Here is a 56796-nt window from a genome sequence, read left to right as displayed (position 1 = left end):
GAAAGCTTTTCGGTTCGACCTTCGGGGCGTAGGAGAAAGGAATGGCCAAAACCCCCTCTGGATCGCCCGACACTCCCGGATCCCTTCTCTCGCCGGATGCGATGGGCGGCTTGAACGCTGGAAAAGGCTTCGATTTTCAAACGCGCTACACGGTGTGCCACCTTCCGATCTGGTTGCAAGATGGCTCGTTTCACCAGATCTTTACGGAAGGCACCGGCGATATCGACATCCGCTATGTTGACGAAGGCAAGTCGCGCCGGAAACACATTCAGACCAAGGACCACGACGTCGCGCCTGCCGAATTCAAGGACGTGATCGAGGCGTTTCGCAGGTATGATGCCGACATGCCGGGCACGTATCAGGAATTTCGGCTGGCATGCCCCAGTCTTTCGCAGCAGATGCGGCCAGTTGAAACAGGACTCGCGCGTTTTCGTAACGCCAAGCCCTTTTATGACGACGATGTTCCCGCGCTCGCGCAGACACAATACGATGTCGACCAGCGTATGCGGGCCATCGGCCTGAGCGACGAACAAATCGCCTTCATCCATGAGAAGGTCTTTATTGACATCGGCTATGGCGATCTGGCGCATGATGAGCGAGCGCTTGATATCTTCATAGCGAGAATGCTCAGCCATCCCGATTTTGCGAGCAAGATTCGAGCGATGGTCCAGCCCGCTTACGCTGCCCTAATGAATAAGGTCGGCGCCAGCAAAGGCGTGGTGCTGGACAAATCCTCGATCGAAGCGCTGTTGCGCTCTGCGGTTCTCGCGGATTTGTCGGCAGAAGCCAGTGTGACGCTTTGGGTTCATAACTGGACCAAGGAAGCCTTCACGCCGCCGGCGGATTACGAGCTGGATTGGACGCCGCTCTTCGACCGGGCAGCGCGCAGGGTGCCTTCGCTGGACGCCTGGACCAACGATCTTGTTCCGCAACTCGATACTTTGCGGAAGCACATCATGACGGCCGGAGCCGTACGCACGATCCGGCTCCGCGGAAAATGCGCCCTTTCAACCGGCCTTGCCCTTGGTGCAACGTTTCCGGCGGTAGGCAGTTGGACGTTCGAAATTCCGCAACCGCCCGCAAAGGAGTTTTGGCGCTCGGACGCGACCCCGACGCCCGGCTACACCTTGCAGACGGAAATCACGGAGGCCGACCCAAACGGCACCGACCTCGTGCTTGGCCTGAACATTCGTGGAGATGGCCGCGTGGATGTCAGGCGGTACATCGAGTCCACCGGCCAGGCACCCCATGCTTACGTCTTCATGGCGCCGCCAAGCCAGGGCGCGCAATCGATCGGCGGCGATGGCGACGCCGTCGCAATGGCGATGGCGGTTCGGGAGGAGTTTGGCAAGCTCTTGAAGGCGCGCCAGCTCCGCATGACGCGACTCTTCTTCTATGGGCCGTTTGCGCTCTCGGTGTTCCTCGGTCAGCAGCTCACATCGATGGGGCGGGTCCAGCTGTTCGAGTATCAAGACCCCAGCTACGTTCCAAGCTGCCTTTTGAAAACCTAACCCCCTTTATATCGCATCCCTCTTCTCATGCCGGCGCCAGATAAACGACCAGAACTGATACGGTTGCAAAAGGCCTTCGAGGAGGAGGCCGGGAAGTTCCCGGACCTCTCGCTATCTATCTTGTATTTCTCCCAAGAAAAAATTCCGACCGATCGCCTCTTCAGAAAGCCCAATCACCAGATCATGCTCTGGCAGTACTACGGCCAGCTCGACGACACCGACGATGCAGCCATGCGTCTGTACAACAATATGCAAACCAGCAACTTCGCCATGGCCGGTTTGAGGGGCTGCCAGTTCTCCTGTTACGGGTTGCTGGAAGGTGAGCCGACGGACCACTTCATTCGCATGGCGCAGCGTGCCGCCAACCTCTTTTCAGAGAAAGAATGCGAGCGGATCAAGACCCAAGCCATCGCCGATTTCACATCGAACCTGCCTCCGTCAACGACGGGCAAGCCGATCTCTTGCAGCAATGCGAACCGTTTGGCGATTTGGCTCAATCATCTCCTGCATCACCTCGGGCGAACGCATCCTCGCTACCTTATGGAAGCCAAGGTTGGCGTTGATCCTTACGCGGCTTCCCTCTCTGCGATCGATGCAATGCTCGCCAAGGCGAAACGCAAAGCACCGGCGCCGCAGGCGATTGATACACGGCGCTTCAGAGTTGCGCTTTCATTTCCTGGCGAGCACCGCCCATTCGTCTGCGCAATCGCCGAGCACTTGAAGAACGAGCTCGGGAATTATTCCGTATTCTATGACAATGACTATGTCGCCGAGCTGGCGCGGCCCAACTTGGATGTGCTGTTGCAGCGCATTTATCACGAGAACTCCGACCTGGTCGTCGTATTCCTGTGTGGCGACTACAACGCAAAGGAATGGTGCGGCCTCGAATGGCGCGCGATCCGGGACGCCATCAAGCAACGCCGCGACGCAACAGTGATGCTTCTGCGTCTCGATCAGGCGGAAGTCCCTGGCTTGTTCAGTATTGATGGTTTCATCGATGTCTCCACATGGACGCCGGCTCAGACCGCCGACGCGATAGTCAAGCGTCTCCAGTCAAATGATGTTTCGGCTCACCACATCGGCTAACCTAGCGACTGATGCACGCGCACGTGAATGTGCAATGTTCCTTATTCGTTCCAGTTTTGCCCTGAGGCCCGCAAACTCGCCCGGATGCGAGGCAGGCGCGGAGGACATCAAAATCAGTTCACGGATGATGTTCCATGAACTGTTTTGGGAACTTTTAAGAGCTATTCAGGCTTGCTCAGGCTTGCCCATTTTTCCGTATTTTTGAGCTTTTTCTTTCATTCAACCCTATCCAAGGGATTTACTGTCTCTAGATATATATGGGCCCGCCTTCCAAAAAAATCGAAGCTTTAGACCTAAGGAGGCTTCGATGAAGGTCGCGGATTGGTTGGCGGTGTTCGGCGGCATGTCGGGCGGCGTCTTGGCTGTGCTTGTGGTGTTGGGCGCGTTTGGATTGGCGGCGTTCGCGATCCACGCGGTCCTCACCGTCGCGAAGGAACGGCGCGATGAAGAAGCGTGAATGGGTTCGGCTTCCCTCAAAATGGATCGAGGATGGCGGGCTCAAGCAACTGCAATGGACGACTTCGGAAGCCAGCGGGTCTAACAACATTGCCGCTCTGATGGTGCTGGCTCCGATCGCTCACCACGCCGATGACGAGGGCATGGCGATCTGCACCTATGATCGCCTCGCTCTCGCCACGGGCCTCAGCCGTGCCAAGGTGTCGGCCGGACTCACGGTGCTTGAAAAACTTCAAGTGATCGATAGGGCCCCGTCAGGTCGAAGCACGTTCCAGCTTCTGAACTACAACGAGGCGGGCGGCTGGTCGAAGCTTCCAGCGCGTGGTCTCTATGGCGCTGGCCGGATCATCGGCTTCGAACACTTTCATTTGCGGACAATGAACGAACTGCACGCGCTAAAGCTCTATTATCTCTTTGCTCGGCGGCGCTCGAATAGCACCAACATGGCTCACATCAGTTACGACAAGATTGAGGCATACACGGGTATCGCCCGACCACGGATCAGGAAAGGCATTAGTTTCCTTGCCTCCGTGGGAATGGTCCACGTCGAGCACGTTCCTAGTCGGGCCAACGAACGCGGGACGGCTAACGCCTACCGATTGCCGTTCATTGATCCCTATGTCCATCTCGGCACAAGGGGCCGCGATACCGATTTTGCGCTCGCGGAGTGATGACATGGCAAGCCGATTTGCTGCAGGTCGCCAACGCGATCACCTGGCCATGTCCGATGACGAGTTCGACCGGCGTCTTGGCGCGAATGAAACCGCGTTTGGAGCCGATTGGCTCTCGACGAGCGACACGAGCCTCGCGAGGCTGTGGCAGCGAAAGGACGGTATGGCCGTCAATCAACTCTGTCTGCTCGGCGATCCATCTCCGGACTGGAGGGTATCGACCCGAACTGGGTTGCTGATCATGTCAAGAAAATCAAAAGCACCGATGCGAATAGCCGACGCGGCTCCCTTTTTGAGCTGATGGGCGTCAATTTGTTCCACCATCCGCCTCAGACGGTGAGGCCGACCACACGCAACCCTCCGGGTTACGATGCCATCGTTACGACACCCGACGGCGCGACTGCCGATATATCCTTGAAGAGTTACGGTGCATCGGCACACGAGCACGAGTTCACAAAACAGGCGAAATCGGCCGAGGAAGCTATTCTGCGTCTATTCAAGGAACGCAGCCACGGCGGTGTGCTGTTCGCGATCGCGAACACCTATCCCTCGACGGCAGACTGGAACCAACTCCGTGACGGGTTACCGGCGCTGAGATCGGGGCAATCCGCTTCGGTGGGGGTATGGGCCGTCAAGCTCGACAATAGCTTACCGCAACAATTTGGACCCTACAGTAAGCAGCAGATATCCTATCAATTGTTCTTTGGCGCTCCATTTCATCAGAACGAAAGCAAGAATCTTTCAGACAAGTTTGACAGCGCGTTTGCCAACGCAACCAAGCATGCGAAGTCATCGCCAAATGGCGTTCGCGTCGTCCTCATGCGCGTCCCGGAGACGATGTCGCTGCCAGCTTGCGATGAATGGGCCAAGGATTATTTGAAGAGCAATCCCGCCAGCCCGATCGATGCGATTTTTCTGTACCAACTGGCGGTAGTTGATCAGTCGAATGGCAGCAGCATCATGGGCCATTCATTGATGGTCTCTGATACGCCCCGGTTCGCTGCATGGCGAAGCGCTGTGACGCCGCCACGAGGATTGGCCAGGCCGAGCCGTGTCCTCATTACGAACGGTCCGACGAACGCTGTTTATAAGGATGGCTACCACTATCAGCGCGGCGAGTTCTTCACCGCCTACCCTCATGATCCGAACCGGCCGACAAACGTGCTTCTCCAAAATCTCGCGTCTGGCATTTTCCAGCATGCCGTGATTGTTTACCCAGATGGCACAGAGCAGCCGCTCGGAGGGTATTTTCCGCCGACCAAGGACATCACCCTCTTCGAATGAGCCCATAACTCCATTGAATCAGTGCCATGCCCGATTTCGAAAATCTCCTGAATGGACTAGAACCTGACTTGGCGCAGCAGTTCTTCGCGACGTTCGCACGGCTCTAATCTGCAATGAAGTACTCCGGCTGCCTTAAGCGCTTGGAAGGCGGCCGCGTCGCCGAGGCAAGCACTGCCCATCTTTCCGAGCGTCTTCCTGCCGACTTTTTCGAGCGAGTACGCGCGAGCGGAAGTGCTCACGTGGTTATCGACGAACCTCCAAAGAACCTATCTGTGTTGGCCGATGGCACATTGGGGTTTGGAACCGGCGTCGGCTCCGCTCTCAAACGCGCTCGAGCTTCTGAATGCCGTTTGGCGGGTTCGAAACAATCTCTTTCACGGCAACAAAATGCAGCCCGCGAACCGCAGCAATTCTTCTGGCCGAGCTCGTGACGGTGCCGGTTGGGCGTGCCTGTTCGGGCAGCTATGGGAGCACGGGATAGAGTTTTTTTATGACTGCTTGACACAACTGAAGGGATGCGAGCGCGCCTTGCGGAAGCAAATGAATATTGCCGTGGGCAACGTGATTGCGCAGCATGGGTATGAAATCGAGCTGGCACGCCATGGCGCCGCTTCCGGACGGCGAGGGCACTTCAAAGTCGGCGCGCCGAAGATACCTCTTCTCGATCGCTGCTTGCAGGAGCCGGCCTAAGCCGGGGCTCTTCGAGGCATTGGGCAGAGCCGCTGGGTCAAGGCGCCGGCGAAGCGCCAATTCCAAGACGGTGTAGCCGCCAAGTTCAGCGAGCGTGGTGAACTCGTATACAAACCACGAATAGACGAAGGCATTCCGCGCGGTGTCGAACTCACGCCGTATCTCGTCCGGCACTGCATCCGATAGCTGGATCGGCTCGACCATCGCATGCAGATCCGCCACCGACATCGGGCGGGTCCCGCTCGCATCCGCCAGATTGCGGAACGATGTCGGGCTCGTGTATCGATGAAATGGATTTGAGCATGCTCGGTCCATCGGCACGTTGCGGCGGCGCCGCCCATTGGAATCGGCCGCCATCCGGCGCAGAATATCCCAATGTCCATTGAAGCGGAAATCGAAGCCCATGTTGCCGCGATCACGGAGGCGTACCGGGAAACCATCACGGGGCCCGACGCGCAGCGCAGATCGAGGGCGGCTCGCGCCTGTGGGGCCAGTTTGAAGACGCCGTTGCCGCGTGGAGGGCAAAGCCGTCCCCGCAACGGGTCCTCGCCATCATCGAACGGGTCAACGAATTGACGGTCGCGGGCCTGTTCATCAAAGACGATTCGATCATGAAGCTTGAATACGAGCCACGGCAGGCGGGGCTTGAAGGGCGTATCGACTTCCGCCTCGGCCTCGATATGGGGAAAGCGGCCCATGCCGAAGTGAAGACGGTCCAGCCGCAGACCGATGACAGCGACGAAAACTGGGAGAAATACGAGGAGCGCCGCGAACACTTTACGCCGGGCACGAACCTCATCGTCCAAAAAAGATGGATGGGCGCGCAGCTTTTTGGGCGGTCTTTCTCAGCCCGGGCTGCCTTCATGCGCTACACGTTGGAGTTCGAGGAAAAGCTTGAAGCGGTTCAGGCCGCGTCGCCCGGATCGGGCTGCCTGATCTTCTGCGGAAACGGTATCGATTGGCATCCATCGCACCTCGAAGACTTCGCCGACTTCTACCGCACGGGCAAGCACCGCCCGGACGATTCCTTCGGGGATATGGAACGTCATCACATGCAGCAGAACAACATCACGCTGCGCCGGAATATCCATTCCTTCGGCTGCCTGACCCGAGGGCATAGTGATCTTCAGCCCAGCCACTGGATAGTCCCTGTTCGAGGGCCGCGCATTCCCTGGTCGTAGCTCTGGCATGGCAAGGCCGTGAGGCTAGCTGTCGAGTCGCCCGAGGTACCGCGCCGCGCCGAGGCGCATCGGGGGCAGCAGCATCCGTTGATTGCAGGGTGACCGCGCGGCATCATTGGACGGCAAGAGCGGTTCAAATCTGGGAGGCGGATCGGCGCCCGCGCGGCAGCCTGCCTCCCGCATACGGGCGAACGCCGTCTCGCGTGTCATGGTCGCGATCTCCGGGGGCCTCAGGTCACACATCATCTCCAGCGGCGTCGCCCAGGCCTGCGCGCGGATCGGTGCGCGCATGCCCATTCGGGCAAGGAAGCCGTCCAATCTGCGCAGGCCGAGCGCCGTTTGCCTCTGAAGCTCGCGCTCGGACATGCGCGATGCGGCGTCATTTACAAAGGTGAACATGTGCACCCCGGCGGTGAACCTGCACATGGCCGAGGTCTGGGAGCCGACACCCGAGAATTATCTCGGGCGCGTCTCCAAGGAGCGCATCCTCGAAGCCGTCCGCGAGGGCGCATCTCCCGAAGCCGCCGAAAACATCGCAGGGTTCAAGAAACAGGCGATGGCCGAAGCCGCAGCAACGCGGCTCAAGGGCAAAGGCTGGTTGCCGCCCGTCTTGCGCATGCCAGCGCCGGTGACCGAAGCCGAGCGTCAACAGGAAGCAGCCTAGCCGTACCTCCGGCGCGGCGACGGGCCAATCGCCCCGTCGCCGTTTCCTATTGCTTGTAATAGAGACGGCGCAGGAAGGTCCGGGCGGTCACCAGCACCACGTGAAGGCGGAAGGTGCTGTGATCCTCGTCGGAAAGCCCGGGATGCGATCCATCGGTGTGGAGCATCCTGAACAGGCCATTGATGTAGCTCTTGCCATCCGTCGTCCATTCGTTCCGTTTGTCGGACAGGAATCCAATGGTCATCAGGAGGTCGCGACGGTTTGCAGCAGAGAGATTTGCTGTCTTGGCGTCACCCTCGATCGCGCGGGCGATTTCATCGAACAGGCCTTCAAGGAACGTGCGAAACTGTGCATTTGCTGCCGCCCAATCGCCCCGCGCATGGGCCTCGATCCCCTGATCAAGATGGCCAAACGACTGCCTGAAACCGAAATGCTTCAACAGCTGATGCACCTCGTCGTCCACCGCCGGCAGACCAAGCCCGCTTGGGAGCGCGGCGCGCAGCTGAGGACGCTCGTCCTCATCAAACCAAATGACATAGCCATCGCGGGCCAACCCCCGGGCGAAGGCTGTTTCAAACTCTTTCACCGGCTCCAGCGACATGCGTTTGACAGCCTCGCGGATGACGGCTTCTGCGAGGGACATGCTGCCTTCAGGCGTATCGATCTTAGCCTGATGATGCTGAACGACGTGCCGTCCAAGGAGATTTGCCTTCTTGGCGACCGCCAACCCCATGTCGAAGGGAATTTCATTTTCGAGGCCAAGACGGAGAGCAAGGTCGTTGAAAACTGCTTGCCCCGCCTTGCCAAGCATCTCGACGGCGGCGACGATCGTCGGGCGCGTGAACGGCACAGGGCTCATGTGGCTCACAGCTTCCGAAGCTGATCGGCCAGCGCGTTCAGCGAGGTCATCGCGGTCGTCAAATCCGGCTTGTCGCCATAGACCATGTCGCGCTGGAAGTTGGCGTAACCCTCGACGAACACCTTATCTTTCGGGATGCCTTCGATGGCGCGAAGTGTCTCGGCCAGCGGGTCTTTTTGATCGGCCGGAAAACTCTTGCCGCGCGTCGCGGCGTCGTCCTTCATCACCTCGCGTGCCAGCGCTGCGACTTCCTTGGCCTCGTAGGCCTCGCGCGTCATGTGCAAATCATAGATATGCCGTACCAAGGTCGGATCACGATCCTTGCGCAATCCAGCAAGCTCGGAGCCTGCACGCCAGGTGAGGCCCGTAAGCTTTTCGGCAGCCGTCTCCAGGACGGATGAGCACGGCATCGAGGCGACCTCGGGGTCAAACCCCTTCGCCTCGGCATAGAAAGACGCAATCTGCTTGTCGACCGCAGGCCGCCGCAGCGGCCAGAGCGAAAGCTCGATCTGAACGCCGCCGGGGCGAAGCCCACCGCCTTGCGCGAGCGCTTCATAGGGAAGCATGTATTTCGTGTGTTCGCCGCCATACATTACGCGGCGGTGCTCTTCGTTATCGGGATCGAACACGAAGCCCGCGCTGAGCAGCGCCTCGGTGACGCTCTTACGAAGCTTGCGAAGCGTGTTCGACGAGGGCTTGGTGTCGCTGACGATCTTGAGGTCGATGTCTTCCGACATGCGCTTGGTCAGTTTGTAGGCGCGGCTCAACGCCGTACCGCCGCCAAACACAAGGCGGAGATCGCCTGTGTCGAGCGCAGCAATCGCCGCCAATGCCCGCGCCACGTGCCAGTCTTTCTCGACAAGACCGGCGCTTGGCAAGCCAAAGTGTTCCTGCACATCGACAAGTTCGTCGAGCGTTGGTTTACCGTTCAAGGACCAACTCCGCGTTGCGATAGCTCAAATGCCGGGAGAAACGGCCTTTGACGCGCACCACCGGATTGACAGGGACTTGCGTGGAGCGACCCTCGTTATAGGCACGTTGCGCCTCCGTTGGCTCCCACTCGACGCCGAGCTTGTCGAGCGCCTGCTGCGCGACGCCCAAAAATCCTTCCGGGCTGCTTAGCACCGGCTGACCACTCAAGCTCGATTGCCGCGCGCGGCCATAGATGCCATAGCCGAGCCGCACCAAACGGCCCTCATCCACCAGCGTACGCAAGGCGCGCAAGACCTGATCCTCGCCGCCAAGCTTCTTGAACTCGCGCGTGAGAAATACATCTTCGCCCTCTTTGCGGGCGATCCGTTGTTCGATCTTCTGGCGTAGCGTCGGCTTACGGGACATAGTGGGCCTCCTTACAAAAACCCGACACTCAATATAAGCAAAAACCCGACGAATATCAAAGAAAAAGACAATAATATCAATATATTATGTAATTACAATGAGATAGCCGGGTCGTTCGCCCATTAGCCAAGCCCATGCCCGCAAGATCAGACACTCCTCGCGCCGAAACTGCGGATCGTGGGCAAGACCTCCTTTGTATTGCATCTTGGAATGCCTCGGCGTTGCGCTGCTTCTCGTCGTTCAGCCGCCGTTGCTCGGGCGTCTCGCGGGAACGGATTTCTTTCAACGCAGAGTCACGTCGCAAAAGCCAACCGAACTGATCACGCGCCGCATCGATGGTGTCTGTCACCGACTTCCATGCTCGCGCCCATCCATTGCCATCGAACATTCGCGCTCCTTTCGCTTCGATTGTCTCCCACTCTATCGGCATGCGCGGCGGAAGCCGTCGGAATGTCTTGGAACGTCCCACGGCCACGATTGGCAATCGTGCGCGGTCCACGCAATGTCACCACGAGCCAGGAAGGTATACGTGCGGGCTTCATCATAACATCCCCGTTCAGGCATGACTTCCACAAGGGCGGCTTCTCGCGTGGGATCACACCGGCGCGCGCGTCCCTTTCAAGCGCCTGCGCTTCCGCGGCAGGCTGCGCCCGCCTTGTGCAGCTTGCCGCCAAGGCGGTGCGCTTCGCGCAGCGATGAAAAGGCCGCTTGTTCGCCCCGGTGAACGATACCCACGAAGCCTCTGATGTAGCCGTGGAAGTTGAGCGCCAAGTCACCTTCACGAACGAAAAGTGGACGTATCTGGTGCGGTTTCTGGTGCGGTGGTCGCGCTGGGGGCAACGAAGAGCGAGTAAGATAATATATATTGATGTTCTTGGTGGGCCCGGCAGGACTCGAACCTGCAACCAGACCGTTATGAGCGGCCGGCTCTAACCATTGAGCTACAGGCCCCGCCTCAAGTCGGCTGCCGCGAGGCTGGTGCGGGGATCGCTTACGGCGAGGCTGGCATTCTGGCAATGCCACAGGTTAGACCCAGCTAGCGACCCTGCTTGTCATACCGCCAAGCGAAGGCTCCCTTGCAATAAAAGCTTCTTTGCATGCAGCTCCATGGAAATTCAGGAGTCAGCGATACAAGGAATTTCAGCCTCGACGATTTGACGAGGGCGCGCCGAAAAAGAACAAATAATCTCGCCCCGAAACTGATATCCGGTCGCTTTCTGGTCCGCGTCGGCGTGCGCTAGCGCAACCGACCGCCCTCGTGTGCTCGCATTGACGGTTTTGGGTAGCACAAGCAACTTTTATCGCCATAAATTTGATAGGCCAGACCCATGCGACGCGACCAGGGACAGAGAAATGGCGAAGAACAAATCGAAGAGAGGCCCTCCGCGTCCAAGGATTCAGACAGAAGCAAAATACCCTTCGCCCAGCGCTTGACCTGTACGATAGACGACGCTTGCGAAGCAACTGGCTTGGGTCGCACCAAAATTTACGAATTGATTGGGGCAGGACAACTCCATACCAGGAGTGTCGGACGTCGCCGATTGGTGCTCGTGAGGTCCCTCTACGAACTGCTCGAGAGAGAGCCTTGGAATCCGCGTTGAAGACGATGGCTAGCAAACCGCTCCTTTCGGATGGGTTCGGCTTGCTTAACTGACGATTGGCGATTGAATTTCCGAGCTGGCTGAGCATCCTTCGGCTCCTGCGCGAAACCCCCGTTCCCCATACCGGCGTCCTCGAAAACCCGATTCTGGTTCGTCCATTCGCCGCCTTTTCCCCGCAACAGCCAATGAGGCAACCCCACGACTTCCTGAGAGTACATACGACTGGTGGGGCGGATGGTGGGGCGGTGACGAAACAATTGGAAATTTTCGCAGAAAAAAGTAAGGCGCGACTGGCATCACCACAGTCGCGCCCTACGTCACCGGTTTATGGGGCAGGGGGGAATAACCGGCTGCCATGATGACTCCGGCGCGCGAGAGTCGTTCCAGGCGTTGCAAATTATTTTTGATCCGGTTTTTTTGGGGCGGTCTTTCTTCGCACACGGTTAAGTGATCGTGACTGCCGAGAACCCCGGACAATCCGGCAGCGTTGTTCCAGCGATCGCCATGGGGCGAGGGACGAACAACCATGTCACAGATCAGCAAAGCGTTTTTCGGGGCAGTCGCCATCTCGTTGACGCTCGGTGCCGTGCAGCTGGCGTCGGGTCACGATCTCGCCGATCGCTGGCAGGCCGTCGCCGACAAGCCGAGCCACGTTGTCAATCGCGCCGCCAAGGCGGATCGCATCGCCGATCTGAGGCCCGCAGCCGTGCCGACCCGCACCGTGTCGATGCGCCTCAACGATCTCGCCGATACGTCAGTGTTGCTGCGTGTTCCCGCGAGGATCGAGACCGGCAATGCGAGGCCGCCCGTCTTGCTGCAAAAGCAGGGGCGCAAGCCTACGGTCGCCTGCGAGCCCGTCGTCAGCTCGTTGACCGAAATCGCAAAGCTGCTCCAGCCCGGCCGCTGCGTGACCTGATCAGTTTGAATTCTGCTCGATAACTATTCGGCCGGCTCGGGCGAGGCGTTCTCTTCGGCTGTCCCGGCCCGGCTTGCCATGATTCCCAGCGCCACGCCGCCGATCGCGAGGATGGGAAGCAGCCGCTTGACGCCGATGGCGCGGACGATCTGCAAGCCCGTCGCAATCAGCATCGGATCGGACAGCATGCTTTGGGCTGCGGATCGCGCGGCCTTTTCCGCCGCCTGTCGTGCGCGCTTCTCGGCCTCTCTCTTGTAGGCGATGTAACTGCCGGCGGCGGCCAGCGTGAGCAGGAAGAACACCCCGGCGCCGGCAAGGCACGCCTGCACCGGGCCATAGTTTTGCAGCACCAGGATGAAGACCGCGGCGCAGAGAAATGCCGTGGTGATGAAGAGCGCAAGCGCCGCGGCTACGGCCAGCGACGTCAGCCGCACGGTGGTCCCGGTGGACGCGCTGATGCCGTCGATAATCCGTTGAAACATCGCCCTCGCTCCTCAATCCCTCCTGCCAGCGTCCAAAGCGCGATGACGAGTCATGCTGATCTCATCGCGCGTTAGCGGCGCCAGGCAATGCCGATCAGGAAGCCGATACCGAGCGCCAGTCCCACGGTCGCGAGCGGGCGCTGGGTGATGGCATCCTCGAGCGTTTCCTCCAGCGAGGTCGCTGCGTCCTGTGCGGCATCCATCATCGCGCTGCCGCGCTCGGAGGCGTCATCCATCGCTGAATCCATCTGTTGGCGCGCCTGCTTGTAGCCTCGCCGGGCCTGCTTGCCCGCGGAGTTGGCAAAGGAATTGAGCGCGTCAGTGATCTGTTCGGTGAGGGCGGCGATATCGTTTTTCACGGCTAGGACATCCTTTTCGAGGCGTTCGCGGGCGGCCTTGTCGGTCCAGTCTTTCATTCCTGTTTCGGTATTTGTCATTGACATCGAAAGCTCCGGATCGTTGGCGGTGAGCTAGCCGGAAAAACGTTCCGCCGTGACGGAAGTTCCCGTTGCGGAAACTGCCTAGTCACCTGGCAGTTGCGGCGCATCCGCCGGCGCAAGATGCTCCTTCAGGATCAGCGCAACGATCAAAAGCGGCGATGACAGGAATGCCCCCATCGGGCCCCACAGCCAGGTCCAGAAGGCGAGCGCGAGGAATACCGCCAGTGCATTCAGTGCCAGCCGCCGGCCGATGATGGTGGGCGTGACAAAATGTCCCTCCAGGAAGGTGAGGCCGCCAAAGGCGAGCGCTGCCATCAATCCGCTGCCAAGGGTCGGAAAGGCGATCAAGCCGACCACGACCAGTACGACGAACATCGCGATCGGTCCGATGATCGGTATGAAGTTCAGCGCTGCCGCCAGCGCGCCGAGCCCGGCCGGATTGGGCATGCCGGTCAGCGCACAGACGATGCCGGCGGCGATGCCGACGCCGATATTGATGACCGACACCGTCAAGAGATAGCTGCCGAGATGGACCTCTATCTCGTTGAGGATCCGCAGCGTGCGCAGCCGGGCGTCGCGATCGCTGAAGGTCATGATCAGTGCGCGCCTCAAGTCGCGCCAGCTCGCGATGAACAGGATCAGGGTTGCGAAGAAGAGCAGGAATTCGGTGAAGGTCGGCGACAGGAATTCCAGGGTCGGCTGCACCCACTCGAACTTCGGCATCTGGAAGTTCGGCAGGCCTTCCGAACCGCCGACCATGGCTTGCAGCTCCTGCCACATTGCCAGCGGCCGGTCGAACAAATGCAGCTTGTCCTTGAGCTGCGCGCCGAGCTCCGGCAGGCGGGTGCTCCATTCCATGACCGGCGAAGCGATCAGGGCGACGACGAAGGTGACCATCGCGGTGACCGTGACCACGATCAGCACCGCGGCCAGCGCGCGTGGTACCCGTTGCCGCTCGAGAAATGTCGCCGCCGGCGACAGCATGGTGCCGGTGACGAAGGCCATCACCACGGGAAGGAAAAACGGCTTGCCGACATAGAGCACGGCCACGACCGCGATCAGAAGCATACCCGCAAGCGAGAAGGCGACGAACTCGGTACGCCGGATCACCGGCGGCAGGTCGCTCTTGCTGTCGGGAAGCGGCGTGCCTTCGCTGTCCTTGGAAAGCAGACGCTCACTGGGAAGGACGTGCACAGCCATTCTCCCGCACGAAGCTTACGCTCCGCGCGCGCAAGACTGCTGAAGAACGTGCCTCTGATCGGAAGGTTCCGTCGCGTACTCGTGAAGTCGCCTTGGCTTGACTGTGGCCGGTCGGCTGCGCGAGCGCGCGGAACTTGAGCCGTCGCAAGCGCGTTTGTTCAGGCAGCGCATCACCCTGATGCACTTCGATTCAAACGGGGCAGCACATGACACAGTTATCTGCATCCCACCGGCGGCTTTCGCCGCGCACCTTCACCGCGTTTGCCTTTGCGACAGCATTGCTGACGATGCCAGCCGGCGTCGCAAGCGCGCAGACCCTTGGCTTACAGACTCTTGGCTTCACGCCGATGCAGCTACAGGCCTTCCCGCAAAACAACTATGTGACCGAGCAGCCGCAGGCCTCGGATGATCCGGTCGCCTCGGACGATGCCGTCCTGCCCGAGCGGCTGCGCCGGCAGATCGTCAGCTTCGACGGCAGCCAGCCGGCCGGCACGGTCGTGATCGATACCGGAAATACCGTGCTCTATTACGTGCTCGGCCAGGGCCGTGCGATCCGCTACGGCGTCGGCGTCGGGCGCGATGGCTTCACCTGGTCGGGCGTGCAGTCGATCAGCCGCAAGGCGGAGTGGCCGGACTGGCATCCGCCGGCGGAGATGATCGCGCGCCAGCCCTATCTGCCACGCTTCGTCGCCGGCGGCCCCGGCAATCCACTCGGCGCGCGCGCGATGTATCTGGGCGCGAGCGAGTATCGCATCCACGGCACCAATGACCCCACCACGATCGGAAAATTCGTCTCCTCCGGCTGCATCCGCCTGACCAACGCGGACGTCGTCGATCTCTTCAACCGGGTCAATATCGGTACCAGGGTCGTGGTGCTTCCGAAGAACGCGCCGCTCATGGCGCGGGGCAGCGACGGTAAACCGGCGCGCCCGGTCACGACGACGCTGACCTCGGGACGCCAGGCGCTCAACGTTTCGGCCGTCTCCCTGAACGGTTCGGCGCCGAGGTAACATGATCAGGCGTTCGACCGGCAAACGGATGAGAGCGGCGGCCTTGCTGTTCGCTTCGCTTAGCCTGGCGCTGACGTCGTCGGCGCGCGCGGAGGATTTCCTTTCGGCGCTGTTCGGCGCGTTCGGTGCCCGGCCGCCACCCCAGATCAGGATGCCGTCCCCCGCCGACGACATGCCGCGCTACGAGGCGCCACGGGTGCGCTCCTATGGCGGCGGACAGGCCTGGTGCGTACGCACCTGCGACGGGCGCCACTTCCCGGCGCAAGGCAACGACAGCGAAAGCAAGGCGCAGAGCTGCAACAGCTTCTGTCCGGCGGCCGAGACTACCCTGGTCTATGGCAGCGACATCGACGACGCGGTCACGGAGACCGGGCAGGACTATGCCGACCTGCCGAATGCCTACCGCTATCGCAACGAGCTCGTCGCGGGCTGTACCTGCAACGGCAAGGATTCCGTTGGCCTCGCCGCGGTCAAGGTCACGGACGACCCGACCTTGCGCAAGGGCGATATCGTCGCGAGCCCCGGCGGATTGGTGGTCGCCAATCGCAATGCCAACGACAGGCACGGCGTCGCCATGAACTTCTCGCCGCTGCCGGAATCCGTGCGGGCGAAATTCCGCCACCTGCCGGTGGTGGCGCGGGAGTAAGTGCTTCCATCTGCGCGCGGGCTGGTCCCGTGCTCGGCGAGGGCGCCCTCGAGCGCGGGGCCTATGCCGCGCGAATCTTGCCGAGGAAGTCGCTGACCTGGTCGCCGAGCTGGCGGCTTTGCGTCTCGAGTAGTTCGGAGGCGTGCTTGACGTTGTCAGCGGCCGCGGCGGCCGCATCGGCATCGGCCTTCACGCCCGTGATATTGTCCGAGACGTTCCTCGTGCCCTGCGCGGCAAATTGCGTGCTGCGGGTGATCTCCTGCGTCGCCGCGCCCTGTTCCTGCACGGCCGCCGCGATCGCGGTCGCGACCTCGTTGACCTCGCCGATGATGCGGCCGATCGCCTGGATTGCGGTGATGGCATCGCCCGCGACCTTCTGGATGCCGGCGACCTGCTCGGAAATCTCCTCCGTTGCCTTGGCCGTCTGGGTTGCCAGCGATTTGACCTCGGAGGCGACCACGGCAAAGCCGCGCCCGGCTTCGCCGGCGCGGGCCGCCTCGATCGTGGCGTTGAGCGCCAGGAGGTTGGTCTGCGCTGCGATGGTGTTGATCAGGTCGACCACTTCGCCGATCCGGCTCGCAGAGGAAGCAAGGCCCTGAACGGTCCCGTCGGTATCGCGCGCCTGGCTCACAGCGCGGCTTGCGATGCCGGCTGCATGCGCCGCCTGCTGGCTGATGTCGTTGATCGAGGCGCTCAACTCTTCGGCGGCCGAGGCGACACTGTCCACGCTCGTCGACGCGTCGCTGGAAGCCTTGCCCGCGACCTGGACGCGCTCGTTGGTCTGGCGCGACACGGTCGAGAGATCGCCCGAGGTCTTGCGCATCTCGCCGGAAGCCTGGCTCAGTTCGTCGAGCGTCCTGCGTACCAGGCTCTCGAACTCGCCGACGGAAGCCTCGACCGCGCGCTGACGCGCCGCGGTGCCCGCATTGCGCTCGCGCTCCTGGGTCTCGATCGTGAGCTTGTCGGCCGCCTGCTGCTTGAAGGTTTCGAGCGCGCCGGCGAGAGCGCCGATCTCGTCGCGGCGGTCGAGATAGCCGCTGTCGACCGAGAGATCGCCGCCGGCGACCTTGAGCATGGCGTCGCGAATGTTGTGCAAGGGCCGGATGACGCGGCGGGTGACGGCGATCATCGCGCCGACCGCGAGCGCGAGCGCAAAAGTCAGCATTGCGATCTGCACCGCAAGCGCACGGCTCGCGGCCGAATATTGGCCCGCGGCATAGTCCCGCGCTTCATCCAGCGCGCGCTCGGCGACCGCGACCGCAGTGCCCATGCGCTGCGCGGTTTGCGGCGTCCATTGATCGGCGGTCAGCTCGGTCTTGGAGCCGACCATGATCTGGTCGATCAGCCGGTCGCGAAGCGCCAGGTAGTCTGGATTGAAATAGGCGGCCTTGGCCGCGCTCATGGCGCCAGCGAGCAGCGGCGAGAGCTGCATGCCGAGGGTGGAGGATTCCAGCCCGCTCCAGGAATTCTCGATCGCACCGACCGATTTGGTGTAGGTCTGCTGCGCTTCCATCGGCAGGCTGCCGGTCGCCACGAGACCGGTCGCCACCAGATCGGACGCTTCGCCGGCCGTATTGCGCAACAGCCAGGCGGCCTGCTTGATCGACAGGAGCTGGTCGATCAGCGGGTCGTTGTGATTGACGGCGGCCGTCAGGTTGGCAGAGATCTTTTCGAGTGTCGCGAGCAGCGCGCCGGTGGCCTCGGTATAGTCCTTTGCGAGATTTGGGTGCCGCGCCTTCTTCGCCTTGCGCATGTCGTCCCAGGCATCGCCCTGGAGTGCGGTGAGCCTCTCGACCTCCCGGTTCAGCGCGCCCACCAGCGTCGTCTGCTCGGCGAACGGAATAGACGGCAGCAGCGCCGCTGCGGCGCGGATCGCCGGCATTTCAGCGTCGTGAATGCCGTGCAGGAACTTGTCGATCTCCGGCGAGACCGCAGCCTCGCCGTTCAGCGCGCGCGGGGTCGACGAGCGATCGGTGCGCAGATTGTGCATCGCCTTGAAGGCGTGGCTCGAAGCTTCGGCGACCGCCGCGATCTGGCTGGTTGCGCGCAGCCGCTCCCAGGATTGCCAGGCTGTTGTGACGAGCAGCCCGACGACACAGGCTGCGAGCAAGGCGATGACGGACTGGAGCAGCGTCGATACGCTCAAACGGCCAAACATGACTGGAATCCCCCCGGAAGCCGCATATTTCTCGCAAAAGGGGATGAATTTAGTTGTAACGCGCGACGGCAGGATAGCCGGGGGAGCATGGCAGGGCCCGCCGACCGGCGGATGTTAAGAGATCGTTACCCCCAGCATTGTCGTCCTGGCAAAAGGGCAGAGTCGTGGCCATTGGCGCTTCTGGTAGAAATACGCATTTGCCAGAGGTTGTAGTGGGTTGCCTGAATGGAACCGGAGCGAGGGGCGCGGCGTTGGGAGTCCGTTAGCAAAAGGGGGGCCCTGCGATGCTCATCGGCGTACTCGTCACCTTTCTCGTCGTCATCCTCGTTCTTTATCTCATCAACATGCTGCCGATCGACGGCCGCGCCAAGCAGATCGCGCGCGTTATCGTCATCATCATCGGCATCGTCTCGCTGTTGAAATATCTCACCGTGTTTTAGGCCGCGGCCGCAGCGTCGTAGTCTGGATGAGCGAAGCGACATCCGGGCTGAAATTGAGGCATGCCGGATATCGCTGCGCTCATCCCGGCTACAGGCTAAACAAAAGCCCCGGCGCGAGCCGGGGCTTTCGGTGTGTCGGGTCGCGTGGCTATTAGCCTGCCGTCTTAGCCCAGAGCCTTGGCCTCGCGGCGGCGTGCGGTGAGGATGTACTCGGTGTAGCCGTTCGGCTGCGAGCGGCCCTTGAAGACGAGATCGCAGGCGGCCTTGAACGCGACGCCGTCGAACGACGGCGCCATCGGCTTGTAGACTGCGTCACCAGCGTTCTGCTTGTCGACGACGACGGCCATGCGCTTGAGCGACTCCATCACCTGCGCCTCGGTGATGACGCCCTGGTGCAGCCAGTTCGCCAGATGCTGGCTCGAGATGCGCAAGGTGGCGCGGTCTTCCATCAGCCCGACGTCGTGGATGTCAGGGACCTTGGAGCAGCCGACGCCCTGGTCGATCCAGCGCACCACATAACCCAGAATGCCCTGGCAGTTGTTGTCGATCTCCTGCTTGACGTCATCGGGCGCCCAGTTCGACTTCGACACCGGAATGGTGAGGATGTCGGACAGCTTTGCGCGGGGCCCGCCCTTGGTGAGCTCCTGCTGGCGCGCGATGACATTGACCTGGTGATAGTGCAGCGCGTGGAGCGTCGCCGCCGTGGGCGAGGGCACCCAGGCAGTGGTGGCGCCGGCTTGCGGATGGGCAAGCTTCTGTTGCAGCATGTCCGCCATCTTGTCGGGCGCTGCCCACATGCCCTTGCCGATCTGGGCGTGGCCGGGCAGGCCGTCGATCAGTCCCATGTCGACGTTCCAGTCCTCATAGGCCTTGATCCACGCTTGCGCCTTCATCTCGTTCTTGCGGATCATCGGACCCGCTTCCATCGAGGTGTGGATCTCGTCGCCCGTGCGGTCGAGGAAGCCGGTATTGATGAAGACGATACGCTTGGAGGCTTGCTGAATGCAGGCCTTGAGGTTGACGGTGGTGCGTCGCTCCTCGTCCATGATGCCGACCTTGAGCGTGTTCTCCGGCAGTGCCAGCATCTGCTCGACGCGGCCGAAGATCTCGCAGGTCAGCGCCACTTCGTCGGGGCCGTGCATCTTCGGCTTGACGATGTAGACCGAGCCGGTGCGGCTGTTCTTGCTCTTCGAAAGACCCTTGAGGTCGTGGATCGCAAGCAAGCCCGTGACGGCGGCATCTAACAGGCCTTCCGGAATCTCTTCGCCCGTCTCATCGAGCACCGCGTCGGTGAACATGTGGTGACCGCAATTGCGGATCAGGAGCAGGCTGCGCCCGTGCAGCTTCACTTCGCCCTTGCCGTCCGGCGTCTTGTAGCTGCGGTCGGTGTTGAGCGAGCGGGTCAGCGTCTTGCCGCCCTTCTCGAAGTCGGCCGAGAGCGTGCCGTTCATCAGCCCGAGCGTGTTGCGGTAGACCAGCACCTTGTCCTCGGCATCGACCGCGGCGACGGAGTCTTCCATGTCGAGAATGGTGGATACCGCCGCCTCCATGATCATGTCGGCAACCCCGGCGGGATCGTCCTTGCCGATCGTGTTGCTGCGGTCGATCTTCACCTCGACATGCAGGCCGTTGTTCACGAGGAGCACCGCGGACGGCGCCGCCGCATCGCCCACATAGCCGGCGAACTGCGCGGCATTCTTCAGGGCGGTGGCGTTGCCGCTCTTCAGCTTCGCCGCGAGCTGGCCTGCGACCACGCTATAGGCGGTGACGTCGGTGTGGCTGCCGGTCGCGAGTGGCACGGCGGCATCGAGGAAGGCTTTTGCTTTCGCAATGACCTTGTCGCCGCGCGCCTTGCTGTAGCCCTTGGCGGTGTCGGCCGCGTCATGTGGGATCGCGTCGGTGCCGTAGAAGGCGTCGTAGAGCGAGCCCCAGCGCGCATTCGCTGCGTTCAGCGCGTAGCGCGCATTGGTGAGGGGCACGACGAGCTGCGGCCCGCAGATCTTGCCGATCTCTTCATCGACATTGACCGTCTCGACCTTCTGCGTCGCAGTCTCGGGCAGCAGATAGCCGATCTCCTTCAGGAAGGTGGTATAGGCATTGATGTCGAACGGCTTGCCCTTATTCGCGCGATGCCAGTCGTCGATCTTGGCCTGCAAGCTGTCGCGGACCGCGAGCAGCGCGCGGTTTTTGGGACCCAGCTCCTTCACGATCGCGGCAAGCCCGGCCCAGAACGCGTCCGGCGCGATGCCCGTCTTCGGGGCCGCTTCCTTCGCGACGAAGTCGAAGAGAACAGGGGCGATCTTCAAACCATGGGCGTCGTGGCGTTTCATGAGGGGCTTTCTTGTTGGATTTGGCTGTTTTTGGCCGCCTTTGACCCGCTGGCAGCAAAACGCGCCCATAACGGGCGACTTTCGAGGCCCTATTAGCCTCAAAACCGGGGCGGTGAGAAGACCCCTAAAGTCTGTCAAAATGTCAAGATGGGGTGCCGCGGACCAACGCAACCGTTGTCATTCCCCGCGAAGGCGGGGCATCCAATACGCTGCGGCTTCTCCGTATCCCATCGCTGTCTCTGGGATACTGGGTCGCCCGGTCAAGCCGGGCGACGACAAGGGGAAATAGGCGAGCCTCAAATATTCGCGGCGAGGTCGACGACCTCGTCGAACAGCACGCCGCTTGCCTTCAGCATCTGTTCGATCGCGTCGGTTGCGTCCGCGACCGAACGTGTCGAGGTGTCGATGGTCAGCTCGGCACCTTGCGGCGGCTGGTAGTCGTTGCCGATGCCGGTGAACGACTGAAGCGCGCCGGAGCGGGCTTTCGCGTAGTGGCCCTTGGGATCGCGGCTCTCGCAGACTTCCGCGGGCGTCGCGACGTAGATCTCGCGGAACGTCGTGTCGGCGATGCGGCGCGCCGTGGCGCGGTCCTCGCGCGCGGGCGAGACGGCCGCGACGATCGCGATATGGCCGTTGCGGGCGAGATGCGTCGCGACTTCCGCGAGCCGCCGGATGTTCTCGCTGCGATCGGCGGCAGAGAAGCCGAGATCGCTGTTCAGCCCCGCGCGCACCGTATCGCCGTCGAGCAGGATCGGCGAGCCGCCATTGGTGAACAGACGCCGCTCCAGCGCTTTTGCCAGCGTCGACTTGCCGGAGGCGGGAAGGCCGGTGAGCCAGACCACGGCGCCGTTGTGCTGATAGCGCGCGGACCGCTCGTCGGGACGGAGTGCGGATTCCACCGGCACGATGTCGACGGGCACGGCGCGCTGTCCGGCGTCGACCGACAGCACCAGGCCGCCGCCGGCGATGCGCCCGGAGACCTCGATCACGAGGCGCCCGGTGCGCGGGTTCTCGGTATAGGGATCGGTGGCAATCGGATTGGAAAGCGAGATGTCGATCTCGCCGACATGGTTGCGGCCGATCGCCTTGTTCTCGCTGCTCGAGAGCTCACCGGGGTCGACAGCCTTCTCGATCGCAACGACGGTGGCGCGGCTTTCCTTCGGCCCGCAGCGCACCAGGAGCTGATCGCCCTTGGCGAGCGGCTTGTCGTGCAGCCAGAAGATGCGCGCGCGCAGGCGCCGCGTCTCGCGCGGCGCGGCGCCCGCATGCGCGATGATATCGCCGCGCTCGACGAACAGCTCGCGGTCGAGCGTGATGCCGACCGAGCGGCCCGCACCCTGCCGGGTCGCAACCGGCGTTACCGGCCAGCTCTCGACGGTCTTGATCTTGGCGATCTTGCCAGCCGGCATGATCACGATCTCATCGCCGGCAACCAGGCTGCCGGACTCGATGCGGCCCGCCACGATGCGGCGGTCGTCGAATTTGTAGATCGCCTGCACGGGCAGGCGCAGCGCCAGCGCCTTCAGCGGCCGCGCCGGCTCGAGCCGGTCGAGCGCCTCGACCACGGTCGGGCCCTTGTACCAGCCGATGCGATCGGTACGTTCCGCGACGCCGTCGCCGTCGCGCGCCGAAATCGGGATCACCGCCGTCGGCGTGACACCGAGGCCCTTCAGATGTGCCGAAATCTCGTCGCTGATCTCCTTGAATCGATCCGCGCTGAAATCGACGCGGTCCATCTTGTTGACGACGATCGCGACCTGCTTCACGCCGAGCAGATGCAGGAGATAGCCGTGCCGGCGGGTCTGGTCGCGCACGCCTTCAAGCGCATCGATGATCAGCACCGCGCCGTCGGCCTGCGAGGCGCCGGTGATCATGTTGCGGAGGAATTCCGCGTGGCCCGGCGCGTCGATCAGGACGATGTCGCGCGAATTGGTACGGAAGCGGATCTGCGTGGTGTCGATGGTGATGCCCTGGTCGCGCTCAGTCTGCAGCGCGTCGAGCAGGAACGACCATTCGAAGGGCATGCCGCGCCGTGCGCTGACGGCCTTGAGCATTTCGAGCTTGCCCTCGGGCAGGCTGCCGGTCTCATGCAGGAGGCGACCGACCAGCGTCGACTTGCCGTGGTCGACATGGCCGACGATGACGATGCGGACCTGCGGACGCGTGGTGCCGTTCGGAGTTGCTGGCGTAGCAGAAGTGACGAGCATGTTCATAGCCGCGTTGCGTCCTCAGGGATCAGAGATAACCGGCGACGCGCAGGCGCTCGAAGGCGTCCTCGGTCTCATGGTCGAGCGCACGGCCCGCGCGCTCCGGCACCTTGGTCTGTTCGAGCTCGATCAGGATCTCGTCGATGTTGGACGCTGTCGAAGCGACCGGATTGGTGATGTCCTGATCACCCAGTGAGCGATAGCGCTTGCCGTTCTGCGACAGATAAAGCGGGATGATCGGGATGTTCTCGCGCTTGGTGTAGGCCCAGATGTCGGCCTCGGTCCAATGCAGGATCGGATGAATGCGCAAATGGGCGCCCTGCGGCGGCGAGGCGTTGAAGTGGTCCCAGAACTCCGGCGGCTGGTCGCGCACGTCCCAGTTGCCTTCAAGACCGCGCGGCGAGAACACGCGCTCCTTGGCACGCGTTGCCTCCTCGTCGCGACGGATGCCGGCGATCAGGCCGTCGAAGCCATATTTGGCGAGCGCCATCTTCAGGCCTTCCGTCTTGCGTGCGGCCGAGCGTGCGGCCGGCGGCAGCGTCGGATCGACGGCATCAATGGGCGGGCAGGGCTCGACGCGCAGGTCGAGCTCCCATTCCTTGCCGTAGTGATCGCGGAAGCGATACATCTCCGGAAACTTCTTGCCGGTATCGACATGCAGGGCCGGGAACGGCATCCGGCCGAAGAAGGCCTTCCGTGCCAGCCAGATCATGACGTTGGAGTCTTTGCCGAGCGACCATAGCAGGGCGATCTTCTTCAACCGGGCGAAGGCCTCGCGGAAGATGTAGATGCTCTGCGCTTCCAGCTGGTCGAGATGGTCCATGCTGGGCGGGAGATCTGCAGAAGATTCTTGCGCGCCCAGGCGCCCGATGAGGGCCGGGCTGCTCACTCCGACAGCTGCGGAATCGTCCTTGAGAAGATGCATCTCTGCCACTTTGCGTTTGGAGGCGAAAATTCTATAGTTGCGGCGCAGAAGAGAAGAAAAAATTTTCTCTTTGCGCGCTCGAAACGAGACATATATAGAAAATAATTCCAGTCAACCCCGTAATTGGGGAAGCAGGTACCGTATGCGCTTCTTGCCGGTATTCCTCGACATCAAGACCGGTCCGGTGGTCCTCATCGGCGCGGGTGAGCTGCTGCGCGCCAAATTGCGCGTGCTCGCGGCCGCCGGCGCGCGCACCCGTGTTCATGCGACTGATGGTAATCGCGACCTCAGCGGTGTCGGTGCCGATGATGCGCAACGCGTGACCTTTCTCGACGGCGATCCACTCACCGCGGATCTGACCGGTGTCATCGCCATAGTATGCGCAGGCGCAGGTGACATCGGCGTGGCGATGTCGGCGCGCGCGAAGTCGCTCGGATTGCCCGTCAACGTCATGGACGATCTCGAGCATTCGAGCTTCATCTTCCCCGCGATCGTCGACCGCGGCGACGTCGTGGTCGCCGTCGGCACCGGCGGCGCCTCGCCGGTCGTGGCGCGGCGCCTGCGCGAGAAGATCGAGGCGCTCCTGCCCGCTCGAATTGGCGATCTCGCCGAATTCATCGGCGGTTTCCGCAAATCCATTCACGCCGCGATTGCCGAGTTTCCGTTGCGCCGCCGTTTCTGGGAGCGCGTGATCGACGGCCCGATTGGCGCTCTGGTGCTCGCGGGCCGAAGGGCCGAGGCGGAAGCCGCGCTCAAGGCCGTTGCCGATCCCTCCGCGTTCGCGTTGGCCGACAAGCCGGCAGGGTACGTCGCGCTGGTCGGCGCCGGCCCCGGCGATCCCGATCTCCTCACCATCAAGGCACTGCGCGCGCTCCAGGATGCCGACGTCGTTTTCTATGATGAGCTGGTGTCACCTGAAATTCTCGATCGTATCCGCCGCGATACCGCGCGCATTCCGGTCGGTCGCCGCGTCGGCAAGCCCGGTATCGGCCAGGACGCGATTAACAAGCTGATGATCGAAGCGGCGCAGTCCGGCCAGCGTGTGGTGCGACTGAAGGGCGGCGATCCCTTCGTGTTCGGCCGCGGCGGCGAGGAAGTCGAAGCGCTGCGCGCGGCCGGCGTCGCCTATTCGATCGTGCCGGGCATCACCGCCGGGCTTGGTGGCGCCGCCGATTTCGAGGTGCCGCTCACCTACCGTCACGAGGCGCTGCGCATCACCTTCCTCACCGCGCACAAGGCGCGGGATGCCGAGACCGTCGACTGGTCGACGCTGACCGACACCAAGATGACTGTCGTCGTCTATATGGGCATGACCGCCGCGCCCGTGGTGCGCGAGGGTCTTCTCGCCGCTGGCCGCTCGCCGGAGACGCCCGTCGGCGTGTTCGCGCGCGTCACGCGCCCAGATGCGCAAGGCGCGATCGGGACGCTTGCAGAGCTGCCCGAACTCGTCAGACGTCTCGACGGCGGTCCCGCCGTTCTCATCATCGGCGATGTGGTCCGGCATGCCGGCGCCTTTCGCCATCAATCCCCCAGGCAAATCATCTCTGAGCTATTGGAAGCTGCCCAATGACCTCTCCTCTTGAACAAAAGAAAATCAAGATCGCCGGCCCCTCGGTCGTGACCGCCAACCGCACCTGGGATGGCATCGTGGTCTATCGCACCGCCGCCAAAGGCTGGTCCGCCGACCTGTCAGAGGCCGCGATCGTGCGCAACTCGGATGAGGCCAAGGCGTTGCTTGCGGAGTCGGTGGCCGATGACGTCGGCGCAGTCGGCGCCTATATCGCGCCTGTGCAGGTCGACGAGGACGGCAAGATCCTCCCCGGGAACCTGCGCGAGCAAATCCGCCGCACCGGTGTGACCATCGGATCGCAGGCTCAGGTTTAAGGCACTTCTCGATGTACGCTTATGATGAAATCGACCGCACGCTGGTCAACGAGCGGGTCTCGGAATTCCGCGACCAGGTGAAGCGCCGCCTCTCGGGCGAGCTCACCGAGGACGAATTCAAGATCCTTCGCCTGCAGAACGGCGTCTATCTGCAACTGCACGCCTACATGTTCCGCGTCGCGATCCCCTACGGGACGCTGTCCTCGGAACAGCTGCGCCGGCTTGCGCATATCGCGCGTCGCTATGACCGCGGTTATGGCCACTTCACCACGCGGCAGAACATCCAGTTCAACTGGATCAAGCTCGCCGAATTGCCGGATGCGCTGGCCGATCTCGCCGAGGTCGGCATCCATGCGATGCAGACCTCCGGCAACAACATGCGCAACGTCACCTCGGACCAGTGGGCCGGCGTCGCGCCGGGCGAGATCGAGGATCCGCGCATCTGGTCGGAGCTGCTCCGCCAGCACACCACGCTGCATCCCGAGTTCTCGTTCCTGCCGCGAAAATTCAAGATCGCGATCACCGCGTCCGATCACGATCGTGCCGCAATCAAGATCCACGATATCGGTCTGCGCCTCGTCAAGAACGAGAAGGGCGAGACCGGCTTCGAGGTGCTGGTCGGCGGCGGGCTTGGCCGCACGCCGTTCATCGCCAAGACCATCAAGCATTTCGTCCATGGCCGCGACATCCTGAGCTATGTCGAGGCGATCCTGCGCGTCTACAACCAGTATGGCCGCCGCGACAACATCTACAAGGCGCGTATCAAGATCCTCGTCCACGAGCTCGGCATCGAGAAGTTTTCGCGCGAGGTCGAGGACGAGTGGCAGCATATCCGCAACTCCTCGCTCCAGATCGACGATAGCGTCATCGAGGACATCCGCTCGCGCTTCTCCTATCCGGCCTACGAGAAGCTGCCGCATATGCCCGACGAGCTGCGCCAGGCCGCGGCCGATCCGGAGTTCGAGGCGTGGCGGAAGAACTCGGTGGCCCCGCACAAGGCGCAGGGCTACTCGATCGTCACGATCTCGCTGAAGCCGACCGGCGGACCTCCGGGCGATGCCACGGCCGAGCAGATGGACGCGCTCGCCGATCTCGCCGATAAATATTCCTTCGGAGAGATCCGCGTCGGTCACGAGCAGAACCTGGCGCTGCCGCATGTCGCCAAGCGTGATCTGCCGGCCTTGTGGAAGGCCCTCGACAAGCTCGGGCTCGCTACGCCCAACGTCAACCTGATCACCGACATCATCGCCTGCCCGGGCCTCGATTATTGCTCGCTGGCGAACGCGCGCTCGATCCCGATCGCGCAGGAGCTGACGCGGCGCTTTGCCAATCACGAGCTCGCCAACCTGATCGGCCGTCTGCACATCAACATCTCTGGCTGCATCAACGCCTGCGGCCATCACCATGTCGGTCACATCGGCATTCTCGGCGTCGAGAAGAACGGCGAGGAGGTCTACCAGATCACCATCGGTGGCCGCGCCGACGAGAATGCGGCACTCGGCAACCTGATCGGCCCCGGCGTGAAATTCGACGAGGTCGCCGACGTGGTCGAGGACATCGTCGAGGCCTATCTCGCGTTGCGCGAGCGGCCGGAAGAACTGTTTATCGATACCGTCAAACGCCTCGGTGTCGAACCATTCAAGGAGCGGGTTTATGCCACTCGTTAAGGGCGGAAAAATCGTCGAGGATAGTTTCGTCAAGCTCGACGTCGATGCGCCGCTGCCCGCCGCCGGCGATATCCTGGTGCCTGGCGACCGCTTCCTGAAGGATGCGGACGCCTTGCTTGCGCGTCCCGGCAAGGTCGGCGTGATCTGGCCGAACAATCGTGACATCGACGCGCTGGTGCCGTATCTCGGCAAGCTTGCTGCGGTCGCGCTGGTGTTCCCGACCTTCCGCGACGGTCGCGCCTACAGCCAGTCGCGGCTGCTGCGCGAACGCCACGACTATCGCGGCGAGCTGCGCGCAACAGGCCAAGTGCTGCGTGACCAGTTCGTGTTCATGCTGCGCGCCGGCTTCGACAGCTTCGAGGTCAAGAAGCAGGCCGATGCGGAAGCCTTTACGCAGACCGTGAAGCGCTATTCGGTGTTCTACCAGCCGACCGGCGATGGCCGCATCACCGCACTGCATCGGCGCATGCAACTGCGCCATTCGGAAGGTGTCGGCACGTGAACGCGATCGCGCCCGGGGATTCATTGTCGGCCGCGCCGGCACTGCCGTCGGCCGACGAGCTCAATCGCGCGTTGCGCGATGCCGCGCCCGGAGAGGTCGTTGCTGCGGCATTGAAGGTCGTCGGGCGCGAACGATTGGCGGTCGTGTCATCGTTCGGAACGGAATCGGCTGCGCTGCTCAAGGTGGTGGCCGACGTCGATCCGGCGATCCCGGTGGTCTTTCTCGACACCGGCTGGCTGTTCGAGGAGACGCTCGCCTATCGCGACACGCTGATCGCGACGCTCGGACTGAAGGATGTCCGCTCGATCGCGCCTCTGGCGGAGACGTTGACGCGCGAGGATCCCGATCGCGATCTCTGGTTCTCCAATCCCGACGCCTGCTGCCGTATCCGCAAAGTCGAGCCGTTGGCGCGGGCGCTGAAACCGTTCACCGCATGGATCAACGGCCGCAAGCGTTTTCAGGGTGGCGTGCGCGCCGAGATTCCGGTGGTCGAAGATGATGGCGCGCGATTGAAGTTCAATCCGTTCGCCAACGTTTCGCGCGAAGACATCAAGGCGATCTTCGCGCGTGCCAAATTGCCGCAGCATCCACTTCAGGCCTCAGGTTTCCTGTCGGTTGGGTGTATGCCTTGCACCAGCCGCGCGGCTGAAGGCGAGGACGAGCGGGCGGGCCGTTGGCGCGGCCGCGGCAAAACAGAATGCGGCATCCACACGATGAAGATTCCGTAGCACAGCCGCGCTACGTCGCCGCAAACAAGAAAATCCGGTTCCGTTGACTTAGAAGCATTTCGACCCGAGTTATGCCCGCATGCCATCGATGACGCCGATGTTGTCGAGGTAAATGGAGATGGACATGATCCGCCGTATTGTTCCGCTCGCGGCAGGCCTCCTCTGGGCAAGCTCGGCTTTCGCTGCTGACATCAACCTCTTGAACGTGTCGTACGATCCGACGCGTGAGCTCTATGTCGAATTCAACAAGGCGTTTGCGAACGCCTATCAGAAGGAGACTGGCAAGAGCGTCGAGATCAAGCAGTCGCATAATGGCTCGGGCGCGTCGGCGCGCAGCGTCATCGACGGCTTGCAGGCGGACGTGGTGACGCTCGCGCTCGCTTATGACATCGACGCGATCGCGGCCAAGGGCCTTACGGCCGCCGACTGGCAAAAGCGACTACCGGAGAATTCGTCCCCCTACACGTCGACGATTGTGTTCCTGGTGCGCAAGGGCAACCCCAAGGGCATCAAGGACTGGGACGACCTGATCAAGCCGGGCGTCGCCGTCATCACGCCGAACCCGAAGACGTCGGGCGGTGCGCGCTGGAACTATCTGGCAGCCTGGGGCTACGCGCTGAAGAAGTACGGCTCCGTCGACAAGACCAAGGAGTTCATCGGCAAGCTGTACCAGCAGGTGCCTGTCCTCGATACCGGTGCCCGCGGCTCGACCGTGACCTTCGTTGAACGCGGCGTCGGTGACGTGTTGATCGCCTGGGAGAACGAGGCATACCTGGCCCTGAAGGAATTCGGCCCGGAAAAATTCGAGATCGTGGCGCCGCCGCAGTCGATCCTCGCCGAGCCGCCAGTCGCGGTCGTTGACAAGGTGGTCGACAAGAAGGGCACCCGCAACGTAGCCGATGCCTATCTGCAATATTGGTATACCAAGGAAGGTCAGGAAATCGCGGCGCGCAACTTCTACCGTCCGCGTGATCCGGCGATCGCGAAGAAATACGAGAACTCTTTCGCAAAGGTCAGCTTGTTCACTATCGACGACGTGTTTGGCGGGTGGACCAAGGCGCAGAAGGAACATTTTGCCGATGGCGGCGTCTTCGATCAGATCTACAAGAACTGATCGGGCGCTGTCTTGGAGCATGATCCGGAAAAGTGTGAAGCGGTTTTCCGAAGAGATCATGCTCAAACAACAACCTGAAGCGCGATGATGAATCATCTCAATCTCATCGCGCTTTAGGAGGCTTTAGCAGGGGGCCTGGTGAGCGCAATCGCAGCAAGACGACGGACATTGCCGGGCTTCGGTCTCACGATGGGACTAACGCTGTCCTGGTTGTCGATCATCATCCTGATTCCGCTCGCGGGTCTTTTCTTGCGCACGCTCGAGCTGAGCCCCGAGCAGTTCTGGGCCATCCTGACCAGCCGCCGCACGCTGAACGCGCTGCGGGTGTCCTTCGGGCTCGCCTTTGCTGCGGCCTGCGTCAATCTCGTCATGGGCAGCATCATCGTCTGGGCGCTGGTGCGCTATCGCTTCCCTGGCCGGCGGCTGTTCGATGCCATCGTCGACGTGCCCTTTGCGCTGCCGACGGCGGTTGCCGGTGTCGCGCTGACCTCGCTGTTCGCGGAAAAAGGTTGGCTGGGCGCGCCGCTCGCAGCTCTCGGCATCAAGGTCGCGTTCACGCCGCTCGGCATCTTCATCGCCATGATCTTCATCGGCATCCCCTTCGTGGTGCGCACCGTGCAACCGGTGCTGCAGGATCTCGATCCCGAGATCGAGGAGGCGGCAGGAAGTCTGGGGGCCAGCCGTTGGCAGACCATCATTCGCGTGATCCTGCCCTCGCTCGCGCCGGCGCTGCTGACCGGACTGGCGCTCGCCTTCGCCCGCGCCGTCGGCGAGTACGGCTCGGTGATCTTCATTGCCGGCAACATGCCGAACGTGTCCGAGATCGCGCCGCTCCTGATCGTGATCCGGCTCTCTGAATTCCGCTATGCCGACGCGACCGCGATCGCGGTCATCATGCTCGTCGTTTCTTTCGTCATCATCTTCGCGGTCAACCGGTTGCAGCGCTGGGCGCAGAACCGAATCCCGGTACATTGAGGGCGGATACGATGACGATGCAGATCGCCGATTCAGTCTCGCTCTCCTCGCCCGACGCAAAAGCGCGCCTGCGTGCGGTCGCCACGCGCGAAAATCTTCGTACCGAACCGAAGGCGGTGCGGATCGCGATCACCTCCGCTGCGATCCTCTTCCTCACCGTCTTCGTCGTGCTGCCGCTGGTCGTCGTGTTTGCGCAGGCCCTCTCCAAGGGCATCATGGCCTATCTCGCCGCGCTGTCGGAGCCGGAGGCGCTGGCCGCGATCCGGCTGACGCTGCTGGTGGCTGCGATCTCGGTCGGCCTCAATCTCGTGTTCGGTCTGATCGCGGCCTGGGCGATCGCCAAATTCGAGTTCAAGGGCAAGACCTTCCTGATCACGCTGATCGACCTGCCGTTCTCCGTCAGCCCTGTGATCTCGGGTCTCGTCTTCGTGCTCTTGTTCGGCGCGCAGGGCTATTTCGGCGGCTGGCTGCGTGATCACGACATCCAGATCTTGTTCGCGGTGCCCGGCATCGCGCTCGCGACCACCTTCGTGACCTTCCCTTTCGTGGCGCGTGCGCTGATCCCCTTGATGCAGGAACAGGGCACGCAGGAGGAAGAGGCCGCGATCTCGCTTGGCGCCTCGGGTCTGCAAACGTTTTTCCGTGTGACCTTGCCCAATATCAAATGGGGCGTGCTCTATGGCGTGCTGCTCTGCAATGCGCGCGCGATGGGGGAGTTCGGCGCGGTTTCTGTCGTGTCCGGCCATGTCCGCGGCGAGACCAACACCATGCCGCTGCTGGTCGAGATCCTCTACAACGAATACCAGTTCGTTGCCGCGTTCGCGATCGCCTCGCTGCTCGCGATGCTGGCACTGATAACGCTAATTGCCAAAACCGTTCTCGAACGTCATCTGGACGAAGGACACGACTCCCGTGACCATTGAAGTCAAGAATCTCGTCAAGAAGTTCGGCAGCTTTGCGGCGCTCGACGGCGTCGACCTCAAGGTCGACAATGGCGAGTTGCTGGCGCTGCTCGGTCCCTCCGGCTCCGGCAAGACCACGCTGCTTCGGATCATCGCCGGCCTGGATTGGCCGGATTCGGGTGAAGTCTCTTTCAACGGTGAGGACGCACTCGCGCGGGGCGCGCGCGAGCGGAATGTCGGTTTCGTGTTCCAGCATTACGCGCTGTTCCGCCATATGACCGTTTTCGAGAACGTCGCCTTCGGCCTGCGCGTGCAGCCACGCGCGGCGAGGAAAGAGGAGGCGGCGATCCGCTCGCGCGTCAAGGAGTTGCTCGATCTCGTGCAGCTCGACTGGCTCGCCGACCGCTATCCAAGCCAGCTCTCTGGCGGCCAGCGCCAGCGTATTGCGCTGGCGCGTGCGCTCGCAATCGAGCCGCGCATCCTGTTGCTCGATGAGCCCTTCGGTGCGCTGGATGCGAAGGTGCGCAAGGAGCTGCGCAAATGGCTGCGCTCGCTACACCACGAGATCAACGTCACCTCGATCTTCGTCACGCACGACCAGGAGGAGGCACTCGAAGTCGCCAACCGCGTCGTGGTGATGGACAAGGGCAAGATCGAGCAGATCGGCTCTCCCGCTGACGTCTATGAACGACCGGCAACCGCCTTCGTGCACGGTTTCATCGGCGAATCCATCGAGCTGCCGGTTCAGGTTGCCGATGGCGTGGTCCGGCTTGGTGATCGGCCGCTCGGGCTCGCAGCTGATGGGCTCACGTCTGGCGCGTCACGGCTGTTCGTACGGCGACACGACATGCTCGTCGGCCCGCCCGGCAGTGGCGCCTTCGAGGGCGCCGTGCAGCATGTGCGGAACTTCGGCCCTGTGCAGCGTGCCGAAGTCGCGCTGTTGGGTGGCGAAACCATCGAGATCGACGCCCCCCGCGACAAGGAGTTGTACGCCGGCGACAGGGTCGGCCTGGAGCTCCGCCGTTACCGGATATTTGCGGGCGCCTGAGGCCGGTATTTCCGGGGTGCGATAGTGCGGCCTCGGAAGCCGTGCCACAATCTCGAGATTCCAGGTTCGACGCTTCACATCGCCCCGGAACGACGGCAGCATTTTCCGTAAAATTCACCTTTCAGCCACGGTTGGTATGCAACAACGGCCCGTCTTCTTGGGGGCCCGATTCATGCGCGCTACGGCCGCAATTCTCATCGCTTTGCTTCTCGCCGGTTGCGCGGGTAACGAAGCGCCGGTCGAACAGCCGTCGATGTATGCCGACATGGCCGTCTCAGGCGCTCGGCTCGATGCGCAGGCCGCGGCCGTGATGATCTCGCAGTACCGCCAGAACAACGGCCTCGGCACCATCGTCATCGATCCCGACCTGATGCGACTGGCCGAATCCCAGTCCCAGGCGATGGCGACCGCCAACAAGATGGACCACGACGTCCGTGCGCCGCTCGCCAAGCGGCTCGCCGCCGGCGGCTATCCGGCGACCGTCGCGGTCGAGAACATCTCGGCCGGTTATCATACGCTGGCGGAAGCATTTTCCGGCTGGCGCGACTCGCCGCCACACCGTGCCAACATGCTCAAAAGCGGTGTCACAAAATTGGGTATAGCGGCGAGCTATGCTCCGAACACCAAATACAAGGTGTTCTGGACGATGATTATGGCGGCTACCGAGCCCCGATAAGCCAGTCTTGATCCCCAAAACATTGACGCCGCCGTGAACTGGGGTCACGGTGGGCTGCCCTCAGTCCATTGATCCTCTCATGACCGATCATCAAGGCCCGGCATCGAACAGAATCCCCGCCAATGCGCAGCGTGTCCTGGTGCTCCAGGGCGGTGGTGCGCTCGGCTCCTATCAAGCGGGCGCCTATCAGTCGCTGTGCCATTTCGGCTTCGAGCCGGAATGGGTTGCCGGCATCTCGATCGGCGCGGTCAACGCCGCCATCATTGCGGGCAATGAGGGCCAGACCCGCATCAAGCGGCTGAAGGAATTCTGGGAGATGGTGTCGGCGCCGGTGCCGTGGAAGCCGATCGGCAAGAGTGATCACAGCCGCGAGCTGTTCAACTCCACGAGTGCCGCGTTGATTGCGACCTTCGGCGTGCCCGGCTTCTTCGTCCCTCGGGTCCCGCCGGCGCCACTCTGGCCACCGGGTCATCCGGAATCGGAGAGCTATTACGACACCGCGCCCCTGAAGAAGACGCTGGAACGGCTGGTCGATTTCGACCGCATCAACGATCTAAAGACGCGTCTGTCGGTCGGCGCGGTCGGCGTCACCTCCGGCAATTTTCGCTACTTCGACAATTACGAGTTCAAGAGGCTCGGCAAGAAGATCGGGCCCGAGCACATCATGGCGTCGGGCGCGCTGCCGCCGGGCTTTCCCTCCGTCGTCATCGATGGCGAGCATTACTGGGACGGCGGCATCGCCTCGAACACGCCGCTCGACTATGTGCTCGACGCGGAGCTCGAACGCGACCTCCTGATCTTCCAGGTCGACCTGTTCAGCGCGCGTGGTGAGCTGCCGAACTCGCTGCTCGAGGCGGCCGAGCGCGAGAAGGACATCCGCTTTTCCAGCCGTACGCGCATGAACACCGACAAGAACAGGCAGTTGCACAATGCCCGCAGGGCCGTGCGCGACCTGATCAGCAAATTGCCGGATTACCTGAAGAACGATCCCTCCGTCGAATTCCTCGCCAAGGCATCGCGCGAAAGTACCGTGACCGTGGTGCATCTGATCTACCGCAGCAAGAACTATGAATCCTCGTCCAAGGATTACGACTTCTCGCATGTCGCCATGGTCGAGCATTGGGAAGCCGGCGTGCGCGACGTGCACCTGTCGATGCGCCACAAGGATTGGCTCGAAAAGCCGCAATCCGGCGAGACCATGGTGACCTATGATCTCACGGGGGACGTCACCGCGCCCCCGGCCTCAAAAGGAGCGAACGAAAATGGGTAGTCTGTCAGGCAAGAACGCCGTCGTGACCGGATCGACCAGCGGCATCGGGCTCGCATATGCGCGTGCCTTCGCTGGGGCGGGCGCCAATGTCGTCATCAACGGCTTCGGCTCGCCCGAGGATATCGAGAAGGAGCGCGCCAAGATCGAGGCCGACTTCAAGGTGAAGGCGATCTATTCGCCCGCCGACATGACCAAACCCGCCGAGATCGCGCAGATGATCGCGCTCGGCGAGAAAACCTTCGGCTCGGTCGACGTTCTCGTCAACAACGCCGGCATCCAGTTCGTCTCGCCGATCGAGGAGTTCCCGGTCGAGAAGTGGGATCAGATCATCGCGATCAATCTCTCTTCGGCCTTCCATGCCATCCGCGCCGCGGTGCCCGGCATGAAGAAGAAGGGCTGGGGCCGTATCATCAACACGGCATCTGCGCATTCGCTGGTCGCTTCGCCGTTCAAGTCGGCCTACGTCTCGGCCAAGCACGGCATCGCCGGCCTCACCAAGACCGTGGCGCTCGAGGTTGCGACCCACAAGATCACCTGCAACTGCATCAGCCCAGGCTATGTCTGGACGCCGCTGGTCGAGAAGCAGATCCCGGACACGATGAAGGCACGCAATCTGACGCGCGAGCAGGTCATTCATGACGTTTTGCTCGACGCGCAGCCGACGAAAGAGTTCGTCACGTCCGAGCAGGTGGCGTCGCTGGCGCTGTTCCTGTGCAGCGATGATGCCGCGCAGATCACCGGCACCAATCTCTCGATCGACGGCGGCTGGACGGCGGAGTAAATCCACTCTCTGTCAGGCCCGCCACCGGGGTTCGCCTTCGGCGAGCCCGATGACGGGCCCCGGTGGGGCGTCCAGTACGCCACGGCCTGTCGATTCAATCATAGCCGAGTACTGGGCGGTTTCGCCCGGTCCCGTCTCCGCCAAGGCTCCAACAAGGCTCCAACAAGGCTCGCAAACTCGGCTCGCCGAAGCTTCAGCGGAGGCGGCAAGCTGGTCGATGACAGCGTGAGTTGTGCGGCCGATCTGCGTTCAATGAGTCCAGGCCAGCGCGGTGACGATCGCGGACGACAGGTTCAGCTCCGCAAACATGATCTTGCCGGCGACCACGAAGAGGACGCTGGCAAGGGTCAGGCGCAGCACCGTCTCCGGCACGCGCGTGGCACTGAAGCTGCCGAGCACGATGCCGGGCAGGGAGCCCATCAGGAGCACGCCCATCAGCGCCCAATCGACGTCACCAAGCGCCCAGTGTCCGGTGCCGGCCACCAGCGTGAGCGGCACGGCGTGGGCGATATCGGAGCCGACGATGGTCGCCATCGGCAGGCGCGGGTAGAGCAGGAGCAGCACGGTCACGCCGACCGCGCCGGCGCCGACCGACGAGATCGAGACCAGCACGCCGAGCACGGCACCGGTGACCACGGTCGCGATCGCGGTGGTGCGGTCGTCGACGCCTTCGAGCGTCCTGCGATAGCGCTCCATGATCGCCTTGCGAAAGATCAGCGAGGTTGCGGTGAGCAGCAGCGCGAAGCACAGCACCAGATTGACCAGGCCGCGCTCGGCGTCGCTCTTGAGATCGAGCTTCCACAGCACGAACAGCGTCAGAGCACTTGCCGGAATGCTGCCGCAGGCCAGCCGCAGCACGGCGGGCCAATGCACGCTGCGCGACCAGCCATGCACCACGCTGCCGCCCGTCTTGGTGCCGGCGGCGTAGAGCAGGTCGGTCCCGACCGCGGTCGATGGGTGGACGCCGAACAACAGGATCAGCAGCGGGGTCATCAGCGAGCCACCGCCAACGCCGGTCATCCCGACAAGCAGGCCGACGCCGAATCCCGAAGCGACGTAGAGCGGATCAATCATGTCTGGGAGGAATCTAGGTTTATCTCGTCTACAGGGCAATACGACGTAGAATAAACTTCCCCTGAACTGCAACTGCTTGGATCAAATAAGAAAAAACATGCTGCGGGTGGATGGCGAGGGGGTATTTCGTCCAATTCTCAAGCATTCCGCGAAACGCACGTTTCGAGGGAGGCAATCCAGGTGAAGCATTTTGCACAGACCTCTTGCTGGCCGGGTCGCGGACCAGCAACCGGCGTTAGTTTCCGAAGGCCAGCACATGCAGGCCGAGCCGCTGCCGGACGATCCAGAACAGCAGCACGGTCTCGAAGCTGAGCGAGATCGACGTTGCGGCCGCCGCGCCGTGGCCGCCGAAGTGCGGCACCAGTGCGATGCAGAGGATGACGTTCATCACGAAGGCCAGCGCGTAGGCGAGCGCACAGATCTTCTGGTGGCCGAGCATGTTGAGGAGGCGCTCGACCGGCCCGATCGCGGCGCGCACCACGAGCCCGACCGCGGCGATGAACATGATGTCGTAGCCGATCACGAATTGCGGTCCGAACAGCCAGAGCAGCGGCTTGCCGAGTGCCAGCAGCACGGCGGTCGCGGCGAGGGAGGGCCAGAACGTCCAGTTGATGGCGTGCGCGACATAGGCCGACAGACGGTTCTTGTCGCCGAGCGCGTTGTATTCGGCAAAGCGATGCGCCGTCGTCGCCGACATCGCGTAGTGGATGAAGGACACCAGCGCCAACGTCTTCACCACGGCGAAATAGACGCCAACCTCGTCGGAGGGGCGGAATTGCTGAAGCACCAGCACATCGGTGTAGGACAACAGCAGATAAAAGCTCTCGACCAGCAGGATCGGCAGCGAGATCGCTAGCCAGCCCCTGACGTCGTATGCCTTGGGGCCGTCCTCAACATGGTCCGCGAGCTTGTGGTTCAGCGCCACCATCTGGCCGGTCATCGCGATCCATACCGCGCCCGCGCTTGCCACCATCGCGGCGGTAGCGCCGAGATGAAAGCCGAGCAGGAAGGCGGACGCGGTGATACCGATGATCAGCGCCTGGCGAATGATGAATTGCGGCATCAGGCCGAGCTGCATCCAGTCATGCGCGCGGGCGATACCGTCCTGGGTGTTGGCGACGACGAAGGCCGGCAGCGTCATGCAGCCGATATAGAGCGGCAGCCGTGCGGCCGGATCGATCCATGGCGAGAGCAGGAAGATGATGCCTGCCAGCACAAGCGAGACCAGGATCGAGACCACGAAGGTCAGCCAGCGGCTACCGGAGAGGAAGCCGCGCAGCAGCGCGTGCGCGCCGCTGGTGCGATATTCGGGAATGATTTTCTGTGCGGAGGCCGAGATACCGAAATCCATCATGCTGCCGAGCAGCAGCACCCAGGTCCAGACGTAGACATAGACGCCGTAGTCGGACGTGCCCATCCAGCGCGCCAGCAGGATCTGCGAGAAATAGGCAAGACCTGCGCTGATCACACGGATGAGGAAGATGGTACCAGCGAGCCGTCGCGTCAGCGACGCCTCGCTCGTGGCGCCGCCCACGCCGGTCCATCTGGCACGCAAACGTGCGAAGGACCCGACGGGCTCACTCGTTGCGGGTTGTGCGTCCGTCACGGCCACGTCGAAGATCCCTGCGCCCCCGCAAGATGCGGCAGGGTTTGGCGTAGCAACCATTCGTTAAGAAACGGTGCCATCAGTCATTCCGGGGCGATGCCAACGGGTCCGCGCAAAGCGCGGCCCGATGACAGGCGCCGCATCGGGCCCGGAATCTAGAGCTTGTGGCGCGAGATTCCGGGTTCGCGCTACGCGCGCCCCGGAAGGACACCTTGGCTCAATCCAGATTGATATTGAACTCGTACGACTTCTCCGGCCCCACCAGCGTGAACTTCAACGCGGCGCCGTCGGGCTTGGCGCCGGGCGGCAGGCCATCGAGCTCGAAGGCGAAGCGCTTGACGCCTGCTGGGCTGTGCTCGACGGGCGAGGGGATCGGTAGCGCCCAGTCGGGTGTCGGCCCCTCCACGAACAGGTTGACGTTGCGCCCATCGGGCGTGGCCACGTCGACCAGCACCTTCGTCGCGCCCTCGCGCTTGACGTCGCGGATGGTTAGCGGAGCGGAATCGCCGATATTGGCGGGCTTCGGCACGCTGTCGAGCGCCGCGAACAGCGTGCCGTCCTCGGTCGAGGCGACGCTGTTGAAGCCGAGCTCGGCGCTGGCCTCAACCGGGATACAGAGCTTTTCGCAGACCGCGTAGTTGATCTCCGCGCGCAGGGTCACGGGCTTGTCCGGTGCCTTGGCGACGATGCGCAGCGGCAGCACGATCTGGTCGTGATAGCCGATCGAATGGCCGCCGGCGCCGTCGTCGAATTTCAGCGGCGCTGGCCACATCACCGTCACAGCTTCGACATTTTCGGACTTGGAGAAGTCGAACCGCGGCGGAACGCCGGAGTCCCCGGGCGTGCGCCAATAGGTCTTCCAGCCGTGTTGAAGCTGGAATGCGATGCCGCCGAGCAGCACCGGGCCGCTGCGCGATCCCGCCAAGAGGCGCACGGCAGAATGGCCGTCGCGCTGCCAGGGCGAGGCGTCGTCGGCGCGGACGCTCGAGGGCTGCGCCGACACGAGCAAGGTTGCGGCGACGATGGTCGCAGCGTGCTTGGGAACTATGGTGAGCATGGTACGTCTTTACAGGGTCGATCCGGGGCAAACCATTGAATTGCTTGTGATGGATGAACCGGCAGCAGGCTTAGGAATTCGGCTTGGGAATTCGGCTTGGGAATTCGGCTTGGGAGTTAGGCTCGGGGATTTCGGTCCACGCAAGCCTTGATTTGACAGCGGACAAGCCCGACATCAGGATATGAACCGAGAGGGAGTGCTTCACCGATGGGTTCTGCAGGCAAGAGAACTGGCGATAGCACCCCGGCGATCGGCCCTACCGTCTCTAATTCGGCGGGCTATCTCGACGGGCGGCTCCTGATCGCCATGCCGGTCATGGGCGACCCCCGCTTCGAGCGCTCGGTGATCTATCTCTGCGCCCATTCGGCCGAGGGCGCGATGGGCATCATCGTCAATCATCCCGCCGGCAGCATCGATTTTCCGGAGTTGCTGGAGCAGCTCGGTATCATCAAGAAAGGCGCGCAGATCAAACTGCCGGAGAACGCCGAGAGCATGAAGGTATTGCGCGGTGGCCCGGTCGATACGGGGCGCGGCTTCGTGCTGCATTCCAGCGACTTCTACATCGAGAACGCGACGCTGCGGATCGATGACGGCGTCTGCCTCACCGCGACTGTCGACATCCTGCGCGCGATCGCCAACGGCTCCGGTCCAAAGCGTGCCATCCTCGCGCTCGGCTATGCCGGCTGGGCGCCGGGTCAGCTCGAGACCGAGATCCAGAGCAATGGCTGGCTGCATTGCGATGCCGATGCGGATTTGATCTTCGGCGACGACGTCGAGGACAAGTACGCGCGTGCCTTGCACAAGATCGGCATCGATCCCGGCATGCTCTCGAACGAGGCCGGGCACGCGTAGTTACACCCGCGCGGTCATGCCGCCTTCGGCGACCCGATGACAGGCTGCTAGGTTCTAGTCTCGGAGGCGGCAGCGATCGATCCTTGGGTCAATCGGGCCGCTGGGCGAGCAACCGCGTGGTCTCAAAGCGAAACGCAAACCTAATCCGGCGCTGGAAATCGGACTCGAAGATTGCCGGAACACGTTCCCGACCAAACGAAAGCTCTCAAGCGTCCCGCCGCCGCGGCGTCGGCGCGGGGTAGCGGGCATAGAGCGTCTCGACGCGATCCCGCCACATCGTCACGAACGCGCCCGAGGTGAGGCGATCGACCGACTTCCATTCGCGTTTGACCGCCGGCAGCGTGTTGCCCCAGATGGCGCGCTTGCACCATCTCTCGCCCTTCTCGATGCCCTCGCGAGTCGCGCACATCGACTTCCAGGCAATCCGCTGCGGATGGCTGATGTGTTGGGCGGCTCCTTCCCAGCCCTGCTGGTGGATCAGATAAAGATTGGCGAACGTCAGCTCCTCGTGCGTCGTTGCTTCGAATAGCGCAGCCTCGGTGATGAACTTGTAGGCGGCGGCCACAGCATTGTCGCGAGAATTGAGGATGTCGCCCGACCCGTAAGTCCTAAACTCAGACTTGCTCAGCTGGAACAGACCTATATAGGAGCCGGTGCGTTGCCTGGGATCAAAATCGGATTCGATTTTGGCAACCGCCTTCATGAAATTGGCATCGACTCCAAATGCTTTGGCCGCGCGTTCGATCTCCTGGACCGGCGTTCCGAGCGGAACGTCGCCGAATGCCGCCAAGGCGATCTTCGCGGGTTTCTCAGGCGGAGGAACTTCCGAGTAGACGTAGTACTTCAGATACGGCAGCTCGCCTTCGTCCGGCTTGGGAGAAGCAGCATGCGGCGGGTCCAGCTGCGGCGTTGACTCGCTCGTGGGCGGCGTAGCATCGAGGCTCGCACTGGTCTGCAACGTTGGCCCTTGCGGCGGCGAACTGGTCACTTCGGACGGCATCACCGAGTCCGGCGCCGCGTCTGCGAACCCCGCCGCAACAATCGCATTGGCCGATGATCTTGTGTCGAATTTCGCCTCGATGACCGGAGCCGGCAACTCCGCGCTGGCGTTCGTCAGCAGCGTCGTCACGTTCAGCGGGATGATGCCAAATGCATCGGCAACTCTCGCATTCGGCGTTGCGACGCTCGTGGGCGTCGCCGCGATCTGATGAATCGCGGCAAGCGAAGTTGCGCCCAGTGCGCCGGCAATACAGCTTACTTGCCAAATCTTCAATGTCGCCAACCGCGCGGCCGCGGTTTCCCCATTCAATCCCAACCACAGATCCCCGTGTTCAGTCTGGGGGCCCCAATCCTGCATCGACGTAGCTTTTGGATTTGCCACAACGAAGGCGTGAGGCTTGACGGCTCGATTTTCTCACCGGCTGTTGCGGTAAAGACGCACTGGACAGCGATACTGACCTATCTTGGAATTTTTTTTTGCCCGTTTGCCGTCTAAGCGAACGCCATGTCACTTGAGGTGCAAGCCGTAACCGCACCACGCGCCGATCGTCGCGACGGCGCGCTCGCTGTAGCGGCGTCATCTGAGCCTGCTCAGGGTCATTTTCGACTGTTCGGCGGGCTTTGCCTGCAACCTGAGGGTTGCTTTGGCCCAAAAGCAACTGGGCGCGATGAGGGATTTGTTTTGCCGACTTGCCCGACGTGTCAAACGTCCGCTCCACCAAACATCCTTGCTGGCGGCGGCTGTCCTACTTTGCATGGGGTTGTTTTCGACTTTTAATTTTGGGAGTGACCGCGCATGCCTGATTTCCTCAGGGCTACTGATGGTCGCGTTCACCTTCGCAGGTGACGCAGCGCTTGGCCTACTCCGCCGCCTGCTGCACCGTCGGCTCGGTGCCCGCCACCGTTGCGCGGCGCATGTCGCGGGGCTGCGCCTGGTCGTAGCGGCGGACGCGGTGCATGGTCTGACGGTTGTCCCACATCACGAGATCATGCAGCTTCCATTGGTGCACGTAGACGAATTCTCCTTGTGTTGCGTGCTCGTTGAGATCGCGCGGCAAGAGCCGGCCCTCGGGCATGCTCATGCCGACGATCTTGCCGGCATGTGAGGACAGATACAGCGACTTGCGGCGATGCACCGGGTGCGTGCGCACCAGGCGCTGCAACACCGGCCTGAACATCGTCTTCTCCTCGTCACTATATTCGGTGAAGCCGAGCGAGCCACGCGAATACATCAGCGAATGCTCGCAGATCAGATCCTCGATCTCTGTCTTGGTTTCGTCATCGAGCGCATCATAGGCCGCGCGCATGTCGGCAAATTCAGTGTTGCCGCCCTTCGGGTTCACCACGCGCGCCGACAGCAGCGAAAATTTTGCGGGGATGGGGCGAAACGAGCTGTCGGAATGCCAGAGGCAATTGCCGAGATTGAACAGATGCGTGCGGCTGTCCTTCGCCAGCGGTTTGCCGTCCTTGCCGAGATTGCTGACATCGTTCAGTCCCGAGCTGAGGCGATAGTCCTTTTCCTTGGTGACGGTGCCGCCGCGCGCATCTTCGCGCTGGCCGAAATTCAGCGCGAAGGCCATCTGCTGCTCGTCGGTGATGTCCTGGTCGTGAAAAACCAGCACCGCGTATCTGTCCATCGCAGCCTCGATTTGGCGCGCCTCATCCTTTGTGAGCGGCTGGCGCAAATCGAGGCCCGAGACCTCGCCGACAAAATGCTTCTGAAGCTGCCGGATGGCGATCGTCATTGCGATTCTCCTGGCGCTCTCCCGGGGCCTGCAAGCGGTTTGCCCGCTCTGTTCGTGAAAAGGGTATCCCCGCGCCTGCCGCTGTCAACGCTATGCGCGCATGGCTCTCACGCGTTCCGCGCCATCAGGCCGCCGTCGATCGGAATCACCGCGCCGGTCAGGAACGAGGCTGCCGGCAGGCACAGGCTCAAGGTCATGTGCGCGACCTCCTCGGGGTCGCCATAGCGGCCAAGTGCGGTGCGGCGCTTGGCATAGATCGTCTTGTGATCTTCCGGAATCCGGTCGGTGATCGCGGTGCGGATCGGCCCCGGACAGATGCAGTTCACGGTGATGCCCTCGCGGCCGAGCTCGACGGCGAGCGAGCGCGTCAGGCTCGCAACGCCGCCCTTGGCGGCCGAATAGGGGCTGTGCAGCGCGGTTGCGCCGAGCGCCTCTGTGGACGCGATATTGACGATGCGCGGGCTCTTCGATTTGCGCAGGTAGGGCAGGGCCGCGCGGATGATGCGCGGATGCGCCGTCAACATCACCGCAATGCCCTTGGCCCAGGCATCTTCGTAAGCTTCGTCGTCGATCGCGACGCGCACGGAAATGCCGGCATTGTTGACGACGATGTCGAGCCCGCCGAAATGCGCGGCGACGTCGCCCACCACGCGGCTGATCTCCTTGGCGTTGGCAACATCGAGCTTCCACGCCTCGGCGGAGCCGCCGCTGGCGGTGATCTCCCTGGCGACGGCTTGCGCGCCATCCGCATCGTAGTCGGTCACGGCGACATTGGCGCCCTCCGCGGCGAACACGCGTGCGGTGGCGCGTCCCGTGCCGCTTGCCGCACCCGTAATGAGAACGGTCAATCCCCTGACGGATCGGCTGAGCTGCTTGAACTCTGGCATGCAGTTTCCTCGAGGCCCGCTTGTCTATTGTTGTGTGATTGACAAGGCTGGCATCGATCCGCACACACGTCAAACAAAGCAAAAGCAAAGGGAGGCCGCGATGAACGAGCTCGATTTCTCGAGTAAGCAGGTTCTGGTCGTCGGCGGTTCCAGCGGCATCGGTAACGGCATCGCACAGGCCTTTCGTGGCAAGGGCGCGCAAGTTGCGGTCTACGGCACGCGCGCCCATGCGAAGGACTATTCGGCGGAGGAGGGATCGGATCTCACGGGCCTTGTTTACGCCCAGCTCGATGTCAGCGATGCCAGGGCGATCGAAGCGTTCAAGCCGTCGTTCGAACGTCTCGACGTGCTGGTGCTGGCACAGGGTGCAGTGATCTATCACCGCGGCGAATTCGAGATGGCCGGTTTCCGCAGGGTGGTCGAAGTCAACCTCATGAGCCTGATGGCCTGTGCCACGCGCTTTCATCCCATGTTGCGGGATGCGCAGGGGTCGCTGATCATCGTCTCGTCGACCGCCGCCTATCACTCCACCATGGGCAATCCGGCCTACAATGCCTCGAAGACCGGTGCGGTCGGATTGACGCGGACGCTGGGCGAAGCCTGGGCTGAGGACGGCATCCGCGTCAACGGCATCGCGCCGGGGCTCGTCGATACCAAGATGACCAAAGTCACGACCTCCAATCCCCAGCGGCTCGAGGGAGCGCTGTCACGCATTCCGCTGCGGCGATTGGGCACGCCGGCTGATATGGCCGGTGCGGCCTTGTTCCTGGCTTCGCCGTTGTCGTCCTACATCATTGGTCAGACCATCGTCGTCGACGGCGGGCTCATTCTCTAAGCGACGATGCGGAACTGCGCTGCGGCTGATCGGTTACTTCGGCTGACCCTCGAGGAGGACCACCATGGACAACGATCGGATTGCCGGATCAGCCAAGGAGTTTGCCGGACGCGTCGAAGGTGCGGTCGGTGAGATGACGGGAGACGTGAAGACGCAGGCCTCGGCCAAGGCGCGCGAAGCGGCCGGCACCGTGCAGAACCTGTACGGCCAGGCGAAGGATGCCGCGCGCGATGCTACGGATACCGCTGCCGGCTACGCGAAGGATGCGTATGAAGCTGGCCAGGATACATTCCGCGACGGTACGCAGGCACTTGCAAAGAGAGTGCAGGACAACCCGCTCGGCGCGCTGCTGATCGCCGGCGGCATCGGCTTTGCGCTCGCGCTGTTGATGTCGCGGCCAGCCCGCCGCCCGCCGCCCCGCTGGCGCTACTACAGCTAGCCTACTCGAGACGACTATCTATCGCGGCGGATTACCCCAGAATTCCGCCGATCGCCCAACGTTGCCCGGCGGACGCGGGATCGCCGGATTTGGATTGCGCGGCGGCTGCGGCGCCAGTTGACGCGGCGGCGATGGCGAGCCGAAGCTGAAGAAATCGCGCAGCGATGGCGTTGCCTGCGCCGGTTGCTGGACCGGCGGCTTCTTCGGCGCGGGCTTTGGCGGCGCAATCGCGGCAGCAGCATTCGGCGCGGTCCCCGCACTTGGATTAGTGGCGCCGCCCTCAGGCGTCGTCGCTGCGACCGGCGTATCACCCTTGGCCTGCTCGCGGCCGACCTCGCGCCGTGGCCAGGCATAGTCGTCGGCGCGGCCTGCCGGCGGTGTCAGTGGCTCGCCCTTCACCAGCGTCTTGGCCGCGAGTGCATCGACGGCCGCCGGACGCGATCCCGGTCCGCCCAGCAACTGATCGGTGGAAATCGAGGCCGCAACGAGCGGCACGATCGGCCCCGCAAGCGGTCGCGGCGCGGGCTTGCCGGGCTCGGCGCTGGTATCCGGCGTTGCCGGCTCGCTCGGCAATGCGATCGGGCCTGAGCGCCCAGCCAGCAGACGCGTAATCTCACGCTCGACATAGTGTGCGAGCTTGCGTGCGCCGGCCTTGGTGAAATAGACGCCATCAGAGGTGCGGAGCTGACGGATCTGGCCTTCGAAGTCCGGGCCCTTCTGGAGGAAGCGGCCCGCTTCGTCGACAAAGCCGTCCCAGACGTCGACATAAGTGATACCGGCCTTTGCTGCGCCTTCCCGATAGAGCGAATCCAGGAACAGCATGTCCGCGGTGCCCTTCGGACCGCGGATCGCGGGTAGGCCGACCCAGAGCACCGGCACGCCCTTGGCCTTGAGCACGCCGATCAGCTCCTCGATCTTCTTGCCGTAGAGCTCGACCCAGCGGTCGTCGCGGAATTCATAGAGCCCGTTCGGCGAGCGCGCGGTTTTTTCCGGCGCGGCGGTCTGCGGTGCATCGGCATTGTCGGCGTCGTCCTGCGGCAGGTCGGGGTCTGCCGGCTTGTCGTCGGGTTTGGCGGCAGCATCCGGGCCGGGCTTGGTGTCCGTCTTGCCGTCCGCAGGTTTGCCTTGCGGCTTGGCGCGCGCGCCCTTGTCGTTCTTCTTGTCGGCAGGCTTGTCGGATTTGTCCGCGGCGGGCTCGCGGATTGCCAGGCGGTCGTTCAGGCCGAGCATGACGACGATGACGTCGGGCTTCTCAGTCTCGAGAATGCCCTTGGCCGCGGTAGCCCAGTCCGAGGGCTCACCCTTCGGCTGGTACTTGATCAGGCCGGACGTGGTCTTGTGCTTGCGGATCACACCCATGTCAGGCTGCTCGGTGTAGGCGTCCTCAAGGCCATAGGCGAGCCAGTCGGCCATGGCGTCGCCGATCACGAGAACGTTCTTCTCGGGAGTCGTGTCGCGCTTGGCAGGCGCGGGCGCACGCGAAAAATCCTGGCGCGGGGCCTGCTGCTGCTGAGGCTGCTGGAATGGTGCGAAGAAGTCGCCGCCGAACCAGCCACCACCACTGCGCGGTGGCGCAGACCGCTGCGGCGGACCGCCGAAGCCGGGGAAGTTGAAGAACTGCGCCGACGCAGGGCCCGCAATCGACACCATGATCGCAAGCGCCGTCCCCAGCGCGATCAACGGGCCGGTCTCGGTCAGCGCCTTGAAAAATGATTTCGGCTTCGACATGCAGTTCTGAGGCACGTGCCACGGTTTCGGAATAGGCCCGATATAATAGCGGAATCGGGCCGCAAACGGGCAGATTTGATTGCGCCATACACCGGGGAACTGCCGCCCTCGTCAAGGCCGGAGGCCGGATTTCGTGTTCAGGGTTACTTTCGGGACGGATTTACCGTCCGCGCAGCCGTTCCAGCATGTCGGAAGAGGCAAATCCGTCCGCGGGCGCCCCGATCGAGGCCTGGAAGTTGCGCAAGGCGTCGCGGGTCTGGCCGCCGAACTGGCCGTCGGGCGTGCCCTTGTAGAAGCCGCGCTGGACCAGGAGCTGCTGCAATTCCAACCGCTCGGCGCGGGACAGCTCCCGCTCCTGCCGCGGCCAGGGCTGCACGAAGGGCTGGCCACCCCGCAGCCGGTCAGCGAAATGGCCGATCGCCAGCGCGTAGGCCTCGGCCGGGTTGTACTTCATGATCACGCGGAAATTCTGCAGCATCAGGAAGCGCGGCCCTTGGGCGCCGGCCGGTGCGAGCAGGTAGGCCTTGTCGGCCGGGTGCGGGAAGGGCTGGCTGGTCGCGCGCGTGATGCCAAGCTTCTCCCATTGCGCGATCGTCATCGCCTTGGCGCGGTCGGCCAGCATGTAGTTGAAGCCGTCGGGCACCATCACCTCGTAGCCCCAGCTAGCGCCGCTCTGCCAGCCGTCCTTCTTCAGATTGTTGGCGGTGGACGCGATCAGGTCTGAAGGATTGTCGACGACGTCGCGCCGGCCGTCCCCGTCGCCGTCCACGGCAAAGCGCTTGAACGCGGTCGGCATGAACTGCGTGGGGCCGAACGCGCCGGCCCAGGAGCCGCGCATTTGTTCGGGCCGCAGATCGCCACGGTTGAGGATTTCCAGCGCGGAGAGGAACTCATCCCTAAAATAGGCCTGGCGGCGGCCGATGCAGGCCAGCGTCGCGGTGGATTGCAGCACGCTTCGGTCGCCCATCTGGGTCGAGTAGTTGGATTCGATGCCCCAGATCGCCGCGATGATGTAGCGGTCGACGCCATAAGCTTTCTCCGTGGCGTCGAACTGCGCCTTGTACTTGGCGAGGATCTCCTTGCCCTTGGCGAGGCGGTTGTCGTTCACGAGGATGTCGAGATAGTCCCAGATCGATTTGGTGAACTCCGGCTGCGAGTCCAGGAGATCCATGATGCGCAGGTCGGGTGTGAGCCCGGCGGTGAACTGCTGAAAATTCTCCTGCGTGATGTTGCGGCGTGCGGCATCAGGCCACATCGATGCAACGCAATTGTCAAAATTCGCGGCGGCCTCCCGGATCGCGGCTGCGGTCATCAGGGGGTGGCCGGAAGCGCCGTCCTCGCCGCTCCAAGATTGACTTCCGGCCTGCGCGCCGCCCGGACCGGGTGCAGGTTGCGCCGGCGACGGGTTGGAGCCGGAGAAGATGCCGCCGAACAGGTTCGACAAGCCATTTGATCCCTGCGCGCGCGCTTGAAGCGGGAACAGCAGGGCGGCCGCAATCAGGGTTGCGCCGGTCATTCCTGCAAGTCCTGCCATCGATCGCCTCATGTCCCAGCTGTGCGGCCAAAATCCGGCTGCAGGAGGCCGTTGTTACGGTTGCCAACACCTTAACGAAAGTGAAATTTTGTAGATGGCCTTTTCCTTTGAATCCCGGGGCAGGGGCCCAACATCCGCCTTTGTTACCGGCTGCAAACCGGCTAGCAAGATGTCATTGCTCTCCGTCCGCACGTCCCAAGGTATTCGATCAATCCCATGAAAATCCGCAAAGCCGTATTCCCCGTCGCCGGCCTCGGCACCCGCGTGCTGCCCGCCACCAAGGCGATGCCCAAGGAAATGCTCACCATCGTCGACAAGCCGCTGATCCAGTACGTCTATGACGAAGCGAGAGAGGCCGGCATCGAGCATTTCGTCTTCGTCACCGGGCGCAACAAGAACGTCATCGAAGACCACTTCGACCGCATGTTCGAGCTCGACTCGACGCTCGCCGCGCGCGGCAAGAGGGTCGAGCAGGAAGTCCTCGCGCAAAACCAGCCGGAGGCCGGCGCGGTCAGCTTCACCCGCCAGCAGGCACCGCTCGGCCTCGGCCACGCGGTCTGGTGTGCGCGCGACATCGTCGGCAACGAACCGTTTGCCGTCGTACTGCCCGACGAGCTCGTGCTCAATACGCCGGGGTGCCTGAAGCAGATGATCGAGGCCGCAAGCCAGCTTGGCGAGAAGTCCAACGTGCTCGCTGTCGAGGCCGTGCCGGACCATCTCACGCATCAATACGGCATCTGCGGCGTGGGAAAACGCAGCGGCAAGATCTTCGAGGTCGATGGCATGGTGGAGAAGCCGCCGAAAGGCACCGCGCCCTCCAACCTGTCGATCACCGGCCGCTACATTCTGCAGCCCGAGATCTTCAAGATCCTGGAGACCCAGGAGCGTGGCGCCGGCGGCGAGATCCAGCTCACGGACGCCATGATCGGACTCGCCAAATCGCAGAAGTTCTACGGCGTCGAGTTCGAAGGCGAGCGCCATGATTGCGGCTCCAAGGCCGGCTTCCTGCGCGCCAACATCGCCTATGGCCTGAAGCGCCCCGAACTGCGCGACGGCCTGCTCGCGGAGATGAAGAAGTATCTGGGCGGATAGCGAACTCTCGCCTCGGGTGTCATTGCGAGGAGCCACGCGGTCCCGCCTTGGCGGGCCGGATGACAGGCTCCGCGACGAAGCAATCCAGAATCTCTCCGCGGCGACAGCCTGGATTGCTTCGCTTCGCTCGCAATGACGGTGTGGCGTGTTCACGCCACCAGCGAAAGTTTCGGAATGTTCGCGACCACGGACTGGTTGCGGCCGCCGGCTTTGGCGGCATAAAGCGCTTTATCCGCGGCGGTCACCAGGATGGACCAGTCCATGCCGGCCGTGGGGACGAGGCTGGCGATGCCGCAGGAGACCGTCGTGCTCGCCTGGTCGTCGGACCAGCCCTGCACCTTGCAGCGGATCGTCTCGGCGATCTTGAACGCGTCCGCTTCCGAGGTGCCCGGCAGCAGCACGGCAAATTCCTCGCCACCATAGCGCGCGGGGCAATCGCCGGCGCGGCGAACGGAATCGGAGATGCAGATGGCGATGCCGACCAGCACCTGGTCGCCGGCCTGGTGGCCGAATGTGTCGTTGTAAGCCTTGAAGTGATCGGCGTCGATCATCAAGAGGGCGACCGGCGTCTTCTGCCGCATGGCGCGCCGCCATTCGACGTCGATCACGGAATCGAACTTGCGACGGTTTCGCAGGCCCGTGAGCGCGTCGGTGGTTGCCATCTCCTCGAGCTTGTTTTCCGCCTTGGCGCGTCGGCCGATCTCGCGCGCCAGCACCGCCGTCGAGCCCAGCACGAACAATGCGAGCACCAACACCACGGCGCCGATGCGCAAGGCTTCCTTCTGCCAGAGCTCGAACACGGCGCTGAGCGGCTTGCCGGCGACGACGAACAGGGGGGTGGTGGTACTGCCGCTGCGGACATAGAGGCGCGGCGTCGTATCCACCGGGCCCTGTCCCGCAAAAGAACCGCCTTCCTTCAGATTGTCCGCCTTCCAGTTCTGCCGGTCGGCCAGATTTCTGCCGATCACGTCGAGATCGAATGGCCGCCGCATCATAATGGTGCGGTCGCGCTTGAGCACGGTGATGGTGTCCTGCGGATCGAGGCTCAGCCGCTCGAACAGCTCGTGGAAGTAGCTGAAGCGGATCGAGCCCGCGACGACGCCCATGAAGCCGCCGTCCTGATCGCTGACCCGCCGGCTCAGCACGATGGCATAGGCGCCGCGAAACAGCATCGGCCGGCTGATGAACAGCCCTGCATTGGGGTTGTCGCGATGAACCCGGAAATATTCCTCGTCGGAGCGATTCTCCGGGACCGGGTCCAGCGTGGATGCATCGATGGTCAGCTTGCCGTCGGTGTCGAACACCTGAATGGCGCCAAAATGCTTGGCGGTTGTGGCGTGGTCGAACAGGATGAGCTGCCGGATCGATTTGCTGACCGTCCCGATTTCGGGCAGCAGCATGTTGCTGGCCACCGCCTTAAGCGACAGGTCGTAGATCTCGATGTTGCGGCTGATGTCGGCTTCGATGGTCGTAGTCAGGTTTTCCAGGGTCTGGCGGGCGAGCGCCTCCTCGCCACGGCGCATGTCCAACATCACGTTGACGCAAATGGCGGAAAAGCCGATCACCGTCACGACCGACGAGATGATCAGCAACTTCGCCGAGATTCGCCACGGCCGCCGGGCCGTGCCTTCGCGCCATCCAGCCAGCATCACTTGCTCCCGACACTAGTGGATGCACCTGAAATCTTGAGTAGTCTTTAAACTGAGACGCCGGTGCCGCAATCAGTTAAGAAACGGTTTCCGGGGCTAACGCTTTTCGGCAAGGGCGGGCCCCCGACGAACGATCGAGGACGACGGTGAACGACTACGACGCGTTGCGCGATTACCTGAAGCGGCAGAAGCAGATGGAGCTCGTGCTGAGCTTTGACCAGATCGAGGAGATCATCGGCGCAGCCCTGCCGCGTGCGGCGCAGCGCGCCTCATGGTGGGACAGTCTGCGCAGCCCCGACATCCAGATGCCGCAGCGCGAAGCCTGCCTCGCCGCGGGCTTCGTGGCGACACGGATGCCTGATGGTGCGAGCGTGCGGTTTACGAAGCGGAAGAACGACCGGCGGAGGTAGCGCGACGATCGGCGGTCTCTCCCCATCCAACAGTATCGTAGGGTGGGCACGGCGCAAGTGCGCCTTTGCCCACGATACGATACCGGACACGCGGCGAGATCAGCTCGCTGCTTCCAGCCGCACTTCCGTAAGCAGCCGCATCGCGGCGTCGGCGTCCATCGGCTCGCCGAAGGCGAAGCCCTGCGCGTATTCGCAGCCGAGCTGGTAGAGCTCGACAGCGTCCGAGTCGGTCTCCGCGCCTTCCGCCACCACGTCCATGCCGAGATCGTGCGCCAGTGCGATGATCGACTTCAGGATCACGGGGCGGGTGCCGCGGCTCGTGGTGCGCACGAAGGACTGGTCGATCTTGATGGTGTCGAACGGAAAGCGCTGGAGATAGGCGAGCGAGGAATGGCCGGTGCCGAAATCGTCGAGCGAAAGCCCGGTGCCGAGCTCGCGGATCCGAGTCAGCATCTGGGCTGCGTGCTCCGGATTCTCCATCACCAGCGATTCCGTCAATTCCAGTTTCAGCGTGCCGCGCGCGACCGAGGAGCGCGACAGCACGGTGCGGATGTCGTGGATGAGGTCGTGGCGGAGCAATTGCCGCGAGGAGACGTTGACGGATGCGAAGATCGGCTCGCGTGAGCGCATTGCGCGCTGCCAGACCGAGAGCTGCTTTGCGGTCTGGTCGAGCACGAAGAGGCCGAGGTCGACGATGAGGCCGGTCTCTTCGGCAATCGTGATGAATTCCGAGGGCGACATCCGTCCCAGTTTTGGATGATCCCAGCGCGACAGCGCCTCGAAGCCGGCGATCGAGCGATCTTCCAGCCGCACGATCGGCTGGTAGAGGATCGTCAACTCCTGCCGCTCGATGGCCCGGCGGAGCTCGCTTTCCAGCGTCAGGCGGTCGGTTTTTCGCGCGCGCATCGCCGGCTTGTAGACGTCGATGCGATCGCCGCCGATCCGCTTGGAATGATACATCGCAAGCTCGGCGTCCTTGATGATCTCGTCCGTAAGCTGGACTTGCGGATCAGAGAGCGCGAGGCCAATCGAGGCGGTGAGGAAGATCTCGCGGTCGTTGAAGGCGATTGGCGCGCGGATGGTCTTGCGGATGGTCTCGGCAAAGGCGGTGATGCGGGCCGGGTCCTGCTCGGACAGCAGGATCAGGCCGAACTGGTCGCCGGCGAGCCGCGCCAGCGTATCCTGCGGCTTCAGGATGCGGGTGAGGCGGCGGGCGAGCGTGAGCAGGATGGAATCGCCGACCGCGATGCCGACGGAATCGTTGACCTGCTTGAAACGGTCGAGATCGATGACCATCAGCGTCGGCCGCAGCGTCGGCATGGTCTTGGCGAAATTGGCGACCGCGCCGAGGCGGTCCATGAACAGCTTGCGGTTGGGCAGGCCGGTCAGATTGTCGTGCACGGAATCGTGCAGCAGGCGTTCCTCGGCATTGCGCAGCTCGGTGACATCGGTGAGCGTGCCGACGACGCGCGAGACCTCGCCGTCGGAGCCGACCACGGGACGTGCCTTCAGTGCGAACCACATGAAATGGCCGTCCGGAGTGCGCAAGCGGAAATCCTGCACCAGGCGGCCGCGGCGCTGGTCGAGCACGCTGTCGAGCGCGGCACGGAAGCGATCCTGGTCGAGCGGATGCAGCACCTCCAGCCAGGTCGCAGCCGGCCCTTCCAGCGTGCCGCGTTTCAGGCCGAGCAGCGCCTCGGTCTCGGGGCTGGTGAACACCTTGTCGGCGGAAACGTCCCAGTCCCAGATCAGATCGCCGGAGCCGGCCAGCGCGAGCGCCCGCCGCTCGATGTCGGATACGACGCCGGTGGTGGCGCCGCCGCCGGCGAAGGCGTGTTGCATGACCGTGAAGCCGATCAGCATCACGATCAGCACCAGGCCGCCGAGCAGCGCGGGTCCGACGATGTCGTTGGTCACGGAGCCCGCGACCGTCATGCCGGCCGCGACCACCCAGATCACGAGCAGGAACCAGGTCGGGATCAACAACACCGCGCGGTCAAAGCCATGGGTCGAGAGATAGACGATCAGCGCAAAGCCGGCGAAGGCGATCAGCACCAGGGACATGCGCGCGATCCCGGAGGCGACCGCTGGATCGAACAGCGCGAGCGCGACGAGCGAGCCCAGGAACGCGAGCCAGCCCACGGTGATGTGCGAATAGCGCACATGCCAGCGGCTGAGGTTGAGATAGGCGAACAGGAACACCAGCAGCGTCGCGGCCAAAATCGCTTCGCCCGCCGCGCGCCAGATGCGCTCGGCGTTGTTCGACATGTCGAGCACCTTGCCCCAGAAGCCGAAATCGACGCCGATATAGACAAGCACTGCCCAGGCGAGCGCCGCGGCGGCCGGGAACATGATGCTGCCCTTCACCACGAACAGGATGGTGAGCACGAGCGCAAGCAGGCCCGAGATGCCGATCACGATGCCCTGGTAGAGCGTGAACGAGTTGACCTTGTCCTTGTAGGCTTCCGGCTCCCACAGATAGAGCTGAGGAAGCTTGTCGGTGCGCAGCTCCGCGACGAAGGTGACGACGGAGCCGGGGTCGAGCGTGATGCGGAAGACGTCTGCGGTCGCGCTCTCCTGGCGCTCGGGCCGGTCACCGATCGAGGGCGTGATGGTCGCGATGCGCGACAGTCCGAGGTCCGGCCACAGCAGGCCCGACGAGACGATGCGGTAATGCGGCGCGACGATCAGGCGATCGAGCTGGTCGTCGGTGTTGTTGGCGAGCGCGAACACCACCCAGTTCTGGCCGCCCTCGCGCGCGCGCACCTCGATGCGGCGGACGATGCCGTCGGTGCCGGGTGCGGTGGACACCTGGATTCGGTCAGCGTCACTGCGCTGGTGCTCGAGTACGGCGGTGAGGTCGATCGCGGGCGCGTCGCTGCGGACGCTGACGGCATCAAGCGCGCGTGCAGGCGACGCGGCGACAAGAATCATGAGGCCCAGCGCTATGGGCGCGAGGCACCTGATCAGACGCAAGGTCAGTTCTCCGCGTTCGACGCAAACTCTTCAGTGCTAACCGCATTTCCGAACGTAACGAGATGGTTCGGCGCTTCGCGATAGATGCCACGAAAGCGAGGAAAATCAAAGGGTTTCCGCCTCGCCTGCGGGTCGTGCGGGTTAGACCTCCAACACAATTTTGCCAATATGTGCACTCGTCTCCATCCGCCGGTGCGCCTCTGCCGCCTTTTCCAGCGGGAAAGTGCTGTCCATCAGCGGTTTGATGCGGCCTTCGCGCAAGAGCGGCATCACCTTGGCCTCGATCGCGGCCACCATCGCCGCCTTGTCCGCATTACTACGGGGGCGCAGCGTCGAGCCGGTATGGGTGAGGCGCTTCACCATGACCTTGGCGATGTTGACGTTGACCTTGGGGCCGTTGAGGGTTGCGATCTGTACGATGCGGCCGTCGACCGCGGCGGCATCATAGTTGCGGTCGACATAGTCGCCGGCGACCATGTCGAGGATCAGGTTGGCGCCGGCATTGCCGGTCTCCGCCTTGACCACGGCAACGAAGTCCTCGGTCTTGTAGTTGATGGCGCGGTCGGCGCCCAGCTTGAGGCAGGCATCGATCTTGTCCTGCGAGCCGACGGTGACGATGACCTTCGCACCGAACGCTTTCGCAAGCTGGATCGCCATCGTGCCGATGCCGGAGGAGCCGCCATGGACCAGCAGCGTCTCGCCGGCCTTCAGCCCACCGCGCTCGAACACGTTGTGCCAAACCGTCATCAGGGTTTCCGGCAGCGCGCCGGCTTCCTGGATCGACAGCGCCGGCGGCACGCTCATGGCCTGGGCGTCCTGGGCGATGCAGTACTGCGCGTAGCCGCCGCCTGCGACCAGCGACATCACCTTGTCGCCGATCTTGTGCCGCTTGGCGTTGTTGCCGACCGCCACTACTTCGCCCGCAACCTCCAGCCCCGGCAGATCGCTGGCGCCGGGTGGCGGCGGATACGCGCCGGAGCGTTGCGCCACGTCGGGCCGGTTCACGCCGGCGGCCATCACCCTGATCAGGATCTCGTCGGGACCCGGCTGTGGCAGCGCACGCTGCTCCGGCACCAGCACCTCGGGGCCGCCGGGCTTGGAGATGGCGACCACGGTCATTTGCGCAGGCAGCTTTTCCATGATTTGTCCTTGATTGTCCCCGTGCCTTAGGGGTGCAGGAAGAACGAGGCAATTGATTAGCCAGCGGGCTACGCGCTGGCAACCGCTTCGGGTTCGGTTGTGATGGAGGAGAGATGATGGCGATGGACGATGACGACCGGCCACGCAAGAAGATCACCCACGAGATCGGACAGGACCTCTCACTGTTATCGGTCGAGGAATTGACCGAGCGCATTTCACTGCTGAAATCCGAGATTGCAAGGCTCGAGGAAGCGGCAACCAAGAAGCGCGCCTCGCGCGACGCCGCGAATAGCGTTTTCAAGACGTAGCAACACTTGCAGTCCTCATCCTGAGGAGCGGCCGAAGGCCGCGTCTCGAAGGATGGCCGCGGAAACCGGGCCTTCATGGTTCGAGACGCGCGCGATGCGCGCTCCTCACCATGAGGATTGATGGTCCGCCCGCTGAAGCCGCTGTCCTTGAGACTGTTCCGCACCCCCCCTCGGCCAATGGCCGACATGGCTAACGAACCCTCAAAAAAATCGCTCGTTTACGGTCGATTAAGCTTTCGCGTTTATGACTGGAACCGTCCTCGTTTGGACACCGAGTGGCTCCTGTCCACTCTGTTTGACGCCTCCCTGTTATCAACTTTCAAAGCCGCCGGTCTCCGGCGGCTCTTTTTTTGCCCTTGTTTTGCTTCTTGCGTGTCCCGGCTTGGTGCAATCAGGCGCGGAAACCATAAACGCGGTTGCTGCTGGACTTCGCGGCCGGCCCGCGCAATGATTTGTTCATCATAAGCCGGCGCCAAAGCCGGATGGTAAACAGTTGCGTAAGGGGCGTTAACCATGGAACGTTTGCAAGCCGACGGCGCTCTCGTTCAACTCAGCGAACGGTTCACCAATTCGGCTGCGTTCGGTGCGTTGTTCCGCGAAGGCATGGACCTGGTCGAAGAGACCGCCGCCTATCTCGACGGCGCCGGCCGTACCGAGGCCAAGGCGCTCGACCGCGCCGTCAGCCTGACCTACGCCACCGAAAGCATGCGTCTCACCACCCGCCTGATGCAGCTCGCATCCTGGTTGCTCCTGCACCGCGCGGTGAAGGAAGGCGAGATGACGCTGCTTCAGGCCAACCGCGAAAAGACCAAGGTCAAGCTGA

Annotated in this window: 56 protein-coding genes and 1 tRNA gene (1 of these 57 only partly in view); 32 read left to right on the top strand and 25 right to left on the bottom strand. The window is 62.9% G+C overall.

Annotated features, from left to right (window positions below; genetic code table 11):
- The 6 genes from SO140_RS27705 to SO140_RS27680 form a co-directional block, all read left to right on the top strand.
- Window positions 1-32 carry the 3' portion of an SMODS domain-containing nucleotidyltransferase gene (locus tag SO140_RS27705; RefSeq protein WP_498543454.1) on the top strand. 841 nt of this gene lie to the left of the window's left edge, so 32 of the gene's 873 nt are visible here — the last part of the coding sequence; the start codon falls outside the window, past its left edge; it ends in the stop codon at window positions 30-32.
- Window positions 33-41: 9 nt separating this feature from the next.
- Entirely contained in the window at window positions 42-1511 is a 1470-nt protein-coding gene (locus tag SO140_RS27700; protein ID WP_498543453.1) for a dsDNA nuclease domain-containing protein, read from the top strand.
- A 63-nt stretch (window positions 1512-1574) separates the two neighbouring features.
- Entirely contained in the window at window positions 1575-2597 is a 1023-nt protein-coding gene (locus SO140_RS27695) for a TIR domain-containing protein (protein ID WP_498543452.1), read from the top strand.
- A 307-nt stretch (window positions 2598-2904) separates the two neighbouring features.
- On the top strand, window positions 2905-3054 hold the full coding sequence (locus SO140_RS27690; RefSeq protein WP_498543451.1) for a hypothetical protein: 150 nt from the start codon (window positions 2905-2907) through the stop codon (window positions 3052-3054).
- A complete protein-coding gene (locus SO140_RS27685) occupies window positions 3041-3724 on the top strand; it encodes a hypothetical protein (RefSeq protein ID WP_498543450.1) in 684 nt (227 codons plus the stop codon). The genes SO140_RS27690 and SO140_RS27685 overlap by 14 nt, the downstream gene beginning before the upstream one ends.
- Before the next feature lie 108 nt (window positions 3725-3832).
- Window positions 3833-5008: a hypothetical protein gene (locus SO140_RS27680; protein ID WP_498543449.1), complete on the top strand. Its 1176-nt coding sequence runs from the start codon at window positions 3833-3835 to the stop codon at window positions 5006-5008.
- 462 nt (window positions 5009-5470) lie between these two features.
- Here the strand turns inward: SO140_RS27680 and SO140_RS27675 are convergent, their stop codons facing one another.
- Complete coding sequence (locus tag SO140_RS27675; protein WP_498543448.1) at window positions 5471-6103, bottom strand: hypothetical protein; 633 nt, start codon at window positions 6101-6103, stop codon at window positions 5471-5473.
- A 167-nt stretch (window positions 6104-6270) separates the two neighbouring features.
- Between SO140_RS27675 and SO140_RS27670 the strand changes: the two genes are divergently transcribed.
- Window positions 6271-6879 (top strand): tudor domain-containing protein, encoded by a 609-nt coding sequence (locus tag SO140_RS27670; protein ID WP_498543447.1) that lies wholly within the window; start codon window positions 6271-6273, stop codon window positions 6877-6879.
- Between the two features lie 24 nt (window positions 6880-6903).
- Here the strand turns inward: SO140_RS27670 and SO140_RS27665 are convergent, their stop codons facing one another.
- On the bottom strand, window positions 6904-7278 hold the full coding sequence (locus tag SO140_RS27665; protein WP_498543446.1) for a hypothetical protein: 375 nt from the start codon (window positions 7276-7278) through the stop codon (window positions 6904-6906).
- 25 nt (window positions 7279-7303) lie between these two features.
- On the opposite strand from SO140_RS27665, the gene SO140_RS27660 reads away from it, so the two are divergent.
- Window positions 7304-7543: a hypothetical protein gene (locus SO140_RS27660; protein ID WP_498543445.1), complete on the top strand. Its 240-nt coding sequence runs from the start codon at window positions 7304-7306 to the stop codon at window positions 7541-7543.
- Window positions 7544-7589: 46 nt separating this feature from the next.
- Here SO140_RS27660 and SO140_RS27655 read toward each other — a convergent pair whose 3' ends face one another.
- From SO140_RS27655 to SO140_RS27635, 5 genes are all read right to left on the bottom strand, one after another.
- Window positions 7590-8402, bottom strand: coding sequence for a hypothetical protein (locus SO140_RS27655; RefSeq protein ID WP_498543444.1), 813 nt, complete (start codon window positions 8400-8402; stop codon window positions 7590-7592).
- A gap of 5 nt (window positions 8403-8407) precedes the next feature.
- A complete protein-coding gene (locus tag SO140_RS27650; RefSeq protein WP_498543443.1) occupies window positions 8408-9334 on the bottom strand; it encodes a nucleotidyl transferase AbiEii/AbiGii toxin family protein in 927 nt (308 codons plus the stop codon).
- Window positions 9324-9740, bottom strand: a complete 417-nt coding sequence (locus SO140_RS27645) for a DUF6088 family protein (protein ID WP_498543442.1) — start codon at window positions 9738-9740, stop codon at window positions 9324-9326. The genes SO140_RS27650 and SO140_RS27645 overlap by 11 nt, the downstream gene beginning before the upstream one ends.
- A 618-nt stretch (window positions 9741-10358) precedes the next feature.
- Window positions 10359-10511, bottom strand: coding sequence for a hypothetical protein (locus SO140_RS27640; protein WP_498543441.1), 153 nt, complete (start codon window positions 10509-10511; stop codon window positions 10359-10361).
- Window positions 10512-10615: 104 nt separating this feature from the next.
- A tRNA-Ile gene (locus SO140_RS27635) sits at window positions 10616-10691 on the bottom strand.
- A gap of 377 nt (window positions 10692-11068) precedes the next feature.
- Between SO140_RS27635 and SO140_RS27630 the strand changes: the two genes are divergently transcribed.
- On the top strand, window positions 11069-11341 hold the full coding sequence (locus SO140_RS27630; protein ID WP_498543440.1) for a helix-turn-helix domain-containing protein: 273 nt from the start codon (window positions 11069-11071) through the stop codon (window positions 11339-11341).
- A gap of 526 nt (window positions 11342-11867) precedes the next feature.
- Complete coding sequence (locus SO140_RS27625) at window positions 11868-12257, top strand: hypothetical protein (RefSeq protein ID WP_474799106.1); 390 nt, start codon at window positions 11868-11870, stop codon at window positions 12255-12257.
- Window positions 12258-12280: 23 nt separating this feature from the next.
- Here SO140_RS27625 and SO140_RS27620 read toward each other — a convergent pair whose 3' ends face one another.
- The 3 genes from SO140_RS27620 to SO140_RS27610 form a co-directional block, all read right to left on the bottom strand.
- Window positions 12281-12739: a hypothetical protein gene (locus SO140_RS27620; RefSeq protein WP_474799104.1), complete on the bottom strand. Its 459-nt coding sequence runs from the start codon at window positions 12737-12739 to the stop codon at window positions 12281-12283.
- 71 nt (window positions 12740-12810) lie between these two features.
- Window positions 12811-13182, bottom strand: a complete 372-nt coding sequence (locus tag SO140_RS27615) for an ElaB/YgaM/YqjD family protein (protein WP_449377008.1) — start codon at window positions 13180-13182, stop codon at window positions 12811-12813.
- A 78-nt stretch (window positions 13183-13260) separates the two neighbouring features.
- The gene (locus tag SO140_RS27610) at window positions 13261-14373 is read right to left on the bottom strand and encodes an AI-2E family transporter (protein WP_449377007.1); all 1113 of its coding nucleotides are present in this window, start codon (window positions 14371-14373) and stop codon (window positions 13261-13263) included.
- Window positions 14374-14585: 212 nt separating this feature from the next.
- On the opposite strand from SO140_RS27610, the gene SO140_RS27605 reads away from it, so the two are divergent.
- Together SO140_RS27605 and SO140_RS27600 are read left to right on the top strand one after the other, a co-directional pair.
- The gene (locus tag SO140_RS27605; protein WP_449377006.1) at window positions 14586-15389 is read left to right on the top strand and encodes a L,D-transpeptidase; all 804 of its coding nucleotides are present in this window, start codon (window positions 14586-14588) and stop codon (window positions 15387-15389) included.
- A gap of 1 nt (window position 15390) precedes the next feature.
- Window positions 15391-16035, top strand: coding sequence for a DUF2865 domain-containing protein (locus SO140_RS27600; RefSeq protein ID WP_449377005.1), 645 nt, complete (start codon window positions 15391-15393; stop codon window positions 16033-16035).
- A 61-nt stretch (window positions 16036-16096) separates the two neighbouring features.
- Here SO140_RS27600 and SO140_RS27595 read toward each other — a convergent pair whose 3' ends face one another.
- Complete coding sequence (locus SO140_RS27595; RefSeq protein ID WP_474799101.1) at window positions 16097-18193, bottom strand: methyl-accepting chemotaxis protein; 2097 nt, start codon at window positions 18191-18193, stop codon at window positions 16097-16099.
- A gap of 284 nt (window positions 18194-18477) precedes the next feature.
- On the opposite strand from SO140_RS27595, the gene SO140_RS27590 reads away from it, so the two are divergent.
- A complete protein-coding gene (locus tag SO140_RS27590; RefSeq protein ID WP_474799099.1) occupies window positions 18478-18633 on the top strand; it encodes a Thivi_2564 family membrane protein in 156 nt (51 codons plus the stop codon).
- 164 nt (window positions 18634-18797) lie between these two features.
- Here the strand turns inward: SO140_RS27590 and SO140_RS27585 are convergent, their stop codons facing one another.
- From SO140_RS27585 to cysD, 3 genes are all read right to left on the bottom strand, one after another.
- Entirely contained in the window at window positions 18798-20963 is a 2166-nt protein-coding gene (locus SO140_RS27585) for a malate synthase G (RefSeq protein WP_474799097.1), read from the bottom strand.
- A gap of 296 nt (window positions 20964-21259) precedes the next feature.
- Window positions 21260-23176: an adenylyl-sulfate kinase gene (gene cysC / locus SO140_RS27580; RefSeq protein WP_449377001.1), complete on the bottom strand. Its 1917-nt coding sequence runs from the start codon at window positions 23174-23176 to the stop codon at window positions 21260-21262.
- A 22-nt stretch (window positions 23177-23198) separates the two neighbouring features.
- Entirely contained in the window at window positions 23199-23993 is a 795-nt protein-coding gene (gene cysD / locus SO140_RS27575; protein WP_449377000.1) for a sulfate adenylyltransferase subunit CysD, read from the bottom strand.
- Between the two features lie 244 nt (window positions 23994-24237).
- Here cysD and cysG point away from each other — a divergent pair, with 244 nt between their 5' ends.
- The 12 genes from cysG (at window position 24238) to SO140_RS27515 (ending at window position 35642) form a co-directional block, all read left to right on the top strand.
- Window positions 24238-25665: a siroheme synthase CysG gene (gene cysG, locus SO140_RS27570; protein ID WP_474799094.1), complete on the top strand. Its 1428-nt coding sequence runs from the start codon at window positions 24238-24240 to the stop codon at window positions 25663-25665.
- Window positions 25662-25979: a DUF2849 domain-containing protein gene (locus tag SO140_RS27565; protein ID WP_449376998.1), complete on the top strand. Its 318-nt coding sequence runs from the start codon at window positions 25662-25664 to the stop codon at window positions 25977-25979. The genes cysG and SO140_RS27565 overlap by 4 nt, the downstream gene beginning before the upstream one ends.
- A gap of 11 nt (window positions 25980-25990) precedes the next feature.
- Window positions 25991-27646 (top strand): nitrite/sulfite reductase, encoded by a 1656-nt coding sequence (locus SO140_RS27560; RefSeq protein ID WP_474799092.1) that lies wholly within the window; start codon window positions 25991-25993, stop codon window positions 27644-27646.
- The gene (locus SO140_RS27555; protein ID WP_284268293.1) at window positions 27633-28148 is read left to right on the top strand and encodes a DUF934 domain-containing protein; all 516 of its coding nucleotides are present in this window, start codon (window positions 27633-27635) and stop codon (window positions 28146-28148) included. The genes SO140_RS27560 and SO140_RS27555 overlap by 14 nt, the downstream gene beginning before the upstream one ends.
- The gene (locus tag SO140_RS27550) at window positions 28145-28876 is read left to right on the top strand and encodes a phosphoadenylyl-sulfate reductase (RefSeq protein WP_449376996.1); all 732 of its coding nucleotides are present in this window, start codon (window positions 28145-28147) and stop codon (window positions 28874-28876) included. The genes SO140_RS27555 and SO140_RS27550 overlap by 4 nt, the downstream gene beginning before the upstream one ends.
- A 112-nt stretch (window positions 28877-28988) precedes the next feature.
- Window positions 28989-29990, top strand: coding sequence for a sulfate ABC transporter substrate-binding protein (locus SO140_RS27545; RefSeq protein WP_449376995.1), 1002 nt, complete (start codon window positions 28989-28991; stop codon window positions 29988-29990).
- A gap of 138 nt (window positions 29991-30128) precedes the next feature.
- On the top strand, window positions 30129-30965 hold the full coding sequence (gene cysT / locus SO140_RS27540; protein WP_449376994.1) for a sulfate ABC transporter permease subunit CysT: 837 nt from the start codon (window positions 30129-30131) through the stop codon (window positions 30963-30965).
- An 11-nt stretch (window positions 30966-30976) separates the two neighbouring features.
- Window positions 30977-31888 (top strand): sulfate ABC transporter permease subunit CysW, encoded by a 912-nt coding sequence (cysW, locus tag SO140_RS27535; RefSeq protein ID WP_449376993.1) that lies wholly within the window; start codon window positions 30977-30979, stop codon window positions 31886-31888.
- Entirely contained in the window at window positions 31878-32915 is a 1038-nt protein-coding gene (locus SO140_RS27530; protein WP_449376992.1) for a sulfate/molybdate ABC transporter ATP-binding protein, read from the top strand. The genes cysW and SO140_RS27530 overlap by 11 nt, the downstream gene beginning before the upstream one ends.
- A 172-nt stretch (window positions 32916-33087) precedes the next feature.
- Window positions 33088-33591, top strand: a complete 504-nt coding sequence (locus SO140_RS27525) for a CAP domain-containing protein (protein WP_449376991.1) — start codon at window positions 33088-33090, stop codon at window positions 33589-33591.
- A 79-nt stretch (window positions 33592-33670) separates the two neighbouring features.
- Window positions 33671-34861 carry a DUF3734 domain-containing protein gene (locus SO140_RS27520; RefSeq protein ID WP_449376990.1) on the top strand — a complete coding sequence of 397 codons (1191 nt, stop codon included), beginning with the start codon at window positions 33671-33673 and terminating at the stop codon, window positions 34859-34861.
- Window positions 34854-35642: a 3-hydroxybutyrate dehydrogenase gene (locus tag SO140_RS27515; RefSeq protein WP_449376989.1), complete on the top strand. Its 789-nt coding sequence runs from the start codon at window positions 34854-34856 to the stop codon at window positions 35640-35642. Before SO140_RS27520 ends, SO140_RS27515 begins: the two co-directional genes overlap by 8 nt.
- 249 nt (window positions 35643-35891) lie before the next feature.
- On the opposite strand, the gene SO140_RS27510 is transcribed toward SO140_RS27515, so the two are convergent.
- The 3 genes from SO140_RS27510 to SO140_RS27500 all read right to left on the bottom strand — a co-directional run bounded on the left by SO140_RS27510 (window position 35892) and on the right by SO140_RS27500 (window position 39379).
- A complete protein-coding gene (locus SO140_RS27510) occupies window positions 35892-36716 on the bottom strand; it encodes a sulfite exporter TauE/SafE family protein (RefSeq protein ID WP_449376988.1) in 825 nt (274 codons plus the stop codon).
- 235 nt (window positions 36717-36951) lie between these two features.
- Entirely contained in the window at window positions 36952-38328 is a 1377-nt protein-coding gene (locus SO140_RS27505) for a flippase (protein WP_449376987.1), read from the bottom strand.
- A 211-nt stretch (window positions 38329-38539) separates the two neighbouring features.
- A complete protein-coding gene (locus tag SO140_RS27500) occupies window positions 38540-39379 on the bottom strand; it encodes a protein-disulfide reductase DsbD domain-containing protein (RefSeq protein WP_449376986.1) in 840 nt (279 codons plus the stop codon).
- A 207-nt stretch (window positions 39380-39586) separates the two neighbouring features.
- Between SO140_RS27500 and SO140_RS27495 the strand changes: the two genes are divergently transcribed.
- On the top strand, window positions 39587-40231 hold the full coding sequence (locus SO140_RS27495; RefSeq protein ID WP_474799086.1) for a YqgE/AlgH family protein: 645 nt from the start codon (window positions 39587-39589) through the stop codon (window positions 40229-40231).
- Between the two features lie 205 nt (window positions 40232-40436).
- Here the strand turns inward: SO140_RS27495 and SO140_RS27490 are convergent, their stop codons facing one another.
- The 3 genes from SO140_RS27490 to SO140_RS27480 all read right to left on the bottom strand — a co-directional run bounded on the left by SO140_RS27490 (window position 40437) and on the right by SO140_RS27480 (window position 43862).
- Entirely contained in the window at window positions 40437-41504 is a 1068-nt protein-coding gene (locus SO140_RS27490) for a lysozyme family protein (protein ID WP_449376984.1), read from the bottom strand.
- A 586-nt stretch (window positions 41505-42090) separates the two neighbouring features.
- Window positions 42091-42975, bottom strand: coding sequence for a TauD/TfdA dioxygenase family protein (locus SO140_RS27485; protein WP_498543439.1), 885 nt, complete (start codon window positions 42973-42975; stop codon window positions 42091-42093).
- A 107-nt stretch (window positions 42976-43082) separates the two neighbouring features.
- On the bottom strand, window positions 43083-43862 hold the full coding sequence (locus SO140_RS27480) for an SDR family NAD(P)-dependent oxidoreductase (protein WP_449376982.1): 780 nt from the start codon (window positions 43860-43862) through the stop codon (window positions 43083-43085).
- 100 nt (window positions 43863-43962) lie between these two features.
- Here SO140_RS27480 and SO140_RS27475 point away from each other — a divergent pair, with 100 nt between their 5' ends.
- Window positions 43963-44697: an SDR family NAD(P)-dependent oxidoreductase gene (locus tag SO140_RS27475; protein ID WP_449376981.1), complete on the top strand. Its 735-nt coding sequence runs from the start codon at window positions 43963-43965 to the stop codon at window positions 44695-44697.
- Between the two features lie 64 nt (window positions 44698-44761).
- Window positions 44762-45136 (top strand): CsbD family protein, encoded by a 375-nt coding sequence (locus tag SO140_RS27470; protein ID WP_474799081.1) that lies wholly within the window; start codon window positions 44762-44764, stop codon window positions 45134-45136.
- Between the two features lie 18 nt (window positions 45137-45154).
- On the opposite strand, the gene SO140_RS27465 is transcribed toward SO140_RS27470, so the two are convergent.
- Both SO140_RS27465 and SO140_RS27460 read right to left on the bottom strand, forming a co-directional pair.
- Entirely contained in the window at window positions 45155-46864 is a 1710-nt protein-coding gene (locus tag SO140_RS27465) for an SGNH/GDSL hydrolase family protein (RefSeq protein WP_449376979.1), read from the bottom strand.
- 160 nt (window positions 46865-47024) lie between these two features.
- On the bottom strand, window positions 47025-48380 hold the full coding sequence (locus tag SO140_RS27460; RefSeq protein ID WP_449377021.1) for a lytic murein transglycosylase: 1356 nt from the start codon (window positions 48378-48380) through the stop codon (window positions 47025-47027).
- 234 nt (window positions 48381-48614) lie between these two features.
- Between SO140_RS27460 and SO140_RS27455 the strand changes: the two genes are divergently transcribed.
- Window positions 48615-49490: a UTP--glucose-1-phosphate uridylyltransferase gene (locus SO140_RS27455; RefSeq protein ID WP_449376978.1), complete on the top strand. Its 876-nt coding sequence runs from the start codon at window positions 48615-48617 to the stop codon at window positions 49488-49490.
- A 149-nt stretch (window positions 49491-49639) separates the two neighbouring features.
- Here the strand turns inward: SO140_RS27455 and SO140_RS27450 are convergent, their stop codons facing one another.
- Window positions 49640-51139, bottom strand: coding sequence for a diguanylate cyclase (locus SO140_RS27450; RefSeq protein WP_449376977.1), 1500 nt, complete (start codon window positions 51137-51139; stop codon window positions 49640-49642).
- Between the two features lie 146 nt (window positions 51140-51285).
- Between SO140_RS27450 and SO140_RS27445 the strand changes: the two genes are divergently transcribed.
- Window positions 51286-51549 (top strand): DUF7662 domain-containing protein, encoded by a 264-nt coding sequence (locus SO140_RS27445; RefSeq protein ID WP_449376976.1) that lies wholly within the window; start codon window positions 51286-51288, stop codon window positions 51547-51549.
- Window positions 51550-51648: 99 nt separating this feature from the next.
- Here the strand turns inward: SO140_RS27445 and SO140_RS27440 are convergent, their stop codons facing one another.
- Window positions 51649-54525, bottom strand: a complete 2877-nt coding sequence (locus SO140_RS27440) for an EAL domain-containing protein (protein WP_449376975.1) — start codon at window positions 54523-54525, stop codon at window positions 51649-51651.
- A 141-nt stretch (window positions 54526-54666) separates the two neighbouring features.
- Window positions 54667-55665, bottom strand: a complete 999-nt coding sequence (locus SO140_RS27435; RefSeq protein ID WP_449376974.1) for an NAD(P)H-quinone oxidoreductase — start codon at window positions 55663-55665, stop codon at window positions 54667-54669.
- Window positions 55666-55781: 116 nt separating this feature from the next.
- Here SO140_RS27435 and SO140_RS27430 point away from each other — a divergent pair, with 116 nt between their 5' ends.
- Window positions 55782-55973, top strand: a complete 192-nt coding sequence (locus SO140_RS27430) for a DUF1192 domain-containing protein (RefSeq protein ID WP_449376973.1) — start codon at window positions 55782-55784, stop codon at window positions 55971-55973.
- A gap of 513 nt (window positions 55974-56486) precedes the next feature.
- Window positions 56487-56796, top strand: a 310-nt coding sequence (locus tag SO140_RS27425; protein ID WP_498543438.1) for a DUF1465 family protein, incomplete at its 3' end; no start/stop codon positions are given.

The organism is Bradyrhizobium sp. UFLA05-108, from assembly GCF_059803455.1.
Note: the sequence above shows the minus strand (reverse complement) of the source record. Positions and strands in the feature narration are given on the sequence as shown.

Bases quoted from the DNA above. Each gene is read 5' to 3' on its own strand.
- SO140_RS27700 (WP_498543453.1), top strand. From the start codon at position 42: ATGGCCAAAACCCCCTCTGGATCGCCCGACACTCCCGGATCCCTTCTC.
- SO140_RS27690 (WP_498543451.1), top strand. From the start codon at position 2,905: ATGAAGGTCGCGGATTGGTTGGCGGTGTTCGGCGGCATGTCGGGCGGC.
- SO140_RS27685 (WP_498543450.1), top strand. From the start codon at position 3,041: ATGAAGAAGCGTGAATGGGTTCGGCTTCCCTCAAAATGGATCGAGGAT.
- SO140_RS27675 (WP_498543448.1), bottom strand. From the start codon at position 6,103: ATGGGCTTCGATTTCCGCTTCAATGGACATTGGGATATTCTGCGCCGG.
- SO140_RS27665 (WP_498543446.1), bottom strand. From the start codon at position 7,278: ATGTTCACCTTTGTAAATGACGCCGCATCGCGCATGTCCGAGCGCGAG.
- SO140_RS27660 (WP_498543445.1), top strand. From the start codon at position 7,304: ATGGCCGAGGTCTGGGAGCCGACACCCGAGAATTATCTCGGGCGCGTC.
- SO140_RS27655 (WP_498543444.1), bottom strand. From the start codon at position 8,402: ATGAGCCCTGTGCCGTTCACGCGCCCGACGATCGTCGCCGCCGTCGAG.
- SO140_RS27645 (WP_498543442.1), bottom strand. From the start codon at position 9,740: ATGTCCCGTAAGCCGACGCTACGCCAGAAGATCGAACAACGGATCGCC.
- SO140_RS27630 (WP_498543440.1), top strand. From the start codon at position 11,069: ATGCGACGCGACCAGGGACAGAGAAATGGCGAAGAACAAATCGAAGAG.
- SO140_RS27625 (WP_474799106.1), top strand. From the start codon at position 11,868: ATGTCACAGATCAGCAAAGCGTTTTTCGGGGCAGTCGCCATCTCGTTG.
- SO140_RS27620 (WP_474799104.1), bottom strand. From the start codon at position 12,739: ATGTTTCAACGGATTATCGACGGCATCAGCGCGTCCACCGGGACCACC.
- SO140_RS27615 (WP_449377008.1), bottom strand. From the start codon at position 13,182: ATGTCAATGACAAATACCGAAACAGGAATGAAAGACTGGACCGACAAG.
- SO140_RS27605 (WP_449377006.1), top strand. From the start codon at position 14,586: ATGACACAGTTATCTGCATCCCACCGGCGGCTTTCGCCGCGCACCTTC.
- SO140_RS27600 (WP_449377005.1), top strand. From the start codon at position 15,391: ATGATCAGGCGTTCGACCGGCAAACGGATGAGAGCGGCGGCCTTGCTG.
- SO140_RS27595 (WP_474799101.1), bottom strand. From the start codon at position 18,193: ATGTTTGGCCGTTTGAGCGTATCGACGCTGCTCCAGTCCGTCATCGCC.
- SO140_RS27590 (WP_474799099.1), top strand. From the start codon at position 18,478: ATGCTCATCGGCGTACTCGTCACCTTTCTCGTCGTCATCCTCGTTCTT.
- SO140_RS27585 (WP_474799097.1), bottom strand. From the start codon at position 20,963: ATGAAACGCCACGACGCCCATGGTTTGAAGATCGCCCCTGTTCTCTTC.
- cysC (WP_449377001.1), bottom strand. From the start codon at position 23,176: ATGAACATGCTCGTCACTTCTGCTACGCCAGCAACTCCGAACGGCACC.
- cysD (WP_449377000.1), bottom strand. From the start codon at position 23,993: ATGGACCATCTCGACCAGCTGGAAGCGCAGAGCATCTACATCTTCCGC.
- cysG (WP_474799094.1), top strand. From the start codon at position 24,238: ATGCGCTTCTTGCCGGTATTCCTCGACATCAAGACCGGTCCGGTGGTC.
- SO140_RS27565 (WP_449376998.1), top strand. From the start codon at position 25,662: ATGACCTCTCCTCTTGAACAAAAGAAAATCAAGATCGCCGGCCCCTCG.
- SO140_RS27560 (WP_474799092.1), top strand. From the start codon at position 25,991: ATGTACGCTTATGATGAAATCGACCGCACGCTGGTCAACGAGCGGGTC.
- SO140_RS27555 (WP_284268293.1), top strand. From the start codon at position 27,633: ATGCCACTCGTTAAGGGCGGAAAAATCGTCGAGGATAGTTTCGTCAAG.
- SO140_RS27545 (WP_449376995.1), top strand. From the start codon at position 28,989: ATGGAGATGGACATGATCCGCCGTATTGTTCCGCTCGCGGCAGGCCTC.
- cysW (WP_449376993.1), top strand. From the start codon at position 30,977: ATGACGATGCAGATCGCCGATTCAGTCTCGCTCTCCTCGCCCGACGCA.
- SO140_RS27525 (WP_449376991.1), top strand. From the start codon at position 33,088: ATGCGCGCTACGGCCGCAATTCTCATCGCTTTGCTTCTCGCCGGTTGC.
- SO140_RS27520 (WP_449376990.1), top strand. From the start codon at position 33,671: ATGACCGATCATCAAGGCCCGGCATCGAACAGAATCCCCGCCAATGCG.
- SO140_RS27515 (WP_449376989.1), top strand. From the start codon at position 34,854: ATGGGTAGTCTGTCAGGCAAGAACGCCGTCGTGACCGGATCGACCAGC.
- SO140_RS27510 (WP_449376988.1), bottom strand. From the start codon at position 36,716: ATGATTGATCCGCTCTACGTCGCTTCGGGATTCGGCGTCGGCCTGCTT.
- SO140_RS27500 (WP_449376986.1), bottom strand. From the start codon at position 39,379: ATGCTCACCATAGTTCCCAAGCACGCTGCGACCATCGTCGCCGCAACC.
- SO140_RS27495 (WP_474799086.1), top strand. From the start codon at position 39,587: ATGGGTTCTGCAGGCAAGAGAACTGGCGATAGCACCCCGGCGATCGGC.
- SO140_RS27485 (WP_498543439.1), bottom strand. From the start codon at position 42,975: ATGACGATCGCCATCCGGCAGCTTCAGAAGCATTTTGTCGGCGAGGTC.
- SO140_RS27480 (WP_449376982.1), bottom strand. From the start codon at position 43,862: ATGCCAGAGTTCAAGCAGCTCAGCCGATCCGTCAGGGGATTGACCGTT.
- SO140_RS27475 (WP_449376981.1), top strand. From the start codon at position 43,963: ATGAACGAGCTCGATTTCTCGAGTAAGCAGGTTCTGGTCGTCGGCGGT.
- SO140_RS27470 (WP_474799081.1), top strand. From the start codon at position 44,762: ATGGACAACGATCGGATTGCCGGATCAGCCAAGGAGTTTGCCGGACGC.
- SO140_RS27465 (WP_449376979.1), bottom strand. From the start codon at position 46,864: ATGTCGAAGCCGAAATCATTTTTCAAGGCGCTGACCGAGACCGGCCCG.
- SO140_RS27460 (WP_449377021.1), bottom strand. From the start codon at position 48,380: ATGACCGGCGCAACCCTGATTGCGGCCGCCCTGCTGTTCCCGCTTCAA.
- SO140_RS27455 (WP_449376978.1), top strand. From the start codon at position 48,615: ATGAAAATCCGCAAAGCCGTATTCCCCGTCGCCGGCCTCGGCACCCGC.
- SO140_RS27450 (WP_449376977.1), bottom strand. From the start codon at position 51,139: ATGCTGGCTGGATGGCGCGAAGGCACGGCCCGGCGGCCGTGGCGAATC.
- SO140_RS27435 (WP_449376974.1), bottom strand. From the start codon at position 55,665: ATGGAAAAGCTGCCTGCGCAAATGACCGTGGTCGCCATCTCCAAGCCC.
- SO140_RS27430 (WP_449376973.1), top strand. From the start codon at position 55,782: ATGGCGATGGACGATGACGACCGGCCACGCAAGAAGATCACCCACGAG.